The sequence below is a fragment of the Pseudonocardia sp. ICBG601 genome, from assembly GCF_020496245.1.
The window spans coordinates 1,748,505-1,803,877 of sequence record NZ_JAHLJA010000148.1 but is presented as its reverse complement, the minus strand read 5'-3'; the positions used below and the strand labels follow the sequence as shown (position 1 = coordinate 1,803,877).

The window sequence follows — 55,373 nt, the reverse complement described above, 5'->3', positions numbered from 1 at the left end:
GACGAGCTCGGGGTGGCGCTGGGCCAGCGCCATCGCCGTCATCCCGCCCATCGAGTGCCCGGCGATCACCAGCGGCCCGGTCGGGGCGAGCCGGGTGATCACCTCGGCCATGTCGTCGGCGAGGACCTCGAGGGTCTTCAGCTCGTCGGGGGTGTCGTCGGAGCGGCCGTGCGCGCGGTGGTCGTAGCGGATCACCCGCGGCGCGGGGCCGCCGCCGGGCGCGCCGACGGCGAGGGCGTCGGCGACCGGGGCCCAGCAGCGCTCGTCGAGGGTCCAGCCGTGCGCCAGCAGCACCGTGACCGGCGCCGACTCCGGGCCCGAGACCCGGGCGAACAGGCCGGTCCCGTCGCGGGTGACGATCCGTGTGCTCATCGCGGGGTGCCTCCTCAGATCAGGTGGGCGCGCTTCCACAGGGTCTCCGTCGGGCCGCCGACGATCCCCTGCTCGCGCAGGAACGGCACGAGCTTGCGCGAGGACCAGCGCAGCATCTCGTGGTGGTGCGGGTTGGCCAGCGCCGCCTTCCGCCCGACCGCCGGGGCGATCCCGACGCTGCGGTAGACCTCGGGGTGGATGAGGTTGCGGGCGACGACGAACGCGATCCGCGCGGTGAGGTAGCGGGCCCAGGCGCGCTCGGCGCGGTTGGTCCTCGGCATGATCCGCTGCAGCTCCTCCCGGGCGTAGCGGACGTGCCGCGCCTCCTCGGTGACGTGGATCTTGTTGATCATGCGGGACAGCGGCTGGACGCGCTCGTCGCGCATGCCCTCGCGCTGGAGCTGGTCGAGGATCTCCTCGACGAAGAGGGTGCCGGCGAACATCGCCGGGCCGGTGCCGATGGTCTTCATCAGCCGGCCCTGCTCGTGGGTGAGCCGGCGCGGGGCGTAGTCCGGCACGCCGTAGCGCTCGGTGGCCTTGGCGAACATCATCGAGTGCCGGCACTCGTCGGCGATCTCGACCAGCGCGTACTGGATGTGCGCGCGACGCGGGTCGCGGTCGTAGGCGTAGCGCAGCAGCATCTGCATGAGGATCATCTCGAACCACAGCCCGATCCGGGCGACGCTGCAGAACTCGTGCACCGACAGCGTGATCCGCTGCTCCTCGGTGAGGCCGTCCCACAGCGGCGTGCCGTAGAGCGACACGCGCTCGGGGACGATGCCGTACCTGCCCTCGACCAGCGGGGCGTCCCAGTCGATGTCGATCGACGGGTCGTAGGAGGTCGTGACCGAGCTCTTGAGCAGCCGTCGGGCGGTGTCCTCGCGGTCGGCGAGATTGGTCTTGCTGCCGGTGCGGGCGGGAGCGCTCATCGGTCGCGCCTTCCTGCTGGGAGGGTCCTGTGGTGGCGGGTTCCACACCCGGAACCCTTGCTGTTACCGCCGGTAACGGTTACCACTGGTAACGTGCCCCAGGACACGAGGGATGTCAAGCCGGACGCGCGCAGCCGCCGACGGGAGGAACGGCGGACCGAGATGGTCTCCGCCGCCGTCGAGGCGATCCGCGAGCACGGTCCGGGGGTCTCGGTCGCCCAGATCGCGGCCGCGGCCGGCATCACCAAGCCGGTGCTCTACCGGCACTTCGCCGACCGCGCCGACCTGCAGCGGGCCGTCAGCGAGCACGCCGCGGACATGCTGCTGCAGCGGATCTACCCGGTGCTGGCGATCGAGGCCGAGCCGATCGAGCACGTCGCCGCCGTCATCGACGCCTACCTCGGGATGATCGAGGACGAGCCCCAGCTGTACCGGTTCGTCGTCGCGAACCCGGCCGAGCCGGTGCCGGGCGCGGAGATCGCCCAGGACGTCCGCGGCCAGATCGGCGCCCTGCTCACCACCCTGTTCGGGGAGCGGCTGCGCGCCGAGGGCCGCGACTCCGGCGGCGCCGAGGCGTGGGCGCACGGGATCATCGGGATGGTCCAGACCGCGGGCGAGTGGTGGCTGGAACGCCGGACGATGAGCCGCGACGCGCTCACCAACTACCTGTCCGCGCTGATCTGGGGCGGGATCGCCGGCGTCGCCGGGATCGACTCCCCCACCGCGAACGCCGACATCCTGCGGCTGGTCCCCGAGCCGCAGGTGCCCGACGCCTCCGGGGGCGACCGGTGAGCGGCGACCACGATCACGATCACGACGAGGGCTACCGCGGCCCCGCCACCCTGGTGCTCGACGGGGAGACCGTCGACGTCGAGGTGCTGCTCGACGCCCGGCACGAGCCCTTCGACGGCAGGCTGCACTGGTCCGGCCGGGTCGCCGCACACCCCCGGCTCACCGCGCTGCTCGGCAGCCGCGGCGGCACCGCCGAGGTCCGGACGCCCGGGCACGCGGCCGTCGGCACGCTGTCCGAGCCGGACGTGTGGGACCGGTTCCGGATCACCGGCACCGGCAGGCCGCCGTTCGCGCTGGACGGGCCGCCCCCGCCGGAGACCGACTGACCCGCGCCCACCGGCCCCGGACACGCGTCGGGCCCGGTCCCGCGGACGGGTACCGGGCCCGGACGACTCCGTGTGCGCTCAGCCGCTGAGGCCGAACCCGACCCGGCGCTCCTCGGACGGGCCGATCTCCACGTAGGAGATGCGCGCGACCGGGACGACGTAGCGACGGCCCTCGTCGTCGGTGAGGTCCAGCAGCCCGTCGTCGGACTTCATCGCCCCGCTCACGAGCTGGGCCACCTCGTCCGGCGTGCGGTCGCTGGACACCACGAGCTCCCGCGGGGTCTCCGCGATGCCGATCTTGACCTTCACCGGTGGTCCTCCCGATCCGTCACTTCTGATCACCTTGCCCGCGCCAGGCTAGTCCAGATCGGGCCGGAGCATCGGCGAGCCGGGAGCGGACCGCCGGGCCGGGGCTCAGGAGAGTCCGAGCCTGCCCATCCGGCGGCCGTGCGCGGTCTGCACCGTCCGGATGAGCCCGGCCACGCCGCCCTTCTCCCCCGAGCCGAGCACGATGAACTCGGCCAGCTCGTCGCGCTCGGCGACGACCCGCTGGGCGTGGGTGACGGCCTCGCCGAGCAGCCGCCTGCCCCACAGGGCCAGCCGGTCGCGCTGCGCCGGGTTGGCGGCGCAGGCGGCCCGCACCTCGCGCTCGGCGAAGGCGGAGTGCCCGGTGTCGGCGAGCACCCGCTGCACCAGGTCGCCGGTGCCGGGGTCCACCCAGCCCGCGACCTCGCGGTAGAAGTCGGCGCCGAGACCGTCGCCGAGGTAGGCCTTGACCAGCGACTCCAGCCAGCTCCGCGGGGCGGTCGAGGCGTGGTAGCTGTCGATCAGCGCGACGAACGGCGCCATCGCGTCGGCGACGGCGATCCCGCTGCGGCCCAGGTGGTCCTCGATGAGGCGGAAGTGGCCGATCTCGGCGGCCGCCATCGTCGACAGCTGCGCGCGGCCGGCCAGCGTCGGCGCGGCCCGGGCGTCCTCGGCGAGCCGGTCGAACGCCGACAGCTCGCCGTAGGCCAGCACGCCGAGCAGCTCCACGGTCGCGGCCGTCGGCGCGTCGCCTCCAGTGGTCATGGACGCCACCCTAACCGGGCCGTACCGGCCGGCCGGGCGGCCCGCGACGGCCGTCGCGACCACGGCGCGAGGCAACTCACCCCACCCGGCGACGGCCGCGCCGTCGTGTTCGCGCGCCGCGGCGGGTACCATGCGGGCAGCGCGTCACCGGATTTCGGGCTCATGGAACTCCATGCGGACGCGCCCACCGCGCGGGGACCGGGTAACGGGACGAGCGGCCGACACGGCCGAGCACGTCTCACCGGGACCCGCACCCGAACTGGTGCGCGCAGCGCCTCGGCGGCTCTCCCGCCCGGACCGTCCCCGACGGCCCGGGGCCGGTCGACGAGCCACGCCACGGCTCCTGTGCGCGGAGAGAGGCGATCACACTGTCCCGAGTCGACAGCACCGACACCCCCGAGGCCGACCCGGGCTTCCTGCCCACCGGCATCACCCCCAGCGAGACCCCGCTCGGCGTGACCAACCCCGGCGGCGAGAAGCTCCCCCCGACCTTCGCCGAGCTCGGCGTCCGGCCCGAGATCGTCTCCGCGCTCGCGGAGAACGACATCGTGCGCACGTTCGCGATCCAGGAGCTCACCCTCCCGCTGGCGCTCGCCGGCGAGGACGTCATCGGTCAGGCCCGCACCGGCACCGGCAAGACGCTGGGCTTCGGCGTCCCGCTGCTGCAGCGGATCACCCCGCCCGGTGAGCGTGCCGCGGCCACCGCCGAGGGCGAGGCCGCCGACCGCACCAAGGACGTCCCGCAGGCGCTCGTCGTCGTCCCGACCCGCGAGCTGTGCGTGCAGGTCGCCCGGGACATCGCCGCCGCGGGCAAGAACCTGGGCGTGCGCGTCGTCGCCATCTACGGCGGCCGCGCCTACGAGCCGCAGCTGGAGGCCCTGCGCAAGGGCGTCGACGTCATCGTCGGCACCCCGGGCCGGCTGCTCGACCTCGCCGAGCAGCGCCACCTGGTCCTCGGCCGGGTCAAGGCGCTCGTCCTCGACGAGGCCGACGAGATGCTGGACCTGGGCTTCCTGCCCGACGTCGAGCGGATCCTGCGCATGCTCCCCGAGGAGCGGCACACGATGCTGTTCTCGGCGACCATGCCGGGCCCGATCGTGCAGCTGTCCCGGGCGTTCCTGACCCGCCCGACGCACATCCGCGCGGAGGAGGCCGACCAGGGCTCCATCCACGAGCGGACCAAGCAGCTCGTCTACCGCGCGCACGCGATGGACAAGGTCGAGCTGGTCACCCGGGCCCTGCAGGCCAAGGACCGCGGCCTGACGATGATCTTCACCCGGACCAAGCGGACCGCCCAGCGGGTCGCCGACGACCTCGCCGAGCGCGGCTTCGCCGCCGCCGCGGTGCACGGTGACCTCGGCCAGGGCGCCCGTGAGCAGGCGCTGCGCGCGTTCCGCGCGGAGAAGGTCGACGTGCTGGTCGCGACCGACGTCGCGGCCCGCGGCATCGACGTCACCGGCGTCACGCACGTCATCAACTACCAGTGCCCCGAGGACGCGAAGACCTACGTGCACCGGATCGGCCGCACCGGCCGCGCCGGGCGCGAGGGCGTCGCGGTCACGCTGGTGGACTGGGACGAGACCCCGCGCTGGAAGATGATCTCCGACGACCTGTCGCTGGGCATCGACGAGCCGGTCGAGACCTACTCGACCTCGGACCACCTGTTCACCGACCTCGACATCCCGACGACGGCGTCCGGGCGGCTCCCGCTGTCCGCGCGCACCCGCGCCGGGCTCGACGCCGAGTACATCGACTCCGAGGGCGACCACCAGGGCGCCCGCAAGCCGCGCGGCAGCCGTCGTGACGGCGCCGGGCGCGACGGCGGCGGCCGCGAGGGCAGCCGCGACGGCGACGGCGACGAGGGCGGTCGCCGCCCGCGGCGCAACCGCTCCCGTTCCCGGACCCGCGGCGGGGTCGCGGTCGAGGCGGGCGCCTCGGCCCCCGCCGAGGGCGCCGCCGAGGGTGCCGCCTCCGCGGGCTCCGCCGAGGGCGCCCCGCAGAACGGGCCGGAGGCCGGCGCGTCGGCCGAGGGCGGGGCGGCCAAGCCGCGCCGCCGTCGTCGCCGCGGCGGGTCGCGGCGCGGACCCGGCGGCGGCGAGTCCTCCGACGGGGCCGACGCGGCCGCCAGCTGACACCACGCGTGCTGCGCGGCCGACCCCTGCGGGACCGGCTCCCGCTCCCGGGCGTCCCCGCCGAACGACGACACCGCGGCGACCGACTGGTCGCCGCGGTGCTCGTGCTGCTGGTGGCCGGGGTCGCGGTGCTCTACGCCGTGCAGAGCCCGGCCGCGAACACCGAGTCGGTGACGGCCGTGACCGCGCCCACCCCGCCGCCGCCGGTCGGCCCGGTCCCGGACGGGTTCACCGAGCTGTGGCGGGCGGCCAGCCCGGACACGCCGGTGCCGCTGGCGGTCGGGGACGGCGTCGTCGTCGCCGAGGGGTCGCGGGTCTCCGGGCACGACGCCCGCACGGGCGCCGAGCGCTGGAGCTACGAGCGTGACCTGCCGCTGTGCACCACCGGGTTCGCCGACGGCCGCGTGCTCGCGCTCTACCGCAACGACGAGTACTGCTCCGAGCTGTCCACGCTCCAGCCCGACTCCGGGGCCCGTGGACCGGCCCGGACCCTCGACGCCCGGCCCGGCACCCGGCTGATCGGCCAGGACCCGGTGCTCGCGACCGGCCAGGACTACGTCGAGACCTTCCGCTCCGACCTGGTCCGCACCGCCGAGTACGGCACGGTGCGCGCACTGGAGGAGCCCGGCTCGCAGCCGCGGTCGGGGTGCACGTTCCGCTCCTTCGCCGCCGCCGAGGACCGCGCCGCGATCCTGGAGCGCTGCCCCGGTGAGCCGTCCGAGCGGCTGACGGTGCTGCGCCCCAGCGGGACCGAGGGTGACCGGCCCGCGTTCGACTCGTCGTCGGTCACCGGGACCGACGGCGCCCAGGTGGTCGCCGCGTCGTCCGAGCGCGTCGCCGTCCTGCTCCCGGGTGCACCCCGCCTGGCCCTCTACGACCGGTCCGGGCGCAGCATCGGCGAGTTCCCGGTCGACGCGGGCGCGACGGTCGCCGCCCCCGCCGACGGTGTCGCCCGCACCACCGCCGACGACCAGCGCCGCTACTGGTGGACCGGCGGCGCGACCGTCGCCCTGGACACCCGCAGCCTCCAGCCGCGCTGGAGCCTGCCCGGCACGCTCGGCCCCGGGACCCGCTACGGCGACCGGCTGCTCGTGCCCGTCCCCGGCGGGATCGCCGACGTCGACCCGGCCACCGGCGTCGTCGCCCGGACCCTGCCGGTGGACCGCGGCCCGGTCACCGCGCCGGTCCTGCTCGCCGCCCAGGGCGCCCTGCTGGTCGAGCTGCGCGGCGACGAGCTCGTCGTGCTGGGGCCCACCGGCTGAGCCGCACCATTGCCATAGTGTCTTCGACACTAGTATCGTCGACACCATGACGCAGCGGTCCGGCCTGGCCCTCGCCGTGCTGTCCCTGCTCACCGAGGAGCCCATGCACCCCTACCGGGTGCAGCAGCTCGTCCGCGAGCGCGGCAAGGACGACGTGGTCAACGTCGGGCAGCGGTCACAGCTCTACAAGACGATCGACCGTCTCGCGCGCGACGGCCTGATCGTCGAGCACACCACCGAGCGGGAGACCGCCCGCCCGGAACGCACCCTGTACGCGGTCACCGACGCGGGCCGCGAGACCGCCGAGGAGTGGACCCGGGAGATGCTGGCCGTGCCGCGGCCGGAGTTCCCCGAGTTCGTCGTCGGCCTCGCGCACCTGCCCCAGCTCACCCCGGCCGACGCCGCCGCGGCCGTGGAGATCCGCCTCGGCACCCTGCGACGACGGCTGGCCGGCGCCCGGGCGAGCCACGACGCGGTCGCGGGCCTGCTGCCGTGGGTCGTGCTCGTCGAGCTCGGGTACACCATCGCGATGCTGGAGGCCGAGACCTCCTGGGTCGCCGCGCTCGTCGACGACGTCCGCTCCGGCCGCCTCACCTGGAACCGCGAGGAGCTGCTGCGCCTGGCCGCCGCGCGCAGCGGCACCGCACCGCCCGACCGCCCCTGACCGGGCGCCGGGCGCGTCCCGGCCGCACCGCACGCACGGCCGTCGCGTCCGCGACCGGCCGCGATCCGCCCTGCTCCGACACGGAGGTCCACCATGTCCGTCCGAGTGATCGTCGCCGGTGCCGGTACCGGCGGCCTGTGCCTGGCCCAGCGACTGCACCGGGCCGGGGCGCAGGTCGTCGTCCTGGAACGCGACACCGACCCGCGGCCGGCCGGGCTGCGCGGCTACCGGGTCGGGATCTCCCCCGACGGCTCCCGGGCCCTGCGGGCCTGCCTGCCCGCGGAGCTGTACACGGTGTTCGAGGCGACCACGGCCGCGTCGTACGACCGGCTGCTGATGTGCACCGAGCAGTACCGCGAGCTGCTGTCGCTGCCGTTCGCCGAGATGCCCGGCGGCGGGGCCGAGGAGTTCAACGTCAGCCGCACCACGCTGCGCCGGGTGCTGCTGACCGGCATCGGGGACACGGTGCGCTGGGGCAGCCCGTACGTCGACCACGAGGTGCGCGACGACGGCACCGTCCTCGTCCGCACCGGGGACGGGGACACGGTCACCGGCGACCTGCTCGTGGGCGCCGACGGCGCGCACTCCCGGGTCCGCGCACGGTTCCTGCCCGGTGCGGGCCACACCTCCACCGGGCTCGTCGCGATCGGCGGCCGCGCCCCGCTCGACGCCGCCACGACCGCGCTGCTGCCCGGCGCCGACGGCATGGCCCTGGTGTTCGGCCGCACCGGGACGATGGGGATCACCCACGTCATGCGGATGCCCTGGGACGCCGACCGCGTCCCGCGCCCCGGGACCGACCCGGCCCGCGCCGCGGCGCTGCGCGGCTGGCCCGGGCTGGCCGGGGACCCGACGGACGACTTCGTCTCGTGGGGCGTCACCGTCTCGCACACCGTGCTGCCGGGCGGGCGGGCGGTGTCCGCGGACGGCTCCGCTCTGCTCACCCTGGCGCAGCAGGTCACCGCGGACTGGGACCCGCGCTGGCGCGCGCTGCTCGACCGGTCGGACCCGGCGTCGGCGTTGTGGATCGACATCCGCACCTCCGACCCGCTGCCGCACTGGGAGCCCGGCCCGGTCACGCTGCTCGGCGACGCCGCGCACACCATGACCCCCGGCCGCGGCGCCGGCGCCAACACCGCCCTGCGCGATGCCCGTGAGCTGGGCGAACGCCTGGTCCGGGTGCACGACGGCGGCCTCGACCTGCGCACCGCCGTCGGCGGCTACGAGGCGGAGATGCGCCGCTACTCGGCCGTCGCGGTGCGCGAGTCGCTGCAGCAGATGCACGACGACTCCGACCGCGGCCCGGTCGCGCGGGCGCTGGGGACCGCCGCGCAGCGGACCGGGCTGCGCCTGGTGAACCGGGTCCCCGCGCTGCGCCGGCGGCTGGCCCGCGGCATGCAGCGCGTCAGGGACTCCGAGCGCGCCTGAGCGGCTACAGGAACCAGCCGAACCCGAGCACCAACGACGCCGTCACGACCACCCCGAGCGCGGCGAGCAGCCCGGTGCGGTCCCGCCGCCGGTCCGCGACGACCTGGCCGACGACGGCGACGACCGCCGCCCCGACGTGCGCGACGATCGCGCCGGAGCCGGGCCCGGGGACCCCGCTGTTCCCGGCCACCCACTCCACGACGACCAGCCCGAGCGCGAGCACGACCAGCCCGCCGGCGAGCACCCCGGCCAGGCCGCGCAGCAGCCGGGCCCCGGCGCCGTCGACGTCGGGTCCGGGGGTGCGGCGCCGGGCCCGCCGCTCGCCCTCCTCGGCGCGGCGGCGGTCGGCCCGCCGGCCGGGCGCGCGGGCGGCGGGGTGCTCGTCGGCGCGCGGCGGCTCGCCCGCGCCGGAGGACATCCCGCGGCGCGACCCGGCGTCGCCGCGGCGCGGTGCGCGGCGGGACTCGGGCAGGACCTCGGTGGGCCGCGGACCCGCCGGGGGCCCGACGCCGCCGCGGCGCCCGGGCGGGCCGGACGGCGGGACCGGCGGGCGGGGGCCGTAGCCGTCGGGGCCGGGGTGCGGGCGTCCGTGCGACGGCCCGGCGCGGTACGGGGCGGGCGCGCCCGGCGGGCGGGGCGGGAGCGGGGGGCGGCCGCGGGGCGGCGGGCCGGGGAACTGCGGGTCGGCGGTCACGGGGCGAGCAGGTCCCACGGTCGCGGCTCCGGGACGGCGGCGCGGCCCGGAGCGCAGTTCCGGCGGACCGCGCAGGTCCCGCAGTGCGCACCGGTGCGGGCCGGGAAGAGCGTGTCGGCGTCGCCGCCGTCGGCCAGCGCGGTCGTCGCCCCGGCGGCGGCGTCGGCGGACTCCGCGGCCGCGGCGACGTGCCGGTCGAGGGAGGCCTGGTCGTGGGTGTGCGCGGCGACGGTCCCGGTCGGCACGTGGTGCAGCTCGACCGTGCGGCAGGGGCGGCGGAACACCGATGCGGTGGCGACGGCGTAGAGCGCGAGCTGCCGGGAGTCCGCGGCGTCGGCCGCGGTCGGCACCCGGCGCCCGGTCTTGAAGTCGACGACGACGGCCTCGCCGTCGCGCGCGTCGATCCGGTCGACCCGGCCCTCGACCAGCAGCGGCCCGGCGGGGGCCCGCACCCACCGTTCGACGGCGAGCGGCTCGTCCCGCCCGGCCGGGCCGTCGACGGCGGCGGCCAGCCAGTCCCGGGCGCGCTCGCGGTACCGGGCGGCCTGGGCGTCGTCGGCGAACCCCTCGCCGGTCCAGTGCCGGTCCACCAGGGACGCGGCCTGCTCCGGGGTGCGCCGCTCGGCGGGCAGGGCCGCCAGCGACCGCAGCGCTAGGTGCACCACCGCTCCGAGCGTGGTGTGGGCGAACCCGCCGCCCCGCGGCGGGGCCGGCCGGTCGACGTGCAGCATCCGGTAGCGGCGCGGGCAGGCGTCCCAGGTGTCGAGCCGGGCCGGGGTGACCCGGTGCAGCGCGGTCGCACCGAAGCCGGGGTCGAGCAGGTCCAGGCCGAGCTGACCGTCCGGGGTCCCGGTGGCGGGAGCGGTGGTCCGGGCCATGGGCGCCACGGTACTCCCGGACGGTCACCGACCGTCGATCACTCCCGGCGACGCACCGTCACGCGGTGCCGCCGGATCCGCCGTGCAGCACGGGGACGCCGGTGGCCCGTTCGGTCAGTGCCGCGTAGACCTCCGGGTCGGTCGTCTCCTCGGCGAGCGGGGTCGTCTTGTTCGTGCCGTGGTAGTCGCTGGAGCCGGTCGCGAGCAGGCCGTGCTCGGCGGTGATCCCGCGCAGCAGCTCGCGGTCGGCCGGGGCGTGGTTCGGGTGGTCGACCTCGATCCCGCCCAGCCCCCAGCCGACGAGGTCCACGAGCACCGACGGCTCCACGACCACACCGCGCCTGCGGGCCAGCGGGTGCGCGAACACCGCGACCCCGCCCGCCGCGACGATCATCTCGACGGCCGTCTCGACCCGGGTGTCGGCCCGCGGCACGTAGTAGGGGCTGTCGTTGTGCAGCAACTCGGCGAAGGCCTCGTCGACCGACCCGACGACGCCGGCCGCGACGAGCGCGCGGGCCAGGTGCGGCCGGCCCGCGCTGCCGCCCTCGGGCAGGTGCGCGAACACGGTGTCGACGTCGACCGGGTACCCGTCGGCGGCCATCCGCCCGATCATCGTCTCCAGCCGCTGCACGCGCTCGGACCGGAGCCGCTCCTGCTCCGCGACGATCGCGGCGTGCTCCGGGTCGAACAGGTAGCCGAGCAGGTGCACCGAGCAGCGCGGCTCGCCCGTGCGGCCGGTCGGGCTCAGGCAGGAGAACTCCGCGCCGCGCACCAGCGCGAGACCGGCCGGCAGCGCGGCCCCCGCCTCGGCCCACCCGGCGGTGGTGTCGTGGTCGGTGATCGCGACGACGTCGAGCCCCGCGGCCCCGGCCGCCCGGACCAGCCCGGCCGGGGAGTCGGTGCCGTCGGACGCGGTGGAGTGGGCGTGCAGGTCGATGACGGACACGCGCCCGACCCTAGCCCCGCGCACCGCCGACGCACCCCGGACGGGGCGTCTACTCCCCCGTCGGGCGGGACGACCCGGTCCAGTCGGCCAGCGCGGTCCGGACGTGCGCGACCGCCTGCTCCGACGACATCGGGGGCACCCCGCGCAGCCGTTGCAGGGCCAGCCCGTCGACCAGCGCGACGAGCCGGGCCGCGGTGCCGTCGGGGTCCGCGCAGCGCAGCGAGCCGTCGGCGACCCCGGCGAGGACCAGGTCCCGCAGGACGGTGTGCCAGCCGGTGTAGCGCTCGTGCTGGGACCGTTCGTCGTCCCACACGCCGTCCTGCCAGCACTCGAACCACAGCCGCCAGTGCGGCCGGGTCTCCTCGTCGAGCGAGGCGGCGAGCAGCAGGTCCAGGCCGTCGCGCGGGGCCAGCGCCGCGGCCCGCTCCCGCAGCGGGTCGTAGTAGGCGGCGAGCTGCACGGTGAGGGACTCGGCGAGGATCTCCCGGACCCCGGAGAAGTGGTAGGTCAGCGTCCCGACCGACACCCCGGCCGCGGCGGCGATGTCCCGGATGCCGGTGCCGCGCACGCCGCGTTCGGCGACCAGGGCCGGGACCGCCTCGAGCACCATCGCGCGCCGGACCTCGGTGGGCTGGCGGCGCCGCGCGGGCCGGGCGCTCATGCGCCCCGCCGCGGGATGGTGCGGTGCCAGCGTCGCTCGGCGACGACCTCGTCGCCGTGCCGGGCGACCAGCGAGCTGTCGGCGACGAAGTCGGTGGCGGTCGCGGTGAGCACCGAGCGGGTCTCGACGTCGGTCCGCCAGTCGCCGCGGCCGATCGCGATCGTCCAGGCCGACTCGGCGCGTGCCGAGAGCGGGTCGCCGTCGGTGATCCGGTAGGTCTCGCGGGTGTCCTCGGCGTAGGACAGGCCGTCGGGGAAGGTGCGCGAGCCGCCGTAGCGGGGGTCGACGCGCAGCTCCCAGGTGCCGGTACCGACGTCGTGGAGGACCTCGCGTTCGGGACGGTCCGGCGGCGGGGTGGTCGTCACCGGCAGTGGCGGCGCCTGCTCGGGCGGGCCGAACGTCGTCGCCGGGAGGTCGGTGCCGGTGTTCAGCGGCAGGGTCAGCGAGCTCCGGCCGGGTACGACCGTCAGGCGTACCGGCTCGGGGTGCGGCCACACCCACGGCCAGTACGTCTGCGAGACCGCGACCCGCAGCCGCCCGCCGGCGGGGACGGCCGAGCCGGTCGCCATCAGCGGCACCTCGACCGTCTCGGGGACGCCCGGGGTCCACGGCACGGTGCGGTCGCGGCCGTGGCGGCGGGTCAGGTTCAGCACGCCCCGGGTGACCAGTGTGGACGCGCCGTCGTCGTCCACGGTGCACAGCCGGACGACGACGGCGGCCGCGGGCCGGTCGGCGTCCAGGTGCAGCCGCACCACCGGCCTGCCGAGGATCTCGACGCGCTCGGGCAGCGGGCCGAGGTCGAAGCAGACCGAGCGGCCGTCCTCGGCGCGCTGGTCGGGCGGCAGGTCGGTGGGGTTGCCGAAGGGGAAGTAGCGCCCGGCGTCGATCCCGGTGTGGTCCGGCGCGGCGACGACGACCGGCTCGCTCCCGCTGCCCAGCACCATCTCACGGACGGTCTCCCCGACGGCCGGGGCGCCGACCCACCGCCCGGGGCGCTCGGGGTAGGTGGTGGCGGGCCGGACCGGTTCCTGGATCCACGCCCGCAGCGGCGGGTCGTCCTCGACGCCGGTGGGCTCGTCCTTGAGCCAGCGGTCCCACCAGCGCAGCGTCTCCTGCAGGAACCCGATCGCGGGGCCGGGCGGCAGCTCGATGTCGGGGTAGCGGTGCGCCCACGGGCCGACGATCCCGCGCACCGGTGCGTCCAGTGTGGACAGCAGGCGGAGCACGGTGTCGCGGTACGGGTCGTTCCATCCGCCGACGGCGAGCACCGCGGCCCGGATCGCCGAGGGGTCCTCGCAGACCGAGCCGTGCCGCCAGTAGTCGTCGCGCTCGGGGTGGGCCAGCCAGTGGTGCAGGAACGGTTCGGCCGCCTCCAGGCGCTCGCGCCACATCGGCAGCCACCGCTCCCCGACGACGGCCGGGTCCGGCGGCCGGGCGGTGAACGCCAGCATCGTGCCCGACCAGCCCGCCATGTCGATGCCGAGCACGGCGCCGCCGGTGTAGTGAACGTCGTTGTCGTAGCGGTCGTCGGTGGAGCAGACGGTGACGACCGCCTGGAGCGCGTCGGGGGCGAGCGCGGCGACCTGCAGGGCGTTGAACCCGCCCCAGGAGATCCCGAACATCCCGACCCGGCCGGTGCACCAGGGCTGTGCGGCCAGCCACTCCACGACGTCGACGCCGTCGGCCAGCTCGGCCGGGGTGTACTCGTCGAGCAGCAGCCCCTCGGAGTCGCCGGTGCCCCGGACGTCGACGCGCACCGAGGCGTAGCCGTGCCCGGCGTACCAGGGGTGGCGGGCGGCGTCGCGGGGCGCGGTCCAGTCGTCCTTGCGGTAGGGCAGGTACTCCAGCAGGGCGGGCACCGGGTCGTCGAGGGCGTCGACCGGGAGCTGGATGCGGGCGTGCAGCCGGGTGCCGTCGCGGGTGGGGATCCAGGCGTCGACGGTCTCGGTGCGGCGCGGGAACGCGTCGCGGTACCTCATGGTGCGGGGGTCTCCTCAGGACTGCCGAGATCGGTGTAGCGGGCGGCGGTGAGCAGCTCGCGGGTGTAGGGGTGCTGCGGGTCGGCGAAGACCTCGGCGGTCGGCCCGTGCTCGACGACCCGGCCGTGCCTCAGCACCAGCACCCGGTCGGCGAGGCCGCGCACCACGGCGAGGTCGTGGCTGATCAGCAGCACGGCGAGGTCGCGCTCGCGGCGCAGGTCGTCGAGCAGCGCCAGCACCGAGGCCTGCACCGACACGTCGAGCGCGGTGGTCACCTCGTCCGCGACGACGACGGCCGGGTCCCCGGCCAGCGCGCGGGCGATCCCCACCCGCTGGCGCTGCCCGCCCGAGAGCTGCGCCGGGAGCCGCCCGGCGAACGACGCGTCGAGCCGCACGTCGGCGACCAGCTCGGCGACCCGGCGGGCGACGCCCGCGCGCCCGGTCGCCGTGCCGAACAGCCGGACCGGCCGGGCCAGTGACGAGCCGACGGTGCGGCGCGGGTTCAGCGCGGTGTCGGCGCTCTGGAAGGCCATCTGCAGGGCCCGGCGGACCTCGACCGGCCGCCGTCCGGCGGGGCGGGACAGGTCGCCGGCCGGGGCGCCGTCCGGGGTGCACAGCCGCAGCGTCCCGCCGGCCGGGGTGACGAGGCCGGCCAGCGCCCGGGCCAGGGTGGACTTGCCGCTGCCCGACTCCCCGACGATCGCCAGGACCTCGCCGCGGCGCACGGTGAACGACACGTCCTCCACGGCGACGGTGCCGCCGTAGGTGATCCGGGCGCCGTCGACCTGCACCGCGACCGGGCGGTCGCCCGCCGGCGCGCCGGCGGCCCGGTCGCGGACGGTGCGGGTGCCGTCCTCGCCGACCTCGGCGAGCCCGGTGTCGGTCAGCCGCGGCACCGAGGCGAGCAGCCGACGGGTGTAGGCGGTGCGCGGGTCGGCGAACAGCTCCGGCGCCGGGCGCTGCTCGACGGGCTCGCCGTCGCGCAGGACCAGCACCTCGTCGGCCATCCGCCGCACGACGCCGAGGTCGTGGCTGACCAGCACGCTCGCCAGCCCGTCGGCCTCGGCGAGCTCGGCCAGCAGCCGCAGCACCTCCTCCTGGGTGAGCACGTCGAGCCCGGTGGTCGGCTCGTCGAGCACGAGCAGGTCCGGCCGGGCCGCGACGGCCATGGCGATCGAGACCCGCTGCTGCTGCCCGCCGGAGAGCTGGTGCGGGTACCGCGGCGCCAGGGCGGGGTCGAGCCGGACGCGGTCGAGCAGCTCCGCGACCCGGGTGTCCCGGTCGCCGGTCCCCTCGGGCAGCGCCTCGGCGAGCTGGGCGCCGATCCGCATCGACGGCGTCAGCACCGCCCCGGAGTTCTGCGCGACCATCGCGACGGTCCCGCGGCGCAGCGCGCGCACCCGTCGCGGGCCGGCGGCGAACACGTCCTCGCCGTGCAGCGCGACGGTGCCCGCGGTGATCCGCGACCCGCGGCGCAGGTGGCCGAGCAGCGCCGCGGCGACGGTGGACTTGCCGCTCCCGGACTCCCCGACCAGGCCGAGGGTGCACCCCGGCTCGACGGCGAAGGACACCCCGCGCACGACGGGCACATCGGCCCGGCCCGCCCGGTAGGCGATCCCGAGACCGGAGACCCGGGCGACCGGGGCGCTCACCGGCGGGCCCCCGCGGTCATCCGGTCGACGCCCCACCGGTTCGCCAGCCCGTCCGCGGCCAGGTTCAGCCCGATGACCAGCGTGGCCAGCGCGAGGATCGGGGCGAGCACGCTCCACGGCACGACGGTGACGGCGGTGCGGTTCTCGGCGACCATGAGCCCCCAGTCCGGCGTCGGGGGCGCGGCCCCGAACCCGAGGAACGACAGCGAGCTGATCAGCAGCACCACCCAGGACGCGCGCAGCGCGAACTCCACCGCGACGACCCCGACGACGTTCGGCAGGACCTCGCGGACCAGCACCGACCCGGTGCGCTCGCCGCGCATCCGGGCCGCGGCGACGAAGTCGAGCCGGACCACCGACATCGCGGCGGCGCGCACGACGCGGACCACCGCCGGGGCGTAGGTGACGGTCACCGCGAGCACGACGACCGCCGGGCCGGCGCCGAGGACGGACACGACCACGAGCAGCGCCAGCACCGGCGGGACCGCCAGCACCGCGTCCAGGACGCGCATGACGGCGTCGTCGAGCCAGCCGCCGCGCAGGGCGACCAGGCAGCCGAGCAGGGTCCCCAGCCCGACCGCGGCGACGGTGGCGGCGACTGACACGGCGAGCGCGTACCGGCCGCCGTACAGGACCCGGGCCAGCACGTCGCGGCCGTAGGCGTCGGTGCCCGCCCAGTGCGCCCAGGACGGATCCTGCAGCGCCGCCGCCGGGTCGCTGACGACCGGCGAGTACGGCGACAGCAGCGGCGCGGCCAGGGCGAGCACCAGGTGCAGCCCGACCAGCGCGACCCCGACGAGCAGCGGCGCCCGGCTCACCGGGTGCTCCGCAGCCGCGGGTCCAGCGCCATCGCCGCGAGGTCGGCGGCCAGGTTGACCACGACGTAGACGACCGCGCCGAGCACGGCGACCGCCTGCAGGGTCGGGACGTCGCGGTTCTGCACCGCGCGCAGCATCAGCGTCCCGACGCCCGGGTAGTTGAACACCGCCTCGACCACGACGGCTCCTCCGATCAGCCAGGCCAGGTTCACCGCGATGACGTTGAGCGTCGGCAGCAGCGCCGAGGGCAGGACGTGGGCGAGGACGATCCGGCCGCGCGGCACGCCCTTGAGCCTCGCGGTCGTGACGAACTCCGAGCCCATCGTGTCGATCACCCCGGCCCGGGCCATCCGCACGATGTAGGCGGCCATGACCGTGGTGAGCGCGATCGCGGGCAGCCAGATCGCCCCGGCCAGGTCGGCGACGGGTGCGGTCGGCCCGTCCAGCACGACGGCGGGCGCGAGCGGGACCGTGATCGCGAGCAGCAGCACCAGCACGGTCGCGACGACGAACTCCGGCACGCTCATCCCGACCAGGCAGATCGTGGAGATCACCAGGTCCGGCGCGCGGTCGCGGTACAGCCCCGCGAAGACGCCGAGCGCCACCGCGAGCGGGATCCCGACGAGCACCGCGGGCCCGGCGACGAGCAGGGTGTTGCGCAGGTGCACGGCCAGGTCGGCCGTGACCGGGTCCCCGCTGACCAGCGACGTCCCGAGGTCACCGGTGAGCGCGGCGCCCAGCCAGCCGAGGTAGCGCTCCCAGGCGGGCCGGTCGAGGCCGAGCTGCTCGCGCAGCGCCGCGACCGCGTCGGGCGTCGCGTCGCGGCCGAGCAGCTGGGTGGCGAGGTCCCCCGGCAGGGCCTGGAGCGCGACGAAGACCAGCACCGAGGCCAGCAGCAGGGTCAGCACCGAGACGCCGAGCCGCCGCAGCACGTAGGCGGTCATGCGAACCCCAGCCCGCGGTAGTCGAACTCGAACCCGTGCTCGCGGTAGCCGCGGACGTCGCGGGACATGCCGACCAGGCGGTCGGCGAACATCGGGGTGAGCGCGGAGCCGTGGGTGGCGACGTAGCGCTGGGCGTCCTGGTAGAGCGTGCGACGGCGGGCGGCGTCGGTCTCGGCCCGGGCGGCGTCGAGCATCGCGTCGAACCGGGGGTCGGCCCAGGCGGACTCGTTGTACGACGACCCGGACCGGAAGATCTGGTTGAGCAGCTGGTCGATCGGGCGGCCGGTGAACCAGTACGACACGCACAGCGGGCGGGTCATCCACACCTGGGTGTAGTAGGAGTCGGCCGGGGCGGTGACCAGCCGGGCGCGGATCCCGGCGTCGGCGAGGGAGTCGGCGAAGGCGACCGCGACCGGGGTGAACAGCGGGTCGTAGGCCGAGGTGTAGACGTCGAGCTCCAGTCCCTCGGCACCGGCGCGGCGCAGCAGCGACCGGGCCCGGTCGGGGTCGCGCGGGCGCAGCGTCGAGACCCAGTCCCGCTGTTCGGGCGGGACCGGGTTGTCCCCGCCGACGACGCCGGCGTCCCGCGCCGCCGTGTCCAGCACCGCCTGCGGGTCGTAGGCCAGCCGGACGGCGTCGCGGATCGCGGGGTCGGTGAACGGCGCGGCCGTCGCGAGCATCGGGACCGTGTACCACTGGGCGTTGCGCGAGCGCGCCACCGTGGTGCGCGGTGAGGACGCCACCACCCGGGCGGTGGCGGTGTCGAGGTTGGTCTGCATGAGCAGGTGCACCTGCCCGGCCAGCAGCGCGTTGGTGCGGGCCTGGGCGTCGGCGACGGAGGCGAACGCGATCTCGTCGAGGTGCGGGCGGCCCGCCCAGTGCTCCTCGTGGGCGGTGACGCTGCCGCGCCCGGCCGGGGTGAACCCGCCGAGCACGAACGGGCCGGTGCCGACCCCGATCTCCCCCGACGCCGGCAGCACCCCGCACTGGTAGCCCGACAGCAGCGACGGGAGCTCGGCCGCGGGCTTCGCCAGCGCGACCTGCAGCGTGTACCGGTCCGGGGCCGACAGCCCGGCCGGCTCCAGCAGCCCGGCGAACACCCCGGCCATCGGCGACGACGTCGCCGGGTCCAGGATCCGCCGCAGCGTGTGGACGGCGTCGGCGGCGGTGAGCTCGCGCCCGTGGTGGAAGGTGACGCCGCGGCGCAGCCGGAACCGCCAGGTGCGCGCGTCCGGGGTCGACTCCCAGGACTCGGCGAGCCCCGGGACGGCGGCTCCGGTGTCGTCGAGCACGACGAGCCGGTCGTAGAGCGCGCCGAGGTACTCGTAGGCCGACAGCGAGCTCGCGGGGTCCAGTGTCTCGGCCCCGGACGCGGGCGGCCGGGCGATGACCATCCGCCCGCCGCGACGGGCCGGTCCGGCCGGTCCCGCCTCCGGGATCGCCGTCGTCGCGGGGGCGCCGCCGCAGCCGGTGAGCCCCGCGGCACCGAGCCCGGCCAGTCCCAGCCCGGCCAGTCCGCCGCGCAGGGCGGCCCGGCGGGTCAGTGTCACCGGCACGCGCCCACCCCTTCTCGTTCACTAAACGATTGATTCGTTCCGTGAACGATAAGGCGCTGCCGGCGTACGTCAAGTGCCCCGGGCCCGCGACCGCACCCCGGACGCCGGGCGCGCACACGACGACGCGGGGCCGCGCACGGTGCGCGGCCCCGCGTCGGGACGGCCGTTCCGGGGCGCCGGTGCGGCGCTCCCGGGGGAGGTGGCGGCGGGTCAGCGCCGCCAGCGCGGTTTGGCGAGCATGCCGGTCGCGCGGGTCTTGCCCTTCTCCCCGAAGACCAGCTCGGAGAGCGCCTCGTAGATCTCCTCGGGGCGCGGCATGTAGTCGATGCGGTTCAGCGCCTGGATCTGGCCCGCGGACTCGACGACCATCGTCCCGTAGCCGAGCATGCGCCCGGACAGCGAACGCTGGAACGTCAGGTCGGTGACCTTGCCCAGGGGCATCATGCCGACGTTGTGCACGATGATCCCCTGGGCGATCATCACCCGCTTGTCGGTGATCACGATCCGCTCGATCCACCACAGGATCGACAGCGCCGTGTAGCGCAGGACCGCGACGACGACCAGGTAGAACGCCAGGTTGTCGATCACGACGTCCAGCACCGGGTCGATCCCGGGCCGGTCGAGCAGCTGCTCGACACCGATCACCACGATGATGAACAGCGCCGTCTGCCAGATGTGCTTGACCATCACCGCCCAGTGCTGGCGCACACGGATGACGCGCCGCTCCGTGGGGAGCAGATACTCGTCGATCTCCCGGGGCGCGAGCACGGGCTCAGATCAGGTTGGTGACGAAGGTCGAGACGGACTGCGCCGCGTCGTAGAGGATGTTGCCCACGTTCGAGACCGAACCGGCTGCACCATTGGGATTGGTGATCACCAGGAAGATCCCCAGCGCCACCGCTACCAGGATCAGGATCTTCTTCACGTTCCCTGCCCACCCGTTTCTCGGTGTGTCGGACACACAGACATGTCATTGGTACCGGAGGGCCGACTGGCCCCGGTACCGGCACCCGAGCAGCGTACCGTCGTTCCGGATGACCGACAGTAGCCGACACGTCGCCTGCGTGGGTGGAATCGTGTTCGACCCGGACGGACGATTGCTGCTCGTCCGCAGGGCGAACGAGCCTGGTCGGGGGCTCTGGTCGGTCCCCGGCGGCCGGGTCGAGGCGGGCGAGAGCGAGCACGAGGCCGTGGTCCGCGAGCTCGCCGAGGAGACCGGTCTGACGGTCGTCCCCGGGCGCCTGGCCGGGGTCGTCCTCCGCGGCCCGTACCGGATCGCCGACTACGTCTGCACCCTCGCGACCGGCGACGGCACCCCGCGGGCCGGCGACGACGCCACCGACGCCCGGTTCGTCGACCGTGCGGACTACGCGGCGCTGGCCGTCGTCGAGGGCCTCACCGAGACCCTCGACGGCTGGGACTGCCTGCCCCGGACCTGACCGCCACGGCGGGTGCCCGTCCGGCCCCGCGGTATGCGTGTGGGTGACACACGACGGCCCCCGCTCCGGGACGGAGTCGGGGGCCGGTGTCGGCGTGGTGTGCCGCTGGTCAGACCTGCGGCGTGGGGCGGCCGGGCTGCTCCCCGCCGCGGCTGTCGCCGTAGGACCGCTTGGGCACCATGACCTTGCGGCGGAAGGTGCACACGACGGTGCCGTCCTGCTTGTAGCCGATCGTCTCGACGTAGACGACGCCGCGGTCGTCCTTCGACTTCGACTCGGTCTTGTCGAGGACCGTCGTCTCGCCGTAGATCGTGTCGCCGTGAAAGGTCGGCTTCGTGTGCTTGAGTGACTCGACCTCGAGGTTGGCGATCGCCTTGCCGGAGACGTCGGCGACGGACATCCCCAGCAGCAGCGAGTAGATGTAGTTGCCGACCACGACGTTCTTGCCGAAGTCGGTCGTCTCCTCCGCGTAGTGCGCATCCATGTGCAGCGGGTGGTGGTTCATGGTGAGGAGGCAGAACAGGTGGTCGTCGTACTCGGTGACCGTCTTGCCGGGCCAGTGCTTGTAGACGGCACCGACCTCGAACTCCTCGTAGTAGCGCCCGAACTGCACCGTTCACGCTCCCATCACGCTGTCGATTCGTTGCGGGAGTAATCTATCCGGTGGCCCGCGCGAGGAAGGGCGGTCCGGCTCACACGTGCGCGGTCGGGGATGTCACATCACAGTGACGCCCGCCGGCGCACGGACGAGACACAGGACGTCCGCCGAACAGCAGGGAGGTGAGTGCGGTGTCCGAGCCACAGACACCGGCGAGCAGTAGGTGCCGCCTCCCGCTGCACACGGCCCCGGAGCACGTCACGGGCTGATCCCGGCGGGAGGCGAGTTCCGGCCCGGCGGCCGCCCTGCGCGGTCGCACCGTTCCCCGGTGCCGCTCGCCCCCGAGCCGCACCGGCACGCCCGGAGGTGGTCCTCGTGATGCCCTCGCTCTCCCAGCTCCGCCCCACCATCCGCCCGTCCCGCCGCGCCGAGCGCGCCGCGGCGCGGGTCGCCGCGAGCCCGCCCGTCCGGCTGCGTGTCCCGCTGTCCGCCTACGTCGTCGACTGCGCCGTCTACGTCGACGGCCACCGGCTCCCCGGCCGCTGGACCCACGACGAGGCGATCGCCGAGGTCCGCGAGCGCGGTGAGGGCTTCGTCTGGATCGGGCTGCACGAGCCGGACGAGGAGCAGATCTCCGGCGTCGCCGAGACCTACGGGCTGCACGAGCTCGCCGTCGAGGACGCGGTGCACGCGCACAACCGCCCCAAGCTCGAGCGCTACGACGACACGCTGTTCATGGTGCTCAAGACCGTCCGCTACGTCGGGCACGCCGACCCGACGACGTCGAACGAGATCGTCGAGACCGGTGAGGTCATGGCCTTCCTCGGGCGCAATTTCGTCGTGACCGTCCGGCACGGCCGCCACACCGGCCTGCGGGAGGTCCGGCGACGGCTCGAGGACGACCCGGAGCAGCTGTCCCTCGGCCCGGCCGCGGTGCTGCACGCGATCGCCGACCACGTCGTCGACTCCTACATCGAGGTCTGCGGGCAGATCGAGGACGACATCGACGCCGTCGAGGCCGAGGTGTTCTCGCCGCGCTCGACGATGAACCCCGAGCAGATCTACGTCATGAAGCGCGAGATCCTCGACCTGCGCCGTGCGGTGATGCCGCTGGTCGGACCGATGCGCAAGCTCGCCGAGGGCTACAGCGCGCTGGTCCCGCACGACGTGCGGTCGTACTTCCGCGACGTCGACGACCACCTCGGTGGCGTCGCCGAGCAGGTGGCCGGCTTCAACGAGCTGCTGACCACCCTGGTCGACGCGGTCCTCGCGAAGATCAGCATGCGGCAGAACAACGACATGCGGAAGATCACCGCCTACGCGGGCCTGATCTCGGTGCCGACGATGATCGCCGGCGTCTACGGCATGAACTTCGACTCGATGCCCGAGCTGCACTGGGACTTCGGCTACCCGATGGTCCTGATCGTCATCGCGACGCTGTGCGGGCTGCTGTACCGCAACTTCCGCCGCAACGGCTGGCTGTAGGCCCGGGACGCCCGCCGGTCGGACCCGACGGGTGCCCGTCGACGGGGTCGGTCCCGCCGGTCAGACCCGGCGGGTGCCCGTCGGCGGGGTCGGCGGCTCGTCGTCGTCCCCGGCGGGCGGGGGCGCGTCCCCGGGTCGCGGCCGCGGAGGGCCGGGGCGCCGGAGCCCGACCGGGCGACGCGGGCGGGGGCCGGGTGTGGGGCGCCGGGGGCCCGTGGCGCCGGGTCCGGCGGGTCCGGGCTCGGCAGCGTCGGGGTCGGGTCCGGCTGCGCCGGGGTCGGATTCGGCTGCGCCGGGGTCGGATTCGGCTGCGCCGGGGTCGGATTCGGCTGCGCCGGGGTCGGATTCGGCTGCGCCGGGGTCGGAGGGGTCGGGACGGGAGCCCGGCAGCCCGTACCGCAGCGCCCGGGCGACGGCGTGCCCGCGCGGTCGGGTGTCCGGGTCGTCCTCCTCGGCGGGGGCGGGGTCGTCCGCCGCACCGGACGGTTCCGGGTCCGCGGCGACGTCGGCGTCGCCCTCCCCCACCTCGACCCCGTCGCCCTCGAGCACCTGCTCCGGGAGCATCTCGGCGTAGCCGGGGTCCTCGGGGCCGCCCTCGTCGACGGGCTCGGTCGTGTCCTCGGGAGCCGGGGCGGGCTCGTCCCGGAGGGGCCGCCACCCCGCGGCGGCGATGGCCGAGCGGCGGGCGCGGCGTTCCTGGCGCTCCCCCACCACGTCGGGCTCGTCGGGGCGCCGTCCCAGGAACGTGTGCACGAGGTGCTGCTGGACCCCGCCGACGGTCTGGACGCGGACGTCGTCGAACCCGGCCCGTTCCATCCGGTGCACCATCTGCTCGGGCCCACCGGCCGTCGCGATCCGCCTGGCCCGGTAGCGGGCGAGGTCCGCGGCCCCCCAGCGCAGCGAGGCCATCGGGAGCACCCAGGTCCAGTTCGCCGTCGTCCAGCGCATCCGGCTCCGGCCGCCGACGGCGTAGTCGTGCACCGCCAGCGGGGCGCCGGGCGCGAGCAGGCTCAGCAGCCGGCGCAGGCCGTGCTCGGCGTCGGGCAGGTTGGACACCAGGAAGGACGCGAGGATCCCGTCGAACGGGCCCTCGATGCCGGCCTCGGCGAGGGTCTCCAGCCGGGAGTGCACGAACGTCACCCGGGGCGACCAGTTCTTCTTCCGGGCGACGGCGAGCATCTCCGCGGACGCGTCGACCGCGACCACCTCGGCACCCCCGACGCTGGTCAGCAGCGCCTCGGTGGACACCCCGGTCCCACAGCCGGCGTCGAGCAGACGCAGACCGTGGCCGTCGCCCAGGCCCATCCGCGACGCCGACACCCGCAGGTGGGTGCGGTAGCCCGGCAGGGTCGCGACGAAGGCGTCGAAGCCCGCGGCACCCCGCCCGTAGGCACGGTGCACCGTGGCCGGGCGGATCTGGTCGCTCTCCTGCCACGCCTCGCCGCTCACGGGGCCTGATCCTGCCCGCAGCGGCCCGTGTCCGGAACCCGACGCGCCCTCCCCGGTGGGGTGTGACACCCACCCGGGAGGGCGCGCTGGGCCGAACGGGAGCCCCGGCCACCCGTGCGGCGCAGCGGGTCCGGCCGGAGGCGGGGTGCCGCCTCAGCAGCAGCGGCCCTGCGGGTTGCTCTCCTGGTACGCGGTGCGGGCCCGCCAGTACTCCCGCTCGGTCATCGGCGGGTGGTCGTGCCCGCTGCGACGGTGGTGGTCGAGGTAGCGGTCGTACAGGTCCGCCCCGATCACCCCGCGCCACCAGCCGTGCAGCGCCCGCAGCCGGGCCAGCGTCGTGGCCGCCACGGTCGGTGCCGCCACGGTCAGTGCCCCGACCGGGCCGGGGTGCCGACCGTCTCGGTCCACTGCTTCTCCAGCTCCTTCTCCGCCGGGGTCGCGACCAGGCCGGCCGGGGCGTAGAGCCGCGAGGGCACCGGCTCCTCCTCGTTGTCCGGGCGGCCGCCCATCGAGATCGACCTCCAGGCGGCCAGGACCGCGGCGACGATCACGACGATCGCGAGCGTCACGAACAGGATCGACAGCGTGCCCTGGACGAAGGTGTTGCGGACGACGGCCGCCATCGCCTGCGGGGTGCCCGCGGTGCCGAAGCTCGTCTCCCCGGACGCGATGGCCTCCCGGAAGGCGAAGTGCTGCGCCCAGTACCCGATCTTCGGGTTCGAGGAGAAGATCTTGTACATCGACGCCGTGACCGTCACGACGGCGGCGAACGCCAGCGGCACGACGATGATCCACAGGTAGCGCACGTGCCCGCGCCGGGCCGCGATCGCCAGGCAGACCGCGAGCGCGATCGCCGCCAGCAGCTGGTTCGCGATGCCGAACAGCGGGAAGAGCGTGTTGATCCCGCCCAGCGGGTCGGTCACGCCCATCAGCAGGATCGCGCCCCAGGCACCGACCATCAGCCCGGTGCAGATCCAGGCGGCCGGCCGCCACGAGGTGTCCTTGAACTTCGGGGCGACGGTGCCGATCGCGTCCTGCAGCATGAAGCGCGCCACCCGGGTGCCGGCGTCGACGGCGGTGAGGATGAACAGCGCCTCGAACATGATCGCGAAGTGGTACCAGAAGCTCATCATCCCGGGCCCGCCGATGAACTGCTGCATGATGTTCGCCAGGCCGACCGCCAGCGTCGGCGCACCCCCGGTGCGGGAGACGATCGACTCCTCGCCGACCAGCGCCGCGGTCGTCGCGAGCTGGTCGGGGGTGACGTTGACGTTCATCAGGCCGAGCGAGTTCACGAATGCGGCCGCGCCCTCGACGGTGCCCTCGGTCAGCGACGCGGGGACGTTCATCGCGAAGTAGAGCCCGCGGTCGATCGACAGCGCCGCGACCAGCGCCATGATCGCCACGAAGGACTCCATGAGCATGCCGCCGTAGCCGATGAAGCGGGTCTGGCGCTCCTTCTCGACCAGCTTGGGCGTGGTGCCCGAGGAGATCAGGGCGTGGAAGCCGGACAGCGCGCCGCAGGCGATCGTCACGAACAGGAACGGGAACAGCGACCCGGCGACGACGGGGCCGTCGTCCCGGCCGGCGAACTCGCTGAACGCGGGCGCCGCGAGCTCGGGGCGGACGACGATGATCGCCACCGCGAGCAGCACGATCGTGCCGATCTTCATGAACGTCGACAGGTAGTCGCGCGGGGCGAGCAGCAGCCAGACCGGGAGCACTGCGGCCACGAAGCCGTAGACGATCACGCCCCAGGCGATGGTGGTCCGGTCCAGGGTGAACAGCGCCTGGCCCCAGCCGGTCTCGGAGACCCAGCCGCCGGCGACGATCGCGCCGATCAGCAGCACGAAGCCGATCCAGGAGACCTCGGAGACCTTCCCGGGCCGCAGGTACCGCAGGTAGACGCCCATGAACAGGGCGATCGGGATGGTCAGCGCCACCGAGAAGACGCCCCACGGGCTCTCCCCGAGCGCGTTCACCACGACCAGCGTGAGCACCGCGATCAGGATGATCATGATGGCGAGGGTCGCGATGATCGCCGCGATCCCGCCGACCCGGCCGAGCTCCTCGCGGGCCATCTGGCCCAGCGAGCGGCCGCCGCGGCGCATCGAGAAGAACAGCACCAGGTAGTCCTGGACCGCGCCGGCGACGATGACGCCGACAATGATCCAGATCGTGCCGGGCAGGTACCCCATCTGCGCGGCCAGGACCGGTCCGACCAGCGGACCGGCACCGGCGATCGCGGCGAAGTGGTGGCCGTAGAGGACCCGCCGGTCGGTCGGCAGGAAGTCCTGGCCGTTCTCCTTGTACTCGGCCGGGGTGGCGCGCCGGTCGTCCGGGCGCAGCAGCTTGTTCTCGATGTAGCGGGAGTAGAGCCGGTACGCGATCGCGTAGGTGCTCACCGCGGCGAACACGAACCAGATCGCGTTGACCGTCTCCCCGCGCACCAGCGCGAGCATCACCCACGCCAGACCGCCCAGCAGGGCGATGCCCGCCCACACCGCGATCTTCAACGGTGTCCACGTCCGCTGTTCGGCGAGGAGCACCTCCTCGTCCACCGCCGCCGGCGGGAGCTCACGCTCCGCCGGTCCGCCCGACACCTGTGTCATCGCGCCCCTCCGATATGTCCGACGCGCGAACTATAGGAGGCGGTGTGCCGTGTGGGAACAGATGTCCGCTTGCCGACGCACGACGGCCGCCGCCACCCGGTCGGGTGACGACGGCCGCGGGGTCGTGCGGGCGGGCAGGGAGCCGGTCAGAAGCCCCCGCCGGGGCCGCCCATCGCCAGCTTGGCCAGCATCTCGCGGGCCCGCTCGGCGTTGCGCGGCTCGCACAGGACGTCGTAGCGGCCCGCCACCATCTGGCTGGCGGACTGGAAGTCCCGGCGACCCTTGCTCGCGCTGTAGCTGACCGCGGCGAAGGCCATGAAGAACACCGCGCCGGACACCAGGCCGACGACGATGGGCAGGAAGTTGCCGTCCGGGGAGAACACGAACAGCAGGACACCGACGAACAGACCCAGCCAGGCGCCCTGCGCCGCGCCGGAGGCGAGCACCCGGCCCCAGGTCAGGCGGGCGATGACCCGCTCGACGAGCATCAGGTCGACGCCGACGATCGTCACGTCGGCGACCGGGAAGTCGGAGTCGGCGAGGTGGTCGACGGCCCGCTGCGCCTCCTCGTAGGTGGCGTAGGAGCCCACCGGCCACCCGGTCGGCGGAGTGGGCAGCTGCGGCAGGCCCGGAGCCGGACGAGTCTGGCCGCCGAAGGGGTTGGTCATGGCGTGCTCCTCGTAGAAGATGTCCTGTCTCGTCGTCGGTGCAACGTTCGACCGGACCGCGACGTGCCCCGAACACTAGTCGCGGAGCCGCAGGTCACACCCCACCGACCGGACGACACGGCCCCGCACCCCGGGACGGGGTACGGGGCCGTGGTCGCGGGTGCGGTCAGCGCAGCTTGTAGTCGCGCAGCAGACCCCGGGAGATGATCGTCTTCTGGATCTCCGAGGTGCCCTCGCCGATGAGCAGGAACGGCGCCTCGCGCATGAGGCGCTCGATCTCGTACTCCTTGGAGTAGCCGTAGCCGCCGTGGATGCGGAACGCCTCCTCGGTGACCTCCTTGCAGTACTCCGAGGCGAGCATCTTGGCCATGCCGGCCTCGACGTCGTTGCGCTCGCCGCGGTCCTTCAGCCGTGCGGCGTTGACCATCATCAGGTGCGCGGCCTCGACCTTGGTCGCCATCTCGGCGATCTTGAACGCGATCGCCTGGTGCTGGACGATCGGCTTGCCGAAGGTCGAGCGCTGCTGGGCGTACTCGACGCCGAGCTCGAAGGCCCGGATCGCGATGCCGCAGGCGCGGGCGGCGACGTTCACGCGGCCGACCTCGACGCCGTCCATCATGTGCGCGAAGCCCTTGCCGCGCTCCCCGCCGAGGATCTGCTCACCGGAGATCCGGTGGCCCTTGAACACCAGCTCGGTGGTGTCGACCCCCTTGTAACCCATCTTGTCGATCTTGCCCGGGACGACGAGGCCGGGAGCGACCTCGCCGTAGCCGGTGGGCTTCTCGACGAGGAAGGTCGTCAGGTTCTGGTGCGGGCGCTCGGCGCCCTCGTCGGTCTTCACCAGCACCGCGGTCAGGTTCGACGTGCCACCGTTGGTCAGCCACATCTTGGCGCCGTCGATGACGTAGTCGTCGCCGTCCTGCTTCGCGCGGGTCTTGATCGCCGCCACGTCGGAGCCGAGGTCCGGCTCGGACATCGAGAACGAGCCGCGGGTCTCGCCCGTGGCCATCCGCGGCAGGTACTTCTCCTTCTGTGCCTGCGTGCCGTGCTGGCGGAGCATGTACGCCACGATGAAGTGGGTGTTGATCACGCCGGAGACGCTCATCCAGCCGCGGGCGATCTCCTCCACGACCAGGGCGTAGGTGAGCAGCGACTCGCCGAGGCCGCCGTACTCCTCCGGGATCATGAGGCCGAACAGCCCCATCTCCTTCATCCCGTCGACGATGTCCTGCGGGTAGGTGTCCGCGTGCTCCAGGGCCGTCGCGTGCGGGATGATCTCCTTGTCCACGAAGCTGCGGACGGTGGACAGGATCTCGGTCTGGATGTCGGTCAGACCGGCGGTCTGGGCGAGCCGGGCCATGCTGGTTACTCCTCGGTGAGCGTCGTCGGTGGCGGGCGGTCGGGGCTCAGGCCTCCGGCGGGGTCCACTTGTCGGTGCGGGTCATGCCCGCGGCCCGGCCCTTGCCCGAGATCACCAGCGCCATCTTGCGGCTGGCCTCGTCGATCATCTCGTCGCCGATCATCGCCGCGCCGCGCTTCCCGCCGGCCTCGGAGGTGAAGTACTCGTAGGCGTCGAGGATGTTCTCGGCGTGGTCGTAGTCGCTCTGCGCCGGGGAGAAGGTCTCGTTGGCGGCGTCGATCTGGCCGGGGTGCAGGACCCACTTGCCGTCGAAGCCCAGGGCCGCGGAGCGGCCGGCGACCCGGCGGAACCCGTCGACGTCCTTGATCTGCAGGTACGGCCCGTCGATGGCCTGCTTGTCGTGCGCGCGGGCCGCCATCAGGATCGACATGAGGATGTGGTGGTAGGCGTCGCCCACGTCGTAGCCGGGGGGCTGCTCGCCGACGACCAGGGACTTCATGTTGATCGAGGCCATGAAGTCGGCCGGGCCGAAGATGATCGTCTCGACCCGCGGCGACGCGGTGGCGATGGCGTTGACGTTGGTCAGGCCCAGCGCGTTCTCGATCTGCGCCTCGATGCCGATCTTCCCGACCTCGAGACCGTTGGTCTTCTCGATCTGGGTCAGCAGCAGGTCCAGCGCGACGACCTGCTCGGGGGTCTGCACCTTCGGCAGCATGATCGCGTCGAGGTTGGCGCCGGCGCCCTCGACGACCTCGACGACGTCGCGGTAGGTCCACTCGGTGGTCCAGTCGTTCACCCGGACGACGCGGATCTTCTCGCCCCAGCCGCCCTCGTTCAGCGCCTCGACGATGGTCGTCCGGGCGCCCGGCTTGGCCAGCGGGGCGCAGGCGTCCTCCAGGTCCAGGAAGACCTGGTCGGAGTTCAGCGTGCGAGCCTTGTCGATGAACTTCTGGCTCGATCCGGGCACGGCCAGGCAGGACCGGCGGGCGCGGAGGGTGGTGCTCACAGGCGGGCTCCTCGTCGAGATCGTCCTCGCCCGCGTCGCGGCGACGACGTCGTCACGACACGGGCGCTCGGGCTGGGGACTGATGCTGGCACGACGACGGCCGCGGCGCCCCGTCCAGGTGATTGGTTTCTCACCCGCCGGTGGTCAGGTGGGGTTACCCGTCGGTCACCCCTGTTCGGGAGGTGGGGTCAGGGAGCCCCTGGCCACCGCGACGACGGTCCCGCCGACCCAGCTCCCGACGGCCCGGCCGCCCTCGGTGCGCACGCCGGCGTAGAGCGTGGACGGACGACCCATCTCCACCCCCTGGGTCACGACGAAGGAGTGCTCGCCGTCGTCGGTGACCAGACCGCGGTCGGCGAGGAAGATCCCGAGCGCGACGGCGGCCGAGCCCGTCGCCGGGTCCTCGGGCACCCCGATCCCGATGCCGAACATGCGGGCGTGGACCCGCTCGGCGGTGGCGTCGACGGTGGCGACGAGCAGCCCGGTCGCGCCGCTGTCGGCGACCGCGGCGGCCAGTGCCGCGGGGTCGGGCACCGCGCGGGCGACCGCGCCGGCGACGACGAGCAGGATCGCGAAGTCGGTCCCGGCACCGGCCACACCCGGCACGGCGGCGCCGTCGACGTCGTCGGGGCCGAGGCCGAGCGCGGCGGCGAGGCGGACGGCGTTCAGCTCGGCGCCGACCGACGGCGTGCCGCCCCACACCCGGGCGCCGGTGTCGTCGACCCGCACGGGCAGCAGCCCGGCGCCGCACTCCTGCACGCGGTCGCCCTCGCCGATGACGCCGTCGCGGGCCAGCACCCAGGCCGTGCCGACACTGGGGTGCCCGGCGAAGGCGAGCTCGGAGAGCGGGGTGAAGATCCGCACCCGGTAGTCCGCACCGCCCTCGCCGTCGCCGGTCGGGGCCAGCGGGAAGGTCGTCTCCGACAGGTTGAACTCCCGCGCGATCGCCTGCATCCGGGCCGTGGACAGCGCCTCGGCGCCGTGCACGACGGCCAGCGGGTTACCGGCGTAGGGACGGTCGGTGAACACGTCGACGATGTCGTAGCGGAGGGGTTCGGGGTCCTGGCCGGGATCGTGCTGCGGCTCGTTCACGGCGGGCGAGCCTAGTCACACGGCCGGGGCGGCCGCGGTACCGCCGGGGGTTCTAGTCTCGGCGCCATGGCCTCGGTACGGGTGTTCGTCGCGCGGATGGCCGGCCTGGCCGTCTACGGCCCGGACGGCGAGCGGATCGGCAAGGTCCGCGACGTCGTGGTGTCGCTGCGCGTGGACAGTCATCCACCGCGGGTGCTGGGCCTGGTCGTGGACCTGTCCGCACGCCGCAGCATCTTCGTGCCGATGCTGCGGGTCGCCGACATCGCGCCGACCGCGGTGACGCTGGCCAGCGGCTCGGTGAACCTGCGCTCGTTCGACCAGCGTCCCAACGAGACCCTCGTGCTCGGGCAGCTGCTGAACTCCCCCGCGACGGTGCGCGAGGGCGGGACCGAGGGCTCGGTCGTCGACGTCGCGGTCGAGCCGAGCCGGACCCGGGACTGGGTGATCACCAAGGTGGCGCTGCGGTTTCGGCGGACCCGGCTGGCGCGCAGGCCGCGGGTCGAGGTGTACGGCTGGGAGGCCGTGTCCGGGCTCGACGTCGCCGCCGCGCAGGGCGCGGACCGGCTGCTCGCGGTGTTCGACTCGATGCGCCCGGCCGACGTCGCCGCGGCGCTGTCGCGGCTGCCCGACGACCGGCAGCGCCACGTCGTCGACGCCCTGGACGACGAGCGGCTCGCCGACGTGTTCGAGGAGCTGTCCGAGTCCGACCAGCGCGAGCTGCTCGGCTACCTCGACGACGACCGTGCCGCCGACGTCCTGGAGGCGATGAGCCCGGACGACGCGGCGGACCTGCTCGGCGAGCTCGACGACGACGAGGCCGGCCGGCTGCTGGAGCTCATGGAGCCCGACGAGTCCGAGCCCGTGCGCCGCCTGCTGCGCTACGAGTGGGACACCGCGGGCGGCCTGATGACCCCGGAGCCGATCACGCTGGGGCCGGACGTGACCGTCGCCGAGGCGCTCGCCCGGGTGCGCAACCCGGAGGTGCCCCCGGCGCTGGCGTCGATGGTGTTCGTCGTCCGCCCGCCGACCGCGACCCCGACCGGGCGCTACCTGGGCTGCGTGCACGCCCAGCAGCTGCTGCGGGCGGCGCCGTTCGAGCTGGTCGCGGGCATGGTCGACGCCGACCTGCCGCAGCTGGGGCCCGAGGCGGGGCTCGGCGAGGTGACCCGCTACTTCGCCAGCTACAACCTGGTGGCGGGCCCGGTCGTCGACGCCGAGGACCACCTGCTGGGCGCGGTCACCGTCGACGACGTGCTGGACCACCTGCTGCCGCAGGGCTGGCGCGACCGCGACCTCGCCCCGGGCGAGGTGCACGGCGGCGCGGTGCGGGCCGCGAACGGCGCCGGCGACCGTACGCACGACGGGGAGGTGCACGGTGCCTGAGCCCGGGATCGGACGGCGGCTGGACCAGCCGCGCGTCGGGCGTCGGCGGTTCGAGGTGGACCCGGACGGCTTCGCCCGCTTCTCCGAGCGGATCGCCCGGTTCCTCGGGACGGGCCGCTTCCTCGCGATCCAGACGGTGATCGTCGTCGTGTGGATCGCGCTGAACCTGGTCGCCTGGTCGATCCAGTGGGACCCGTACCCGTTCATCCTGCTCAACCTGGCGTTCTCCACCCAGGCCGCGTACGCCGCACCGCTGATCCTGCTGGCCCAGAACCGGCAGGACGACCGGGACCGGATCGCGCTGGACGAGGACCGGCGCCGCGCCGAGCGGACGAAGGCCGACACCGAGTTCCTCGCCCGGGAGCTGGCGGCGCTGCGCCTGGCCGTCGGGGAGACCGCGAGCCGGGACTACCTGCGCGGCGAGCTGGAGAAGCTGGGTGACCGGCTCGACGACGCGGTGGCCCGCAGCCGCGGCGAGGAGGTCCCGGTCGAGCCGGGTGCCCGGAAGAAGATGCGCAAGAAGGAGCGCTGAGCGCTCGGGAGCGCTCAGGGGACCAGGCGGCCCATGATGCGCTCGAGCGCGGCGAGGTCGTCGGCGTCGAGCCGCTCGACGAAGTGCGCGCGGACCCCGCGCAGGTGGGTGACCGCGGCGGTGCGCAGGCGGTCGTAACCGGTGTCGGTGAGCCGGGCGGTGACCCCGCGGCCGTCGTCGGCGACCTTGGCCCGGGCGACGAGCCCGACCCTTTCCAGCCGGTCGACGAGCCGGGTGACCCCGGAGCGGGAGAGCAGCACGGCGTCGGCCAGCTCGGTCATCCGCAGCCGGTGGTCGGGCGCCTCGGACAGCTGGACCAGCACGTCGTAGGCGGCCAGGGACAGCTGCTGCTCCCCCTCCAGCTCGGTCTCGAGCTGTTTGGTGATGCCCGCGTGCGCGCGCAGGAAGCTGCGCCACGACGCGAGCTCGGCCGGGGTCGGGACCACGCGGCGGCGCGCCGGGTGCTCGCGCGTCGGGGTGCCGCTCGTGTCGTCCATCGCAGGGATGCTAGAGACACCCGCACCACCTCGTCAGCGCGGACGTGCCGGGTGACACCGCCGGTGACCCGGAGACCCCGGAACCACCCACGTAGCATGGGGTGACGCGAGAGGAAAGAGGTCGTAGGAGCCCATGTCCGTCACCGGCAGCAGCACCAGCACCGTCGTCGAGGCCGTGCGCGCAGCCCTCGGCACCGTCGAGGACCCGGAGATCCACAAGCCGATCACCGAGCTGGGGATGGTCAAGAGCGTCGACGTCTCCGCCGACGGCCTCGCCCACGTCGGGGTCTACCTGACCGTCGCGGGCTGCCCGATGCGCGAGACGATCACCTCCCGCGTCACCGAGGCGGTCTCGAAGGTCCCCGGCGTCGAGCGGGTCGAGGTCGAGCTCGACGTGATGAGCGACGAGCAGCGCACCGAGCTGCGCCGTTCGCTGCGCGGCGACGCCGACGAGCCCGTCATCCCCTTCGCCCAGCCCGGCTCGCTGACCCGCGTGTTCTGCGTGGCGTCCGGCAAGGGCGGCGTCGGCAAGTCCTCGGTCACCGTCAACCTGGCCGCGGCCATGGCCCGGCGCGGGATGAAGGTCGGCGTGGTCGACGCCGACATCTACGGCCACTCGGTCCCGCGCATGATCGGTGCCGCGGACCGGCCCACCAAGATCGAGAACATGATCATGCCGCCGCAGTCGCACGGCGTGAAGGTCATCTCGATCGGCATGTTCACCGACGGCAACACCCCGGTCGTCTGGCGTGGCCCGATGCTGCACCGCGCGCTGCAGCAGTTCCTCGCCGACGTGTTCTGGGGCGACCTGGACGTGCTGCTGCTCGACCTGCCCCCGGGCACCGGCGACGTGGCCATCTCCACCGCCCAGCTCGTGCCGAACGCCGAGCTGCTGGTCGTCACCACCCCGCAGCAGGCCGCCGCCGAGGTCGCCGAGCGGGCCGGGTCGATCTCCACCCAGACCCGCCAGCGCCTGGCCGGGGTCGTGGAGAACATGTCCTGGATGGAGATGCCCGACGGCTCGCGCAACGAGATCTTCGGCTCCGGCGGCGGGCAGATCGTCGCGGACTCGCTGAGCCGCACGGTCGGCACCACGGTGCCGCTGCTGGGCCAGATCCCGCTCGACGTCGCGCTGCGCGAGGGCGGCGACGCCGGCACCCCGATCGTGCTCGGCAAGCCCGAGTCGGCCGCGGCGCAGGCCCTCGACGCCATCGCGGAGAAGCTGACCGTGAAGGCCCGCGGTCTGGCCGGGATGAGCCTGAACATCTCCCCCGTCGGGCGCTGACCCGCACCTCCGACGACGAGGCCCCGCACACCGGCCGGTGTGCGGGGCCTCGTCCGTTCCCCCGGGGCGGATCTCAGGACAGCGCGTCGTTCAGCGCCTTGGTCCAGAGCGCCAGGCCCTCGTCGACCTGCTCGGCGGTCACGACGAGCGCCGGGATCATCCGGACGACGTTGCCGTACACGCCGCAGGTCAGCAGGAGCAGGCCCTGCGCGGCGGCCGCGGCGTGCACCTTCGCGGCGGTGGCGCCGTCGGGCTTGCCGTCGGCGTCGACGAACTCGATGCCGACCATCAGGCCCCGGCCGCGGACGTCGCCGATGGCGGCGATGCCCTGCGCGGCGTCCCGGACGCCGGCGAGGAGCTTCTCGCCCTGCACGCGGGCGTTCTCGACCAGGCCCTCGCCCTGCACGACCTCGAGCGTGGCGAGCGCGGCGGCGCAGGCGACGGCGTTGCCGCCGTAGGTGCCGCCCTGCGAGCCGGGCCACGCCTTCTCCATGAGGGCCTTCGGCGCGGCGATGGCCGAGAGCGGGAACCCGGACGCGAGCCCCTTGGCGGTGACGATGATGTCCGGGGTGAGGCCCTCGGCGTGCTGGTGGCCCCAGAACTTCCCGGTACGGCCGTAGCCGGTCTGGACCTCGTCGGCGATCAGCAGGATGCCGTGCCGGTCGGCGCGCTCGCGCAGCCCGTGCAGGAACGCGGGCGGGGTCGGGACGTAGCCGCCCTCGCCGAGCACCGGCTCGACGATGAACGCGGCGACGTCGGACGCCGGCGCGGTGCTCGCCAGCTGCCGGTCGAGCTCGGACAGGGCGAACGCGACGGCCTGCTCCTCGGACCAGCCGTAGCGGTAGGCGTAGGGGAAGGGCGCGAACGCGACCCCGCCCATCATCGGGGCGATCCCGGCCCGGATCTTCGCCCCGGAGGTGGTGAGCGCCGCGGCACCCATGGTGCGGCCGTGGAAGCCGCCGTCGAACGCGACGATCAGCTGCCGACCGGTGGCCTGGCGGGCCAGCCGCACCGACGCCTCGACGGCCTCGGAGCCGGAGTTGGTGAAGAACACCGAGTCGATGCCCTCGGGCAGCACGTCGCCCATCCGCTCGACCAGCGTCAGCAGCGGCTGGTGCATGACGGTCGTGTACTGGCCGTGGATCAGCGTGGCCACCTGCTCCTGCGCCGCCGCGACGACCGTCGGGTGGCAGTGCCCGGTGGAGGTGACGCCGATGCCGGCGGTGAAGTCGAGGTGGCGGCGCCCGTCGGTGTCGTACAGGTAGACGCCCTCACCGCGGGCGGCCTGGACCGGGGTGGCCTGCTTGAGCAGCGGGGACAGCTGTGCCATGGGTTCGCAGCTCCTGATGCGTCGAGGGTGGTGCGTCTCGGGTTGTCGAGTTGTCGACAATCCTAGGGAAACACGGGCGGGTGGGTCCGGGCAAGGGTCGGTCGGGCCCGCCTTTGCTCTGCTCACCGATACGCAGCACGCGCCCGGACCGCCCCGGCGCCGAGGCCCCGGACGGGCCCGCGCGGCCGGCCGGACAGCCGTCGGCGGCGTCGAGATGCAGCTCAGCGGGAGTTGTCGATCTCCACCGCCCGGTGGGCTGCATCTCGGCGCAGGCGCGACGCGGGTGGCCGGCGCGCCGTGGAGCCTCCCGGCGCCGGCGCGGGGCCGGTGTGGGGCCGGCGCTGCGTATCGGTGAGCAGAGCAAAGGGACGAGCGAAGGACCCCCTCGTGCCGGACGTCGCGACGAGGAAGGCGCTGGTCAGGTCAGCAGGGCGGCGATCACCAGCAGCACCGGGACGGCGACGACGGTCGAGGCCAGCGCCACGTCGCGGGCCAGCGGGACGGCGCGGTCGTAGCGCACGGCGTAGCCGAACACGTTCTGCGCGGTGGGCAGGGCGGCCAGCACCACCGCGGCGAGCAGCGCCGGGCCGGTCAGGCCGAGCACCCCCGCGGCGAAGGCCCAGGCGATCAGCGGGTGCAGCACGTTCTTGATCAGCACGGCGGTCCACACCGAGCCCGCGGTCTCCCCCGTCCCGGGGCGGCGGGCGCCGTGCAGGGAGATGCCGAACGCGAGCAGCATGGCGGGCACCGCGAGGTCGGCGAGCAGCTCGACCGGGGCGGTCACCGGCTGCGGCAGCACGACGCCCGTCGCGGAGACGGTCAGCCCGGCGGCGGTGGCGATCGCGATCGGGTTGCGCAGCGGGGCGAGTGCGACCCGGACCCACCCGGGGCGCTCGCCGCGGCCGTCGCCGGGGAGGACGTCCATCAGGGTCGTGAACAGCGGGGTCAGGATCGCGAGCTGGAACAGCAGCACCGGGGCGACGGCGGCGGAGTCGCCGAGCACGTAGGCCGCGATCGGGATGCCGAGGTTGCCCGCGTTGACGTAGCCGGACGCCATCGACCCGACGACGACCTCGCCGGCCGGGCGGCGGCGCAGCAGCGCGACCGGCACGAACAGCAGGCAGGCCAGGGTGCTGGTGAGCGCGGTGACGACCAGCCCCGAGGACAGGACGGCGCCGACGTCCGAACGGCTGAGCGTCGTGAACAGCAGCGCGGGCGTCGCGACGAAGAAGGCGGTGCGTGCGAGGACCTTCGAGCCCTGGTCACCGAGCAGGCCTCCGCGGCCGAGGACGTACCCGACGACCACGACGACGCCGATGACCAGGAAACCTTCGAGGACGCCCACCACGTGCCGTCATGTTACGTATGCGAACTAGTCCCCGGGGTGTCCGGCGGTGCGGTTCACAGGCGCTCAGGCCGCCCCGGGCATCGCGGCGAGGATGCGGGTGACGGCGTCGTCCATGTGGGCGGCCAGCCGGTCGAGCAGCAGCTCGGTGCGGCCGTCGCGCAGGGCGTCGCGCAGCCGTTCGTGCTCGGCGAGCAGCGCCCGGGCGGGCGGGGCGGTCTGCTGGAACGCGGCGAGACACATCCGGGTCTCGACGAGCAGACCCTCGGTCATCCGGCGCAGCCGTGGGCTCCCCGACGCGGCGACGAGCGCGGCGTGGAAGTCGTGGTCGGCGTCGGCGAGGGCCACGGCGTCGCCCGCATCGGCCGCGGCGGCCATCACCCCGAGCGGGATCTCCAGCGCGACGACGGCGGCCGCCCGGTCACCCTCCAGCACCTTGAGCGCCGCGGCCCGCTCGACGGCGGTGCGGGCCAGGTAGACGTCACGGACGTCGTCGGGCCCGAGCTCGCGCACGAACAGGCCGCGGTGGCGTTCGCTGCGCAGCAGCCCCTCGGCGACGAGGCGCTGCATCGCCTCGCGCAGCGGGCCGCGGCTCACCCCCAGCCGGTTCGCGAGGTCCACCTCGCCGAGCTGGGTGCCCGGCGCGAACGTGCCTCGCATGATCGCCGCACGGATCCGGTCGGCGACGATCTCCGCGGTGGAGCGCCGGCTCACCGGCTCGAGCTCCGAGACGTCCAGGCCCACGACTCACCCTCTCCGGAACAGTGTCCCCAGGCCGGGACGGTCGACGTCGGCCCCGGCCAGACGCAGGCCCTGCCAGATGCTCACCTGGTTCGCGGTCAGCACCGGCCTGCCCACGCGTGCGTCCAGCGCGTCGAGCACGTCCACGGTGTGCAGCGCGGTGTCGGGCAGCAGCACCGCGTCGGCGCCAGGGGCGTCCGAGGCCACCGCGGCGGCGAACTCCAGCACGGTCTCCGGCGGCAACGTCCCGACCTCGGCGGCGGTGATGATGTCGCGGGCGGACAGCGCGTGCACGGAGATGTCGTGGTGGGTCAGGAAGTGCACGAAGGCGCCGGCGACGTCCGGCGGGTAGGTCGCCCCGACCGCCACCGAGCGGATCCCGAGCCGCCGGCAGGCGTCGACGAAGGCGAACGACGTGCTCGACGTCGGCACCCCCGACACCCTTTCCAGCGCCGCGACCTGCCGGGCGGCGCCCTCGGGGCCGAAGATGAACGACCCCGAGGTGCAGGCCCAGACGACCGCGTCCAGCGGGCCCGCCTCCGCGGCGACCCGGCGCGCGCCGTCGGCGAGGACCTCGTCGCCGCCGATGGCGAGCAGCGCGTCCTCGCGGTGGGCGTCCTCGGGCATCTCGGTGTGGACGAGGGCGAGCCGGCTGCCGTCGGTCAGCAGCTTCTCGGCGCGCGGGTAGTCGTCCTCGGCGGAGAAGCCCGGGTAGAGGAATCCGACCGTGCTCATGTTGTCGACAATCCTACAGAGGCCGGGGTCACCGCAAGGGTCACGACGCCCGCGAGTAGACGAGCCGCTCCCCCACGCTGCCCGCGCGCCACACGTCGTGACAGGCGGTCGCCATCGCGTCGAGCCCGTCGACGATGGTGGCGAACACGTTGCCCGGCACCCAGCCGACGTCGCCGTTGAGCAGCAGGTTGTTGCGCCCGTAGAAGATCGCGAGGTCGATCCCGCCCTCGGCGGCGTCGATGCCCTGGTCGTCCTTGAACGCGCTGTCGAGCATCCCGCCGTGGAAGTCGAAGTAGCAGACGTCGCCCGGGATGGGCGTGACCGTCGGGTTCTCCTGCCCGATCCGCGGGCCGAACCGCGGGACGATCGTGTAGACCTCGTTGCGGGCGTACTTGGCGTGCTGCGCGTCGCCACCCTGCGGGCCGCCGGCCAGCGCCTCCCAGACCGCCGCGGCGGTGCGCGGCGCCTCGGCCTCCAGCAGCCTCGCGGTGCACGCGACACCACGCTTCGCGAGCTCGATCCTGATCAGCTTCGTCATCCGATCCCCCTGTCCGATACGCGGATTGTTGACAATCGTAGGTGCGCTTCCTAGCGTGTCAACGCCGCCCGACCTCCCTACCGACAGGATCTCCCGTTGCCGGTTTCCGCTGGTCAGGACCCCATCACCGTCGCCGTGCTGCACGGCGGGGAGACCCCGCCCGGCCTCGAGCGGCACGCCGGTGACGCACGTCTCCGCTTCGCCGCCGACGCCGGCGAGCTCGCCGCCGTACTGCCCGGCAGCGACGTGCTGCTCACCTGGGACTTCACCTCCGACGCCGTCAAGGACGTCTGGGACGCCACCGACACCTCCGCGCTGCGCTGGGTGCACACCGCCAGCGCCGGCGTCGACCGGGTCGCCTTCCCCGCCCTGCTCGCCTCGGGTGCGACGCTGACGAACTCGCGCGGGGTGTTCGACCGCCCGATCGCCGAGTTCGTGCTCGGCGCGGTGATCGCGTTCGCCAAGGACACCGCCCGCTCGCTCGCGTTGCAGCGGGAGCGGACCTGGCGCCACCGCGAGACCGAGACCGTCGCCGGGAAGGTCGCGACGGTCGTCGGGAGCGGGCCGATCGGGCGCGCCGTCGCCGACCTGCTGGGCGCGGTCGGGATGCGAGTGCGGCTGGTCGGCCGACGCGCCGCCGACGGCGTGCACGCCTTCGACGAGCTGCCCGGCCTGCTGCCCGACACCGACCACCTGGTGCTCGCCGCCCCGCTGACCGACGCGACCCGCGGGATGCTGCACGCCGGGACGATCGCCCTGCTGCCCGAGCGGGCGCGGGTCGTCAACGTCGGCCGGGGTGCGCTCGTCGTGCAGGACGACCTGACCGACGCGCTCGCGACCGGGCGGCTCGCCGGCGCCGCGCTGGACGTGTTCGAGGTCGAGCCGCTGCCCGCGACCTCGCCGCTGTGGGCGATGGAGCACGTGCTCCTCTCCCCGCACATGTCCGGTGACGTCGTCGGCTGGAAGGACATGCTCGTCGAGCTGTTCGCCGACAACCTCGCGCGCTTCCGGGACGGCCGGGAGCTGCGCAACGTGGTGGACCCCGAACGCGGGTACGTGAGCTCATCCGCAGGAAAGGTGTGACTGCTGTGACGACTGCAGACCTCAGCGCGACCGAGCTGCTGGCGGGCTACCGCAGCGGCGAGATCTCGCCGGTGCAGGCCACCCGGGACGCGCTGGACCGGATCGAAGCCCACGACGGCGCGGTGAACGCGTTCTGCCTGGTCGACGCCGACTCGGCGCTGTCGCAGGCGAAGGACTCCGAGGCGCGCTGGCAGGCCGGGGAGCCGGTCGGGCCGCTCGACGGCGTCCCCACCTCCATCAAGGACATGCTCCTGACGATCGGGTGGCCCACTCGCCGCGGCTCGACGACGACCTCACCGGACGGGCCGTTCGAGGTCGACGGCCCGCCGGTGGCCAGGGTCCGCGCCGCGGGTGCGGTGCTGATCGGGAAGAACACCACGCCCGAGCTGGCGTGGAAGGGCGTGACCGACTCGCCGCTGACCGGCGTCACCACCAACCCGTGGGACCCGACGAGGACGGCCGGCGGCTCGTCCGGTGGCTCGGCGTCGGCGGTCGGGCTGGGGATGGGCCCGCTGTCGCTGGGCACCGACGCGGGCGGATCGGTCCGCATCCCGGCCGCGTTCACGGGCACCGTCGCGCACAAGCCCACCTACGGCCGCATCGCGCACTACCCGGGCTCGGCGTTCGGGACGCTGGCCCACGTCGGCCCGATGACCCGCACCGTCGACGACGCCGCGCTGCTCCACGACGTCGTCGCCCAGCCCGACACCCGCGACCCGTGGGTGTTCGACGTGCCCCGCGAGTCCGCCGTCGAGCGGCTCGCCGCGGGCGCGCAGGGCCTGCGGGTCGCGTTCTCCCCCACCCTCGGGTTCGTCGACGTCGACCCGGAGGTGGCGGCGCTGGTCGCCGAGGCGGTCGCGGTGTTCGCCCGCGAGCTCGGCGCGACCGTCGAGAACGCCGACCCCGGTTTCGCCGATCCGATCGAGCCGTTCCACACGCTCTGGTTCGCCGCGGCCGCGAAGTCCCTGGAGCCGATCGGCGCCGAGGCCCGGAAGGCCATGGACCCGGCACTGGTGGAGATCGCCGAGCAGGGCGCCGGGGTCTCGGCGCTGGACTACCTGGGCGCGATGGCCGTGCGCAACGAGCTGGGGACGCTGATGGGCGCCTTCCACTCCGAGTACGACCTGCTGCTCACCCCGACGCTGCCGATCACCGCGTTCGAGGGCGGCCGGGAGGTGCCCGAGGGCTGGCACGACCCGCGCTGGACGTCGTGGACGCCGTTCACCTACCCGTTCAACATGACCCAGCAGCCCGCGACCTCGGTGCCGTGCGGCTTCACCTCCGCCGGGCTGCCGGTGGGGCTGCAGGTCGTCGGGCCGCGGCACGCCGACGCCACGGTGCTGGCCGCCGCGCACGCCTACCAGCGCGCGACCACGCACCACCTGCGCCGCCCGCCGCTGCTGGGCTGACCCTCCTCCGCGTACGACGACGGCGCCGCACCCGGCTCGGGTGCGGCGCCGTCGTCGTACGGAGGAGGGGCCGGGTCAGGTCGCGTCGGGGTCCACCGGGGGACGCTCGTCCGCGGCCAGCGGCGGCTGCGGCGCACGGACCGGGGGCGGGGTGCTCGCCGCGGCCCCGCCCAGCGCGGCGGCGCCGGCCGCGGCCGCGCTGCCGGCCGGGCCCGGGGCGAACCCGTTGGGCTTGACCGGCGGGGTGGAGAAGTCGTCGGAGAACAGGCTCCGGGTGATCGCGGTCCGCGGGTTGAGCGAGCGCAGGCTGCGCAGGTCGTTGAGCGGCTGCTGGATCTGGTCGAACTCCGGGCCCAGCTCCTTCTTCAGGTGGTTCTGGGCGCCGCTCGCGAACTCCTTGACCTGGCGGACCGCGCGACCGACCCAGGCCGCGGCCTCGGGCAGCCGTTCCGGGCCCAGGATGAAGAGCCCCGCCACGACCAGGACGAGGATCTCCGGCATGCCGATGTTCTCGAACACAGCGCCAGCGTACGGGTCTCAGCGCTGCCCGAGTGTGACGGTCACGGTGAGCGGTCGTCCCTGACGGACGAGACCGACCGGGACCTGCTCGCCGGGGGCGTGTTCGCGGACGGCGACGACGAGCTCGTCGGCACTGGCGATGGGGCGCCCGGCGACGTCGACGACGACGTCGCCGTCGGCGATCCCGGCCGCGGCCGCCGGTCCCCCGGCGACGACGTTCTGCACCTGGGCGCCGTCGGTGGCGCCGTCGGTGACCGAGCGGGCGTTGACACCGAGGTCGGCGTGCGCCACGCGGCCGGTGCGGATGAGCTCCTCGGCGATGGCGCGGGCGTCGTCGATCGGGATGGCGAAGCCCAGGCCGATCGAGCCGCCCTGCGCCCCGGACTCGGCGCTGCCCGCGCTGCGGATCGCGGTGTTGATGCCGACGACGGCGCCGGTCGCGTCCACCAGCGGGCCGCCGGAGTTGCCGGGGTTGATCGCGGCGTCGGTCTGCACGGCGTCGATCACCGCGTCGCCCGCGCTGCCCTCGGGGTCGAGCCGCACCGGGCGGTCGACGGCCGACACGATCCCCGTCGTCACCGTGCCCGCCAGGCCGAACGGCGACCCGATCGCGATCACCGCGTCGCCGACGGCGAGCTCGCCGGAGCGGCCGATCGCGGCGACCGTCGGGTTCGCGACGGGCACCTTGACCACCGCGAGGTCGGTCATCGGGTCCGCGCCGACCACGGTGGCCGGGACGCGGGAGCCGTCGGAGAACAGGGCCTCGATGGTGCCCTGGCCGGGTCCGGTCGCCGGCGCGACGACGTGGTCGTTGGTGAGCACGTAGCCCGCGGCGTCGATCACGACGCCGGAGCCGTTGCCCGCCTGGTTGCCGACGGTCACCTCCAGTGAGACGACCGCGGGCAGCACCCGCGAGGCGACCTCCGACACCGAGCCGGGCGGCCGTTCCCGGGCGGGCTCGGTCGCGCTCAGCACCGCTCCGGGGCTGGTCAGGGCGCCCGCCGCGGCGGCGGTCCAGTGCCCGACCAGGCCGCCCGCCGCACCGACGACGAGGGCGAGCACACCGAGCAGCGCCAACGCGCGCGGCTGCACCCGCTTGCCGAACAGGACCTCGCGGACGCTGAGCCGGGGGCCGTCGGGCCGGGGCCCCTCACCGGGGTCGTCGCCGTCGCCGGGGGGTGGGGCGGCGACGACCGGCGTGCCCGGGTCGCGCCACGGGTCGCCGGTCGAGCCGCCGGGCCAGAACGGGTCCTGCTCGGCGCTCTGCTCACCCCCGCGCAGCGCGTCGCCCGAGGCACCGGGCGGACGCTGCAGACCACCGGCGGGGTCGCCGTCCGGGGCACGGTCCGGGCGGCCGAATGCGCGGGCGACCGCGGCGGTCGGCGGGGGCACCGTCGGCAGCGACCCGTTCGACCCGAGGTGCGACGACGGCGGCGCGAACGAGCTGCCGACGCCGTCCGGGCGGCCGAACGCGGCCTGTTCGCCGGGGTCGGTCGCGGGGCGGTCCAGCGGGCGGGGGCGCAGCCGCGGCGGGGCGGAGCCGGGGGCCTCCGGGTCGGCCGCGCCGTCCGGGCGGGCGCCGCGGTCATCGCTCACCGGGTCACCCCGGAGCCCGGGGAGACTGCTCCCGACGATCGATCAGCCGGCACGGCGTCCACCCAGTACACCCGCACAGCCTGCCCGGCGGGCGGTGAAGTCGGTGTATCGGTGACGCGTCAGGGCGTCGGGGAGATGTCGGCGTCACCGGTCGGCGTGGCCGAGGTCGTCGGCGACAGCGGCGCCCCGGTCGAGCCCACCGTGGTGGCGGCCGGGAGGGCCGTCCGCCGCGACGAGGCGGGCACCGGGGTGGCCGCGAACCGGGCGACGGCCGCGGCACCCGGGCCGGGCACGGTCGGCCCGGTCGGGGTGCCGGTCGTGGCGGCGGGCAGACCGAACGCGAGCGCGCCGAGCGCCAGCCCGGACACGGCGGCGCCGGTGCCCAGACGCACCCGTCGCGACCGGCTGGCGCGACGGCCGTGGTCGCCCTCGACCGGCGCCGGGCGCAGCACCGACACGAGCTGGCCGTCCGGGGTGAGCGACAGGCCCGCCGGCGGCGGGGGCAGCTCGGTGTCCTGCGGGATCGCGCGCAGCGTCGACATCAGCGACGGCGGCAGCGTGGGGGCGTCGGCACCGCGCAGTGCGGTGCGGGCCCGCCGCTGCTCGGCGACCTCCACCGCGCAGTCGGGGCAACGCTCGAGGTGGCGGGTGGCGCGGTCGTGCGGACCGGCGGCCAGCTCGTCGTCCACAAAGGCGACGACCGCCTCGAGCGTCAGGTGGGTCGTCCCCCAGTCCGGGGGGACGACCTGGAAACGCCGTCGCTCGGTCACGGAACCAACTCTGCCACCGGACCGCGGTCGGATGCCACCGCCTGCTCCTCCGCCGCGGCCGCCCGGTGCCGCTCCAGCGACGCCCGCAGCGCGGTCCGGCCCCGGTGGATGCGGCTGCGGACGGTGCCGAGCTTCACCCCGAGGGTGGCGCCGATCTCCTCGTAGGACAGGCCCTCGACGTCGCACAGGACGACGGCGACCCGGAAGTCCGGGGGCAGCTCGTCCAGCGCGGCCTGCAGGTGCGGGTCGAGGTGGTTGATTGCGAACACGGTCTCGGGCTCGGGACCACCGCCCGGGAGACGGTCGGTGTCCTCGGGCAGGCCCTCCATCCGCAGCCGGGCGCGGCGGCGGACCATGTCGAGGAACAGGTTCGTGGTGATGCGGTGCAGCCAGCCCTCGAAGGTGCCCGGCTTGTAGGACGCCAGGGACCGGAACACCCGGATGAAGGTCTCCTGGGTGAGGTCCTCGGCGTCGTGCTGGTTGCCGGACAGGCGGTAGGCGAGGCGGTAGACGCGGTCGGCGTGCTCCCGGACGACCTCGTCCCAGGTGGGCGGCGTCCAGTCGGCACCCTCACCGGGGCGGGTACCGGCGGCGGCGTCCCGGAACGGGGCGTCGTCGGTTGCGCGAGGGGCGGACATCGGGGCGGGCACCTCCGTGGGTCGCGACCGTGTCGTGGTGTCGATCGGCCGCGAGACTTCGTTCGTTGCAGCACAGACTGCCCGCCACCCATGAGGAGGATGTGAAACCCGTCTGAGAGAAGTCTGTGAAATCGTCCCGCGGGGCTCCGGCGATAATCTTGTTCCATGAGCACACCCGCGGGGGCGGCCGCGTACGCCGAGGGCTACCTCGCCGAGGACGACGCGTGCGGCGAGGCCCGCGCACTGGGCACGGCGGCGGGCGCGCACCCCATCTCCGCGGCGGGCGGGGCGGCGCTGTCGGTGCTGGCCGCGACGATCTCCGCGCGGGCCGTCGTCGAGATCGGGACCGGGGCCGGGGTGAGCGGGCTTTACCTGCTGCGCGGCATGGCCGGCGACGGGACGCTGACCACCATCGACGTCGACCCGGAGCTGCAGCGCTCGGCCCGGCGCACCTTCCTCGCCGCCGGGTACGGGCCCGGGCGCGCGCGGCTGATCAACGGGATGGCGCTGGAGGTGCTGCCGCGGCTGACCGACGGCGGCTACGACCTCGTCGTCGCCGACGCCGTCCCCGCCGAGTACCCCGGCTACCTGGCCGAGGCGATCCGGCTGCTGCGCCCCGGCGGGGTGCTGGTGCTGGAGGGTGTGCTCGACGGCGGCCGGGTCGCCGAGCCCGGTGCCGCGCACGGCCCGGGCACGGCCGCGCTGCGCGAGACCGCCGCCCTGGTCCGCGACGACGAGCGCCTGCTGTCGGCGCTGCTGCCGGTCGCGGACGGGATGCTCTGCGCCGTCCGCAGGTGACCTCGGCACCCCGGGTGAGCGCTACTGCGCGGTGACGCCCTTGCCCAGGACGACGACGCCGCCGTTGGAGACGGTGTAGCGGCTGCGGTCCAGGTTCAGGTCGACGCCGATCAGTGCGCCGTCGGGGACGACGACGTTCTTGTCGAGGATCGCCCGCCGCACCACCGCGCCCCGGCCGATCCGGGCACCCGGCAGCACGACCGAGTCCGAAACCTCCGCGCCGCCCGACACCGACACGTTCGGGCTGATCACCGACCGGCGCACGATCGCCCCGGAGATGATCGTGCCCGCGCCGACGATCGAGTCCTGCGCGATGCCGCCCTCGACGAACTTCGCCGGCGGCAGCGCGGGCACCGCGGTGCGGATCGGCCAGCGCTGGTTGTAGAGGTTGAAGATCGGGTGCACCGAGACGAGGTCGGTGTGCGCGTCGTAGTAGGCGTCGATGGTCCCGACGTCGCGCCAGTAGCCGGCGTCGCGCTCGGTGGCGCCGGGGACGACGTTGTCGGCGAAGTCGTAGACGTGCGCGTCACCCTTGGCGACCAGCGCCGGGATGATGTCCCCGCCCATGTCGTGGTCGGAGTCGGCGTTCGCCGCGTCGGCCTTCAGCGCGTCGAGCAGGGCCTCGGTGGTGAACACGTAGTTGCCCATCGAGGCGAAGGTCACCTCGGGGTCGTCCGGCACGTGCGGCGGGTCGGACGGCTTCTCGAGGAACTCGGTGATGCGGCCGGTCTCGTCGGAGGCGATGCAGCCGAACGCCTTCGCCTCGGCCCGCGGCACCCGGATCCCCGCGACGGTGACGCCCGCGCCGGACTCGGCGTGCTGGGCGATCATCTGCGCCGGGTCCATCCGGTAGACGTGGTCGGCGCCGAACACGGCGATGTACTCGGGCTGGTCGTCGTAGACCAGGTTGAGGCTCTGGAAGATCGCGTCCGCCGAGCCGGTGTACCAGCGCCTGCCGAGCCGCTGCTGGGCCGGGACGGTGGTGATGTACTGGTCGAGCACCGACGACAGCCGCCACGTCGTCGAGATGTGCCGGTCCAGCGAGTGCGACTTGTACTGGGTCAGCACGCACAGCCGGTCCATCCCGCAGTTCACGAGGTTGGACAGCACGAAGTCGATGAGCCGGTAGTTGCCACCGAACGGGACGGCGGGCTTGGCACGGTCCGCGGTGAGCGGCCAGAGCCGCTTCCCCTCGCCACCGGCCAGCACGATGCCGAGAACCCTTCCGGGAAGACGTCCGGACGCGGTCGGTCGCATGGCGTGAACACTAGTGGGCGCCCGGTGGCGGGGCCATACGTCCGGCCCCGCCGGGCAGGGTCGGACCGGATCGGACGCAGCGACCGCCCGGCGGACTCCTCGCGCCGCGTCCGCCCGCCCCGGTAGCGTCCCGGCCCGTGCGCGTCGGCCTTCTCACCCGTGAATACCCGCCCGCCGTCTACGGCGGCGCCGGAGTCCACGTGGGACATCTCGTCCCCGCCCTACGGGAGCTCGTCGACGTCGACGTGCACTGCTTCGCCGAACCGGGCAGCGACACACCGGCCGACGCCCGCGCGCACTCCGCGCCGCCGCTGCCGGACGGGGCGAACGCCGCGCTGACCACGCTCGGGGTGGACCTGTCGATGGCCGCCGAGCTGGAGCGCTGTGACGTGCTGCACTCCCACACCTGGTACGCCAACATGGCGGGCCACATCGGCGGCCTGCTGCACGGACGCCCGCACGTGGTGACCGCGCACTCGCTGGAGCCGCTGCGGCCGTGGAAGGCCGAGCAGCTCGGCGGCGGGTACCGGCTGTCGTCGTGGGTGGAGCGGACCGCCTACGAGGCGGCGGACGCCGTCATCGCGGTCTCCCACGGCATGCGCCGCGACGTGCTGAACGCCTACCCGGCGATCGACCCGGACCTGGTGCACGTGGTGCACAACGGCATCGACACGCAGTTCTACGCGCCCGACCCGGCGCGCGACGCGCTGCTCGCCCACGGCGTCGACCCGGACCGGCCGCTCGTGGTGTTCGTCGGCCGGATCACCCGGCAGAAGGGCCTCGGGCACCTGGTCGCGGCGGCGCACCGGTTCGACCCGTCGGCGCAGGTCGTGCTGTGTGCGGGCGCCCCGGACACGAAGGAGATCGCGGCCGAGACCGAGCGGGCGGTGGCGGAGCTGTCCGCCTCGCGCGACGGCGTCGTGTGGATCCAGCGGATGCTCGCCACCGCCGAGGTCCGCCAGCTGCTGTCGGCGGCGACGGTGTTCGTGTGCCCGTCGGTCTACGAGCCGCTGGGCATCGTGAACCTGGAGGCGATGGCCTGCGGCACGGCCGTGGTCGCCTCCGACGTCGGCGGGATCCCGGAGGTCGTCGACGACGGCGTGACCGGCCTGCTCGCGCACTACGACCCGGCCGACACCGCCGCGTTCGAGGCGGCGCTGGCGGAGGGGGTCAACGCACTGGTCGCGGACCCGCGGCGGGCCGCGACGATGGGCGAGCGGGGCCGGGAGCGCGCGGTCGCCGAGTTCGCCTGGGCCGAGATGGCCCGGCGGACGCTGGAGATCTACGAGTCGGTGACCTGAGGCCCGTCGCCGGGCCCCCCGGGTACGACGACGGCGGGACCGGTCCCCCGGCCCCGCCGTGTCGTGTCCGTTCGGTCGGCCGTCAGCCGACGGTCGACTTCAGCGCCTCACTGAGGTCGGTGGCCTCGTCCGGGGTCATCTCGACGACGAGACGCCCGCCACCCTCGAGCGGGACGCGCATCACGATGCCCCGGCCCTCCTTGGTGACTTCCATGGGCCCGTCGCCGGTGCGGGGCTTCATCGCGGCCATTCGTCCGTCCTCCGTCAACATCCACAACTGTCGTTCCCCGGTGCGCGCTCGGGGCACGCGCCGACCGTGGGACCACATTGTCCCCCATCACCGGCGTCGAGGTGCAACCGAGGCGATCACGGCTCGGCAGCGATACCCGCGGCGTTCACGCAGCGCAACGGCCCGGCGACGCTACGGCGACCCCGGTCCGGTCCCCCGCGGGTCCTCCGGGGCGGCCCCGGCACGCCAGCAGTACGCGACGTGGTCGTCGACCAGACCGGTCGCCTGCATGAGCGCATAGCAGGTGGTGGGACCGACGAACCGGAAGCCGCGCTTCTTGAGCGCCATGGACAGCGCCGTCGACGCGGGCGTGGAGCCGGGGACGTCGGACAGCCGTGCCGGGCGCGGGTGGTCGGCCGGGTCGGGCGCGTAGGAGGCGAGGAACGCACCGAGGTCGTCACCGGCGTCGAGGAGGTCGAGCACGGCGCGGGCGTTGGAGATCGTGGCCTCGATCTTCATCCGGTTGCGCACGATCCGGGCGTCGCCGAGGAGGCGGGTCACGTCGTCGTCGCCGAAGCGGGCGACCGTGTCCGGGTCGAAGCCGGCGAAGACCTCGCGGAACGCCGGACGCTTGCGCAGCACGACGATCCAGGACAGGCCGGACTGGAACCCCTCCAGGCTCATGCGCTCGAACCAGGCCGCGGTGCCGTGGACGGGGCGGCCCCACTCGTCGTCGTGGTAGGCGACGTAGTCCGGTGCCGAGAGCGCCCAGTCGCAGCGGGGGCGGTCGTCGTGGGCCGCGGGGGCGGGCGATGTCACCGGCCGGCCCGGTAGCGGTCCTCGGTCCGCTCCGCCATCCCGCGCAGCGAGTGCGCGACCCCGGCCCGGAACGCGGGGCGCACCAGCGGCCAGCCGAACCGACCGAGCGCACCGAGCGGCAGGTCGAGCAGCTCGGTCCACAGGAACCGCGACCGCGCCGGGCCCAGCCCGACGACGGCGAACACGCCGTCGCCGCGGATCACGGTGCCGGTGTGGGTGACGACGATCCGCCGCTCCCCCGTCGCACCGGCTGGCGGTTCGGTCCACTCGGTGACCCGCATCGTGTCCGCGACGCCGAGCGGCCCGACCCCGGTGACCGCGCGCAGCTCGGTGCCGACCGAGCGGCCGTCGCCCGCGGTGATCTCGACGGTCGTGCCGAGCATCCAGTCCGACTGGCCCTCGAGGTCGGAGACGACCTCCCACAGGACGTCGGCGGGCACGTTGACGTCGACCGGGACCGTCAGCTCCACCCGGCCGCCACCGACCGGCCGCACGCCCGGGGTGCGGTCGCCGACCCCGCCGTCGCGGCCGTCGCCGCTCCTGCCTGCGGTACCGCCGTCACCACTGCAGTCGTTGCTCGTCACCCGGGTCCTCCTCGGCGCGCATCCGCGCGATCGTCGCCTCCAACCGGGCCACCCGGTCGGCCAGCTCGTGCCGGTCGGTCCGGACCCGGTCCAGCTCGCCGGCCAGCCGGTCGAGTGCCCAGTCCACCTCAGCCATCCGGTATCCGCGCAGCACCTGCTGGAAACGCAGGTCACGGACGTCGGTTCCGGAGACATCGCGGGCGGGCAGCCGGGTGGGTGTCGCGTCCGGGGCGAGCGGGGCGAGTTCCTCCCCGCGGCCGAAGACCGCGGCCGCCAACACGAAGACCAGCGCGGCGACGCCGGCCAGGACGAGCACGTACGCGAGGGCGGTCCCCATGCCGCCATCTCATCACGCCGGTCCGACGGCGGGTCTCACCCCACGCGGGCGGCGGGTGCGACCACCGGCTCGGCGGACCCTCCGTCGCGCACCCGGCCTGGTGGGGGCCGGTCCACCTGGCGCAGCGGACGGGTCTCGGTGCGCCATCCCGTCTCCGCGCCGTTGCCGGTGCGGACGTGGCCGGGGAGGACGTCGTCGGGGAGGAACGCGGTGAGCCCGGCGCCGGAGTCCTCGACCCCGCAGCGGGCCAGGGCCGTGGCGAGGACCTCGCGGGAGGTGCGGCCGAGCTCGTGCAGCGGGCGGTTGCGGTGCCGGCGCACACCGAGGTCGGCCTGCGCGATGGCCGCGGTCCCGCCGACGACGGTGTCGGCGTCGGTGTCGAGCAGCAGGCCGATGTCGACGCCGTAGCCGGTCGCGAACGGGAGCCGGTCGAGCAGCTCGCGGGTGGCGGCGTACTCGCCCCCGATGGGCTGGCGGACGTGCCGCAGCCCGGGGCGGAGCGCGGCGAGCAGGGGGCGGGCGAGCAGCTCGGTGACGCGGCCGCCCTCGTGCCCGCTCGCGTCGTCGGGACCGCCGGCACCACCGGGGCCGGTGAGCGGGCGCCGGTGGTAGCCCTTGACCAGCGCGGTCCCGGGCCGGGTGAGCAGCGGCGCGAGGAGCCGTTCGACGAGCTCGGGGTGCGGGTCGACGAGGTCGGCGTCGACGAAGCAGACCAGGTCGGCCGGGCGCGGCCCGTTCCCCAGGGCGACGACGGCGCGCCACATCGCCTCGCCCTTGCCCGGCAGCACCGGGACACCGGGCACCGCCCGCTCGCGGCCGAGCACCCGTGCCCCGGCCGCGGCGGCGTACTCCGCGGTGCGGTCGGTGCTCCCGGAGTCGAGGACGACGAGGTCGTCGACCAGCGGGGACGGGCCCTCGCACAGCCGGGTCAGCCCCGCGACGAGCGGACCGACCGTCGCCTCCTCGTCCAGGGCGGGCAGGACGACGGCGATGCGACGGCCGTCCTTGCGGGCGGCGAGCCGGGCGGAGAGGGTCACGGGCTCAGGTGAGCGGACGGGCGCACTCGTCGAGCGCCGCGCCGGCCAGCCCGGCGGGGTCGGCCGGAGCGGAGTCGTCGCCGCGGACCTGGCGCAGCCGCTCGATCGGGGCCCGCGAGGCGAACCCGCGGTCGGCGAGGCCGGCGACCCAGTCGACGAGGCCGTCCCAGTGGCCGTCGGGGTCGAGCAGCACGACCGGCTTGCCGTGCAGGCCGAGCGACCCGGCCGTCCAGACCTCGAACAGCTCCTCGCAGGTCCCGATGCCGCCGGGCAGCGCGAGGAACGCGTCGGCGCGGTCCTCCATCTGCTGCTTGCGCTCGCGCATGCTCTCGACGACGAGCAGCTCGTCGCTGTCGTGGTCGGCCCACTCGCGCTCGACCATGGACCGCGGGATGACCCCGACGGTGCGGCCGCCGGCGTCCCGGGCGCCGGCCGCGACCGCACCCATCATCGACTTGCGGCCCCCGCCGGACACCAGCGTCCAGCCGCGGGCGGCGACCGCACGGCCGACCTCCCGGGCGAGGTCGAGGTAGTGCGGGGCGACGCCGTCGGAGCTGGCGCAGTAGACGCAGACGGCGAACCCGGGCTCCGGACCGGCCATCAGTGCGTCTCCTCCCAGGCGTGGTAGGCCTCGTTGACCACGTCGACGGCGTCGTCGATGTCGTCGGTGACGTGCAGCAGGTCGAGGTCCTTCTCGCCGATCTTGCCGTCGGCGAGGACGGTCTTGGCGATCCAGTCGTAGAGGCCGCCCCAGTAGTCGCTGCCGAGCAGGACGACCGGGAACTTGGTGACCTTCTTGGTCTGCACCAGGACGAGCGCCTCGAACAGCTCGTCGAGCGTGCCGAACCCGCCGGGCAGGCAGACGAACGCCTGCGAGTACTTCACGAACATCGTCTTGCGGGCGAAGAAGTAGCGGAAGTTGATCCCGAGGTCGACCCACGGGTTCAGGCCCTGCTCGAACGGCAGCTCGATGCCGAGCCCGACCGAGAGCCCGCCCGCCTCGGAGGCACCGCGGTTCGCGGCCTCCATCGCGCCCGGGCCGCCCCCGGTGATCACGGCGAACCCGGCTCCGGCGAGCCGCGCCCCGAGCTCGCGGCCCAGCTCGTACTCCGGGGAGCCGCCCTGCGTGCGGGCCGAGCCGAACACGGTCGCCGCGCGCGGGAGCTCGGCGAGCATCCCGAACCCCTCGACGAACTCGGCCTGGATCCGCAGCACCCGCCACGGGTCGGTGTGCACCCAGTCGGCCGGGCCACGCGAGTCGAGCAGCCGCTGGTCGGTGGTGGTCGGCTCGATGCTGCGTTCGCCGCGCAGCACCACCGGGCCACGCTGCTTCTCGGGCTGCTTCTCGTGCAGCGTCCGGGGATCGGCGTTCTCGTCGGCCATGGCGATCACGGTATTCGGGCGGCGACGACCCGGCCCCGCCGGTGGGGTCGTCGCCGCTGTCGTCGGCGCTGTCGTCGGCGCGGGCCCGGCCGGCCGGCTCCGGTCAGGCGGGGTGGCCCGCGAGGTAGCGGCGCAGCACCGCGGTGCAGGCGGTGATCGCGTCCTCGGCGACGTGCTCCTCGCGGGTGTGGGCGAGGTTCGGGTCGCCGGGCCCGTAGTTGACCGCCGGGATACCCAGCGCGGCGAAGCGGGAGACGTCGGTCCAGCCGTACTTCGCCCGCGGCACGGCCCCGGTCGCGGCGACGAACTCCGCGGCCGCCGGCGCGGACAGGCCCGGCAGCGCACCCGGCGAGAGGTCGGTGACGACGAGCGGGAACCCGTCGAACACCTCCCGGACGTGCTCGACGGCCTGCTCGGCGGACCGGTCCGGGGCGAACCGGAAGTTCACGGTGACGACGCACTCGTCGGGGACGACGTTGCCCGCGACCCCGCCGCCGATCCGCACGGCCTGCAGACCCTCGCGGTACTCGCAGCCGTCGATGTCCACCCACCGCGGCCGGTACGCCGCCAGCCGCGACAGGATCTCCCCGGCCCGGTGGATCGCGTTGTCCCCCAGCCACGACCGCGCCGAGTGCGAGCGTCGTCCCGAGGTCCGCAGCTCGACGCGGAGGGTGCCCTGGCAGCCGGCCTCGAGGGTGCCGTCGGTGGGCTCGCCGAGGATCGCGAGGTCGGCGTCGAGCCAATCCCGGTGCTCGCGCTCGATGCGGCCGAGCCCGTTGCGCTCCGCCTCGATCTCCTCGCAGTCGTAGAAGACCAGGGTGAGGTCGTGGCGCGGCTCGGCCAGCGTGGCCGCGAGGTGCGCGAAGACGGCGTCGCCGGACTTCATGTCCGAGGTGCCGCAGCCGTGCACGATCCCGTCGGCGCGGCGCGACGGCACGTTGTCCGCGATCGGCACGGTGTCGATGTGCCCGGCCAGCAGCACGCGGTGCGGACGCCCCAGATCGGTGCGCGCGAGCACCGCGTCACCGGACCGCAGCACCTCCAGGTGCGGTGCCTGGGTCCGCAGCGCGGCCTCGAGCGCGTCGGCGAGGCGCCGCTCGTCCCCGGACACACTGGCGATGTCGACCATCGCGGCGGTCAGGGTCACCGGGTCGGACGTGAGGTCCAGCGCGGGCAGCGTCATCGTCACCGGCCCGACGCTACCGACCCGCCCGGGCGCTCCTCCCCCGCGACCCGGCCGTTCCCGGGCACCCCGGACCGCCCCCGTGGCGCCGGATCGACGTCCCGGCCCGGTGCCGCGGCGCCGGGGGTGGCTCCTTGGTCGTCGCTTTGCTCTGCTCACCGATACGCAGCACGGGCCCACAGGCACTTCTCACGCCCCTCCCGTCGGCCCCGGAACCGGGCAGGGTCGGGGCCTGAACGGGCTCCGTTCGCCTCCTGGGGGCGTCCCCGGGCCTCCCCGCTGCGTATCGGTGAGCAGAGCAAAGCGACGCACGGACGGCCACCTCCCGGACGGCCGCTCGGGCCGCGGGCCCGCCGTCTCGATCATCACCGGCACCGGCGACGGCCCGGGTGTCCACAAGTGTGCGAGTTGTCCACAGGTTCGCAGGTCACCGGTGCATTCCGGGCTCGCGGACGCAGGGTCGGTGCATGGACATCATCGAGGGCGACCGGTTGCCCGCGGAGCCGCCGCCGGCGCCTGTCGACGTCGTCGTCCCGGATCTGTCCGGCCTGGTCCGGCGGGTGCGGCGCAGCGCGGACCTGTCGCAGCGGGAGCTCGCGGAACGGACGGGGCTGGCGCCCTCGACGATCGCCCGGATCGAGAGCCGGTCGCTCGCGCCGGCGCTGGACACGCTGGCCGCGATCCTGTCGGTCGCGGGGCTGCGGCTGGTCGTCGTCGACGCGGAGAACCGGCGGGTGCCGCCGATGGAGGACCCGCCGGGTGACCTGCGGGACGGGGCGGGGCGCAGGTTCCCGTCGCATCTGGACGTGATCCTCGACCCGCTGCCCGGCGAGTGGTGGGGCGACCGGTACGGCTGCGCCCGACCGCCGGAGACGTTCCACCGGGATCGGCCGCTGCGCGACGCGATGCGTCGGCGCAGCGTGTGGGAGGTGCGGGTCGCGCAGTTCCGCACCGTGCCGCCACCGCCGACCATCGAGCACTGGATGGTGATGCAGGCCCGGTGCCGGGCGTGCGGGCGGCTGCCCGACCCACTACCGCCGCCGTTCGCGCCGACCGCGGTGCTCCGCTATCTGCAGGCCGCGGCCCTGCTGCTCTCGGTACGGGCAGCCGATCATGAGGACGTGTCCCGGCGCACCCACCGCGGCGCGCCGTGGGCGACGGCGGGACGGTAGGTTCGGGGCCCGTGAGCACCGAGTACCGCCGCGAAGGCGCTTCCGGAACCGGCCTGGCC

59 protein-coding genes (2 of these 59 cut by a window edge) are annotated in these 55,373 nt (G+C 74.6%); 17 read left to right on the top strand and 42 right to left on the bottom strand.

Annotation, left to right across the window (positions count from 1 at the left end; all coding sequences use genetic code 11):
- On the bottom strand, positions 1 to 372 hold the beginning of the coding sequence (locus KPL57_RS38025) for an alpha/beta fold hydrolase (protein ID WP_226355344.1). Its footprint begins 540 nt before the window's first position; only the first 372 of its 912 coding nucleotides appear in the window; its start codon is at positions 370 to 372; its stop codon lies off the left edge, out of view.
- Between the two features lie 14 nt (positions 373 to 386).
- A complete protein-coding gene (locus KPL57_RS38020) occupies positions 387 to 1,301 on the bottom strand; it encodes a diiron oxygenase (protein ID WP_226355343.1) in 915 nt (304 codons plus the stop codon).
- 93 nt (positions 1,302 to 1,394) lie between these two features.
- On the opposite strand from KPL57_RS38020, the gene KPL57_RS38015 reads away from it, so the two are divergent.
- A complete protein-coding gene (locus tag KPL57_RS38015; protein WP_226355342.1) occupies positions 1,395 to 2,093 on the top strand; it encodes a TetR family transcriptional regulator in 699 nt (232 codons plus the stop codon).
- The gene (locus tag KPL57_RS38010) at positions 2,090 to 2,419 is read left to right on the top strand and encodes a DUF4873 domain-containing protein (protein WP_208819248.1); all 330 of its coding nucleotides are present in this window, start codon (positions 2,090 to 2,092) and stop codon (positions 2,417 to 2,419) included. Before KPL57_RS38015 ends, KPL57_RS38010 begins: the two co-directional genes overlap by 4 nt.
- Before the next feature lie 78 nt (positions 2,420 to 2,497).
- Here the strand turns inward: KPL57_RS38010 and KPL57_RS38005 are convergent, their stop codons facing one another.
- Positions 2,498 to 2,728, bottom strand: a complete 231-nt coding sequence (locus KPL57_RS38005) for a DUF3107 domain-containing protein (RefSeq protein WP_020625913.1) — start codon at positions 2,726 to 2,728, stop codon at positions 2,498 to 2,500.
- A gap of 105 nt (positions 2,729 to 2,833) precedes the next feature.
- Positions 2,834 to 3,490 carry a ferritin-like fold-containing protein gene (locus KPL57_RS38000; RefSeq protein ID WP_226355341.1) on the bottom strand — a complete coding sequence of 219 codons (657 nt, stop codon included), beginning with the start codon at positions 3,488 to 3,490 and terminating at the stop codon, positions 2,834 to 2,836.
- 455 nt (positions 3,491 to 3,945) lie between these two features.
- Here KPL57_RS38000 and KPL57_RS37995 point away from each other — a divergent pair, with 455 nt between their 5' ends.
- The 4 genes from KPL57_RS37995 to KPL57_RS37980 all read left to right on the top strand — a co-directional run bounded on the left by KPL57_RS37995 (position 3,946) and on the right by KPL57_RS37980 (position 8,976).
- The gene (locus KPL57_RS37995) at positions 3,946 to 5,622 is read left to right on the top strand and encodes a DEAD/DEAH box helicase (RefSeq protein WP_374203833.1); all 1,677 of its coding nucleotides are present in this window, start codon (positions 3,946 to 3,948) and stop codon (positions 5,620 to 5,622) included.
- A gap of 8 nt (positions 5,623 to 5,630) precedes the next feature.
- A complete protein-coding gene (locus KPL57_RS37990) occupies positions 5,631 to 6,884 on the top strand; it encodes a hypothetical protein (RefSeq protein ID WP_226355340.1) in 1,254 nt (417 codons plus the stop codon).
- A gap of 46 nt (positions 6,885 to 6,930) precedes the next feature.
- The gene (locus tag KPL57_RS37985) at positions 6,931 to 7,548 is read left to right on the top strand and encodes a PadR family transcriptional regulator (RefSeq protein WP_178374324.1); all 618 of its coding nucleotides are present in this window, start codon (positions 6,931 to 6,933) and stop codon (positions 7,546 to 7,548) included.
- A 93-nt stretch (positions 7,549 to 7,641) separates the two neighbouring features.
- Positions 7,642 to 8,976, top strand: a complete 1,335-nt coding sequence (locus KPL57_RS37980; protein WP_226355339.1) for an NAD(P)/FAD-dependent oxidoreductase — start codon at positions 7,642 to 7,644, stop codon at positions 8,974 to 8,976.
- A 4-nt stretch (positions 8,977 to 8,980) separates the two neighbouring features.
- Here the strand turns inward: KPL57_RS37980 and KPL57_RS37975 are convergent, their stop codons facing one another.
- The 11 genes from KPL57_RS37975 to KPL57_RS37925 form a co-directional block, all read right to left on the bottom strand.
- Positions 8,981 to 9,670, bottom strand: coding sequence for a hypothetical protein (locus KPL57_RS37975; protein WP_226355338.1), 690 nt, complete (start codon positions 9,668 to 9,670; stop codon positions 8,981 to 8,983).
- On the bottom strand, positions 9,667 to 10,548 hold the full coding sequence (locus KPL57_RS37970) for a PD-(D/E)XK nuclease family protein (RefSeq protein ID WP_178374327.1): 882 nt from the start codon (positions 10,546 to 10,548) through the stop codon (positions 9,667 to 9,669). Before KPL57_RS37970 ends, KPL57_RS37975 begins: the two co-directional genes overlap by 4 nt.
- Positions 10,549 to 10,606: 58 nt before the next feature.
- Entirely contained in the window at positions 10,607 to 11,494 is an 888-nt protein-coding gene (locus tag KPL57_RS37965; RefSeq protein ID WP_226355337.1) for a PHP domain-containing protein, read from the bottom strand.
- A gap of 49 nt (positions 11,495 to 11,543) precedes the next feature.
- Complete coding sequence (locus KPL57_RS37960) at positions 11,544 to 12,155, bottom strand: TetR/AcrR family transcriptional regulator (protein WP_226355336.1); 612 nt, start codon at positions 12,153 to 12,155, stop codon at positions 11,544 to 11,546.
- Positions 12,152 to 14,134 carry a CocE/NonD family hydrolase gene (locus tag KPL57_RS37955; RefSeq protein WP_226355335.1) on the bottom strand — a complete coding sequence of 661 codons (1,983 nt, stop codon included), beginning with the start codon at positions 14,132 to 14,134 and terminating at the stop codon, positions 12,152 to 12,154. Before KPL57_RS37955 ends, KPL57_RS37960 begins: the two co-directional genes overlap by 4 nt.
- Positions 14,131 to 15,786: an ABC transporter ATP-binding protein gene (locus tag KPL57_RS70630; RefSeq protein ID WP_226355334.1), complete on the bottom strand. Its 1,656-nt coding sequence runs from the start codon at positions 15,784 to 15,786 to the stop codon at positions 14,131 to 14,133. The genes KPL57_RS37955 and KPL57_RS70630 overlap by 4 nt, the downstream gene beginning before the upstream one ends.
- A complete protein-coding gene (locus tag KPL57_RS37945) occupies positions 15,783 to 16,604 on the bottom strand; it encodes an ABC transporter permease (RefSeq protein ID WP_226355333.1) in 822 nt (273 codons plus the stop codon). Before KPL57_RS37945 ends, KPL57_RS70630 begins: the two co-directional genes overlap by 4 nt.
- Positions 16,601 to 17,548 carry an ABC transporter permease gene (locus tag KPL57_RS37940; RefSeq protein WP_226355332.1) on the bottom strand — a complete coding sequence of 316 codons (948 nt, stop codon included), beginning with the start codon at positions 17,546 to 17,548 and terminating at the stop codon, positions 16,601 to 16,603. Before KPL57_RS37940 ends, KPL57_RS37945 begins: the two co-directional genes overlap by 4 nt.
- The gene (locus tag KPL57_RS37935; RefSeq protein ID WP_226355331.1) at positions 17,545 to 19,104 is read right to left on the bottom strand and encodes an ABC transporter substrate-binding protein; all 1,560 of its coding nucleotides are present in this window, start codon (positions 19,102 to 19,104) and stop codon (positions 17,545 to 17,547) included. The genes KPL57_RS37940 and KPL57_RS37935 overlap by 4 nt, the downstream gene beginning before the upstream one ends.
- Before the next feature lie 210 nt (positions 19,105 to 19,314).
- Positions 19,315 to 19,872, bottom strand: a complete 558-nt coding sequence (locus KPL57_RS37930; RefSeq protein ID WP_226355330.1) for a PH domain-containing protein — start codon at positions 19,870 to 19,872, stop codon at positions 19,315 to 19,317.
- Between the two features lie 4 nt (positions 19,873 to 19,876).
- On the bottom strand, positions 19,877 to 20,029 hold the full coding sequence (locus tag KPL57_RS37925; RefSeq protein WP_167379107.1) for a hypothetical protein: 153 nt from the start codon (positions 20,027 to 20,029) through the stop codon (positions 19,877 to 19,879).
- A 109-nt stretch (positions 20,030 to 20,138) separates the two neighbouring features.
- On the opposite strand from KPL57_RS37925, the gene KPL57_RS37920 reads away from it, so the two are divergent.
- On the top strand, positions 20,139 to 20,543 hold the full coding sequence (locus KPL57_RS37920) for an NUDIX hydrolase (protein WP_226355329.1): 405 nt from the start codon (positions 20,139 to 20,141) through the stop codon (positions 20,541 to 20,543).
- A 109-nt stretch (positions 20,544 to 20,652) separates the two neighbouring features.
- Here the strand turns inward: KPL57_RS37920 and KPL57_RS37915 are convergent, their stop codons facing one another.
- The gene (locus KPL57_RS37915; protein WP_226355328.1) at positions 20,653 to 21,156 is read right to left on the bottom strand and encodes a MaoC family dehydratase; all 504 of its coding nucleotides are present in this window, start codon (positions 21,154 to 21,156) and stop codon (positions 20,653 to 20,655) included.
- Between the two features lie 363 nt (positions 21,157 to 21,519).
- Between KPL57_RS37915 and corA the strand changes: the two genes are divergently transcribed.
- Positions 21,520 to 22,626, top strand: coding sequence for a magnesium/cobalt transporter CorA (gene corA / locus KPL57_RS37910; RefSeq protein WP_226355327.1), 1,107 nt, complete (start codon positions 21,520 to 21,522; stop codon positions 22,624 to 22,626).
- Between the two features lie 60 nt (positions 22,627 to 22,686).
- Here corA and KPL57_RS37905 read toward each other — a convergent pair whose 3' ends face one another.
- From KPL57_RS37905 to KPL57_RS37875, 7 genes are all read right to left on the bottom strand, one after another.
- Positions 22,687 to 24,075 (bottom strand): methyltransferase domain-containing protein, encoded by a 1,389-nt coding sequence (locus KPL57_RS37905; protein WP_226355326.1) that lies wholly within the window; start codon positions 24,073 to 24,075, stop codon positions 22,687 to 22,689.
- Positions 24,076 to 24,228: 153 nt separating this feature from the next.
- A complete protein-coding gene (locus KPL57_RS37900; protein ID WP_208623044.1) occupies positions 24,229 to 24,438 on the bottom strand; it encodes a YbdD/YjiX family protein in 210 nt (69 codons plus the stop codon).
- Positions 24,439 to 24,440: 2 nt separating this feature from the next.
- Positions 24,441 to 26,687 carry a carbon starvation CstA family protein gene (locus KPL57_RS37895; RefSeq protein ID WP_226355325.1) on the bottom strand — a complete coding sequence of 749 codons (2,247 nt, stop codon included), beginning with the start codon at positions 26,685 to 26,687 and terminating at the stop codon, positions 24,441 to 24,443.
- Between the two features lie 146 nt (positions 26,688 to 26,833).
- Positions 26,834 to 27,355, bottom strand: a complete 522-nt coding sequence (locus KPL57_RS37890) for a general stress protein (protein WP_062400497.1) — start codon at positions 27,353 to 27,355, stop codon at positions 26,834 to 26,836.
- Positions 27,356 to 27,521: 166 nt separating this feature from the next.
- Complete coding sequence (locus KPL57_RS37885) at positions 27,522 to 28,715, bottom strand: acyl-CoA dehydrogenase family protein (protein WP_226355324.1); 1,194 nt, start codon at positions 28,713 to 28,715, stop codon at positions 27,522 to 27,524.
- Positions 28,716 to 28,761: 46 nt separating this feature from the next.
- Positions 28,762 to 29,721, bottom strand: a complete 960-nt coding sequence (locus tag KPL57_RS37880; RefSeq protein WP_226355323.1) for a CoA ester lyase — start codon at positions 29,719 to 29,721, stop codon at positions 28,762 to 28,764.
- A gap of 165 nt (positions 29,722 to 29,886) precedes the next feature.
- Positions 29,887 to 30,813 carry a PhzF family phenazine biosynthesis protein gene (locus KPL57_RS37875; RefSeq protein WP_226355322.1) on the bottom strand — a complete coding sequence of 309 codons (927 nt, stop codon included), beginning with the start codon at positions 30,811 to 30,813 and terminating at the stop codon, positions 29,887 to 29,889.
- Positions 30,814 to 30,879: 66 nt separating this feature from the next.
- Between KPL57_RS37875 and KPL57_RS37870 the strand changes: the two genes are divergently transcribed.
- Positions 30,880 to 32,196: a magnesium transporter MgtE N-terminal domain-containing protein gene (locus KPL57_RS37870; RefSeq protein WP_226355321.1), complete on the top strand. Its 1,317-nt coding sequence runs from the start codon at positions 30,880 to 30,882 to the stop codon at positions 32,194 to 32,196.
- Positions 32,189 to 32,728: a DUF1003 domain-containing protein gene (locus tag KPL57_RS37865; RefSeq protein ID WP_226355320.1), complete on the top strand. Its 540-nt coding sequence runs from the start codon at positions 32,189 to 32,191 to the stop codon at positions 32,726 to 32,728. The genes KPL57_RS37870 and KPL57_RS37865 overlap by 8 nt, the downstream gene beginning before the upstream one ends.
- A 14-nt stretch (positions 32,729 to 32,742) precedes the next feature.
- Here KPL57_RS37865 and KPL57_RS37860 read toward each other — a convergent pair whose 3' ends face one another.
- Positions 32,743 to 33,225: a MarR family winged helix-turn-helix transcriptional regulator gene (locus KPL57_RS37860; protein WP_226355319.1), complete on the bottom strand. Its 483-nt coding sequence runs from the start codon at positions 33,223 to 33,225 to the stop codon at positions 32,743 to 32,745.
- A gap of 133 nt (positions 33,226 to 33,358) precedes the next feature.
- On the opposite strand from KPL57_RS37860, the gene KPL57_RS37855 reads away from it, so the two are divergent.
- On the top strand, positions 33,359 to 34,510 hold the full coding sequence (locus KPL57_RS37855; protein ID WP_226355318.1) for an Mrp/NBP35 family ATP-binding protein: 1,152 nt from the start codon (positions 33,359 to 33,361) through the stop codon (positions 34,508 to 34,510).
- A gap of 73 nt (positions 34,511 to 34,583) precedes the next feature.
- Here KPL57_RS37855 and KPL57_RS37850 read toward each other — a convergent pair whose 3' ends face one another.
- The 5 genes from KPL57_RS37850 to KPL57_RS37830 form a co-directional block, all read right to left on the bottom strand.
- Positions 34,584 to 35,840, bottom strand: coding sequence for an aspartate aminotransferase family protein (locus KPL57_RS37850; RefSeq protein WP_208819275.1), 1,257 nt, complete (start codon positions 35,838 to 35,840; stop codon positions 34,584 to 34,586).
- 418 nt (positions 35,841 to 36,258) lie between these two features.
- Positions 36,259 to 37,188 carry an AEC family transporter gene (locus KPL57_RS37845; protein WP_226355317.1) on the bottom strand — a complete coding sequence of 310 codons (930 nt, stop codon included), beginning with the start codon at positions 37,186 to 37,188 and terminating at the stop codon, positions 36,259 to 36,261.
- A 63-nt stretch (positions 37,189 to 37,251) separates the two neighbouring features.
- Positions 37,252 to 37,923 carry a GntR family transcriptional regulator gene (locus tag KPL57_RS37840; RefSeq protein WP_255656450.1) on the bottom strand — a complete coding sequence of 224 codons (672 nt, stop codon included), beginning with the start codon at positions 37,921 to 37,923 and terminating at the stop codon, positions 37,252 to 37,254.
- 9 nt (positions 37,924 to 37,932) lie between these two features.
- Positions 37,933 to 38,661, bottom strand: a complete 729-nt coding sequence (locus KPL57_RS37835; RefSeq protein ID WP_226355315.1) for a maleate cis-trans isomerase — start codon at positions 38,659 to 38,661, stop codon at positions 37,933 to 37,935.
- A gap of 40 nt (positions 38,662 to 38,701) precedes the next feature.
- Positions 38,702 to 39,199, bottom strand: a complete 498-nt coding sequence (locus KPL57_RS37830) for a DUF3830 family protein (protein WP_226355314.1) — start codon at positions 39,197 to 39,199, stop codon at positions 38,702 to 38,704.
- Positions 39,200 to 39,295: 96 nt separating this feature from the next.
- Here KPL57_RS37830 and KPL57_RS37825 point away from each other — a divergent pair, with 96 nt between their 5' ends.
- Together KPL57_RS37825 and KPL57_RS37820 are read left to right on the top strand one after the other, a co-directional pair.
- On the top strand, positions 39,296 to 40,282 hold the full coding sequence (locus KPL57_RS37825; protein WP_226355313.1) for a D-2-hydroxyacid dehydrogenase: 987 nt from the start codon (positions 39,296 to 39,298) through the stop codon (positions 40,280 to 40,282).
- 5 nt (positions 40,283 to 40,287) lie between these two features.
- The gene (locus tag KPL57_RS37820; protein ID WP_226355312.1) at positions 40,288 to 41,691 is read left to right on the top strand and encodes an amidase; all 1,404 of its coding nucleotides are present in this window, start codon (positions 40,288 to 40,290) and stop codon (positions 41,689 to 41,691) included.
- Between the two features lie 75 nt (positions 41,692 to 41,766).
- On the opposite strand, the gene tatB is transcribed toward KPL57_RS37820, so the two are convergent.
- The 4 genes from tatB to sigE all read right to left on the bottom strand — a co-directional run bounded on the left by tatB (position 41,767) and on the right by sigE (position 45,214).
- Positions 41,767 to 42,210 carry a Sec-independent protein translocase protein TatB gene (gene tatB, locus KPL57_RS37815; RefSeq protein WP_226355311.1) on the bottom strand — a complete coding sequence of 148 codons (444 nt, stop codon included), beginning with the start codon at positions 42,208 to 42,210 and terminating at the stop codon, positions 41,767 to 41,769.
- A gap of 18 nt (positions 42,211 to 42,228) precedes the next feature.
- Positions 42,229 to 43,806 (bottom strand): S1C family serine protease, encoded by a 1,578-nt coding sequence (locus KPL57_RS37810; RefSeq protein ID WP_226355310.1) that lies wholly within the window; start codon positions 43,804 to 43,806, stop codon positions 42,229 to 42,231.
- Positions 43,807 to 43,925: 119 nt separating this feature from the next.
- Positions 43,926 to 44,576, bottom strand: coding sequence for an anti-sigma factor (locus KPL57_RS37805; protein ID WP_226355309.1), 651 nt, complete (start codon positions 44,574 to 44,576; stop codon positions 43,926 to 43,928).
- Entirely contained in the window at positions 44,573 to 45,214 is a 642-nt protein-coding gene (gene sigE, locus KPL57_RS37800) for an RNA polymerase sigma factor SigE (protein ID WP_062400471.1), read from the bottom strand. The genes KPL57_RS37805 and sigE overlap by 4 nt, the downstream gene beginning before the upstream one ends.
- A gap of 165 nt (positions 45,215 to 45,379) precedes the next feature.
- Here sigE and KPL57_RS37795 point away from each other — a divergent pair, with 165 nt between their 5' ends.
- On the top strand, positions 45,380 to 46,012 hold the full coding sequence (locus KPL57_RS37795) for an O-methyltransferase (protein ID WP_226355308.1): 633 nt from the start codon (positions 45,380 to 45,382) through the stop codon (positions 46,010 to 46,012).
- A 21-nt stretch (positions 46,013 to 46,033) separates the two neighbouring features.
- Here KPL57_RS37795 and glgC read toward each other — a convergent pair whose 3' ends face one another.
- Positions 46,034 to 47,269: a glucose-1-phosphate adenylyltransferase gene (gene glgC / locus KPL57_RS37790; protein WP_208819300.1), complete on the bottom strand. Its 1,236-nt coding sequence runs from the start codon at positions 47,267 to 47,269 to the stop codon at positions 46,034 to 46,036.
- Positions 47,270 to 47,406: 137 nt separating this feature from the next.
- Here glgC and glgA point away from each other — a divergent pair, with 137 nt between their 5' ends.
- Entirely contained in the window at positions 47,407 to 48,570 is a 1,164-nt protein-coding gene (gene glgA / locus KPL57_RS37785; RefSeq protein WP_226355307.1) for a glycogen synthase, read from the top strand.
- 82 nt (positions 48,571 to 48,652) lie between these two features.
- On the opposite strand, the gene KPL57_RS37780 is transcribed toward glgA, so the two are convergent.
- The 8 genes from KPL57_RS37780 to dapE form a co-directional block, all read right to left on the bottom strand.
- Positions 48,653 to 48,820, bottom strand: a complete 168-nt coding sequence (locus KPL57_RS37780; protein WP_010241564.1) for a DUF3117 domain-containing protein — start codon at positions 48,818 to 48,820, stop codon at positions 48,653 to 48,655.
- Between the two features lie 171 nt (positions 48,821 to 48,991).
- The gene (locus KPL57_RS37775) at positions 48,992 to 49,618 is read right to left on the bottom strand and encodes a DNA-3-methyladenine glycosylase I (RefSeq protein ID WP_226355306.1); all 627 of its coding nucleotides are present in this window, start codon (positions 49,616 to 49,618) and stop codon (positions 48,992 to 48,994) included.
- Positions 49,615 to 50,202 (bottom strand): SRPBCC family protein, encoded by a 588-nt coding sequence (locus tag KPL57_RS37770; RefSeq protein ID WP_308253076.1) that lies wholly within the window; start codon positions 50,200 to 50,202, stop codon positions 49,615 to 49,617. The genes KPL57_RS37775 and KPL57_RS37770 overlap by 4 nt, the downstream gene beginning before the upstream one ends.
- Complete coding sequence (locus KPL57_RS37765; RefSeq protein WP_226355305.1) at positions 50,177 to 50,539, bottom strand: DivIVA domain-containing protein; 363 nt, start codon at positions 50,537 to 50,539, stop codon at positions 50,177 to 50,179. The genes KPL57_RS37770 and KPL57_RS37765 overlap by 26 nt, the downstream gene beginning before the upstream one ends.
- A gap of 35 nt (positions 50,540 to 50,574) precedes the next feature.
- Positions 50,575 to 51,576 (bottom strand): glucosyl-3-phosphoglycerate synthase, encoded by a 1,002-nt coding sequence (locus tag KPL57_RS37760; RefSeq protein WP_226355304.1) that lies wholly within the window; start codon positions 51,574 to 51,576, stop codon positions 50,575 to 50,577.
- 4 nt (positions 51,577 to 51,580) lie between these two features.
- The gene (locus KPL57_RS37755) at positions 51,581 to 52,177 is read right to left on the bottom strand and encodes a TIGR00730 family Rossman fold protein (RefSeq protein WP_226355303.1); all 597 of its coding nucleotides are present in this window, start codon (positions 52,175 to 52,177) and stop codon (positions 51,581 to 51,583) included.
- Complete coding sequence (locus tag KPL57_RS37750) at positions 52,177 to 52,959, bottom strand: TIGR00730 family Rossman fold protein (RefSeq protein WP_226355302.1); 783 nt, start codon at positions 52,957 to 52,959, stop codon at positions 52,177 to 52,179. Before KPL57_RS37750 ends, KPL57_RS37755 begins: the two co-directional genes overlap by 1 nt.
- A gap of 103 nt (positions 52,960 to 53,062) precedes the next feature.
- Positions 53,063 to 54,136: a succinyl-diaminopimelate desuccinylase gene (gene dapE / locus KPL57_RS37745; RefSeq protein ID WP_226356649.1), complete on the bottom strand. Its 1,074-nt coding sequence runs from the start codon at positions 54,134 to 54,136 to the stop codon at positions 53,063 to 53,065.
- Positions 54,137 to 54,609: 473 nt separating this feature from the next.
- Here dapE and KPL57_RS37740 point away from each other — a divergent pair, with 473 nt between their 5' ends.
- Positions 54,610 to 55,314 carry a helix-turn-helix transcriptional regulator gene (locus tag KPL57_RS37740; protein ID WP_226355301.1) on the top strand — a complete coding sequence of 235 codons (705 nt, stop codon included), beginning with the start codon at positions 54,610 to 54,612 and terminating at the stop codon, positions 55,312 to 55,314.
- An 11-nt stretch (positions 55,315 to 55,325) separates the two neighbouring features.
- Positions 55,326 to 55,373, top strand: partial view of a 2,3,4,5-tetrahydropyridine-2,6-dicarboxylate N-succinyltransferase gene (gene dapD / locus KPL57_RS37735; RefSeq protein WP_226355300.1) — the start only. 888 nt of this gene lie beyond the right edge of the window; only the first 48 of its 936 coding nucleotides appear in the window; its start codon is at positions 55,326 to 55,328; its stop codon lies off the right edge, out of view.

Excerpts from the sequence above, each read along its gene's own strand:
- KPL57_RS37870 (WP_226355321.1), top strand. The coding sequence starts at position 30,880 with ATGGCCTCGGTACGGGTGTTCGTCGCGCGGATGGCCGGCCTGGCCGTC.
- KPL57_RS38020 (WP_226355343.1), bottom strand. The coding sequence starts at position 1,301 with ATGAGCGCTCCCGCCCGCACCGGCAGCAAGACCAATCTCGCCGACCGC.
- KPL57_RS38000 (WP_226355341.1), bottom strand. The coding sequence starts at position 3,490 with ATGACCACTGGAGGCGACGCGCCGACGGCCGCGACCGTGGAGCTGCTC.
- KPL57_RS37895 (WP_226355325.1), bottom strand. The coding sequence starts at position 26,687 with ATGACACAGGTGTCGGGCGGACCGGCGGAGCGTGAGCTCCCGCCGGCG.
- KPL57_RS37830 (WP_226355314.1), bottom strand. The coding sequence starts at position 39,199 with ATGACGAAGCTGATCAGGATCGAGCTCGCGAAGCGTGGTGTCGCGTGC.
- corA (WP_226355327.1), top strand. The coding sequence starts at position 21,520 with ATGCCCTCGCTCTCCCAGCTCCGCCCCACCATCCGCCCGTCCCGCCGC.
- KPL57_RS37750 (WP_226355302.1), bottom strand. The coding sequence starts at position 52,959 with ATGGCCGACGAGAACGCCGATCCCCGGACGCTGCACGAGAAGCAGCCC.
- KPL57_RS37855 (WP_226355318.1), top strand. The coding sequence starts at position 33,359 with ATGTCCGTCACCGGCAGCAGCACCAGCACCGTCGTCGAGGCCGTGCGC.
- KPL57_RS37850 (WP_208819275.1), bottom strand. The coding sequence starts at position 35,840 with ATGGCACAGCTGTCCCCGCTGCTCAAGCAGGCCACCCCGGTCCAGGCC.
- KPL57_RS37920 (WP_226355329.1), top strand. The coding sequence starts at position 20,139 with ATGACCGACAGTAGCCGACACGTCGCCTGCGTGGGTGGAATCGTGTTC.
- KPL57_RS37955 (WP_226355335.1), bottom strand. The coding sequence starts at position 14,134 with ATGAGGTACCGCGACGCGTTCCCGCGCCGCACCGAGACCGTCGACGCC.
- KPL57_RS37780 (WP_010241564.1), bottom strand. The coding sequence starts at position 48,820 with ATGGCCGCGATGAAGCCCCGCACCGGCGACGGGCCCATGGAAGTCACC.
- KPL57_RS37960 (WP_226355336.1), bottom strand. The coding sequence starts at position 12,155 with ATGAGCGCCCGGCCCGCGCGGCGCCGCCAGCCCACCGAGGTCCGGCGC.
- KPL57_RS37765 (WP_226355305.1), bottom strand. The coding sequence starts at position 50,539 with ATGGGGACCGCCCTCGCGTACGTGCTCGTCCTGGCCGGCGTCGCCGCG.
- KPL57_RS37890 (WP_062400497.1), bottom strand. The coding sequence starts at position 27,355 with ATGACCAACCCCTTCGGCGGCCAGACTCGTCCGGCTCCGGGCCTGCCG.
- KPL57_RS37795 (WP_226355308.1), top strand. The coding sequence starts at position 45,380 with ATGAGCACACCCGCGGGGGCGGCCGCGTACGCCGAGGGCTACCTCGCC.
- KPL57_RS37970 (WP_178374327.1), bottom strand. The coding sequence starts at position 10,548 with ATGGCCCGGACCACCGCTCCCGCCACCGGGACCCCGGACGGTCAGCTC.
- KPL57_RS37755 (WP_226355303.1), bottom strand. The coding sequence starts at position 52,177 with ATGGCCGGTCCGGAGCCCGGGTTCGCCGTCTGCGTCTACTGCGCCAGC.
- KPL57_RS37985 (WP_178374324.1), top strand. The coding sequence starts at position 6,931 with ATGACGCAGCGGTCCGGCCTGGCCCTCGCCGTGCTGTCCCTGCTCACC.
- KPL57_RS37740 (WP_226355301.1), top strand. The coding sequence starts at position 54,610 with ATGGACATCATCGAGGGCGACCGGTTGCCCGCGGAGCCGCCGCCGGCG.
- sigE (WP_062400471.1), bottom strand. The coding sequence starts at position 45,214 with ATGTCCGCCCCTCGCGCAACCGACGACGCCCCGTTCCGGGACGCCGCC.
- KPL57_RS37980 (WP_226355339.1), top strand. The coding sequence starts at position 7,642 with ATGTCCGTCCGAGTGATCGTCGCCGGTGCCGGTACCGGCGGCCTGTGC.
- glgC (WP_208819300.1), bottom strand. The coding sequence starts at position 47,269 with ATGCGACCGACCGCGTCCGGACGTCTTCCCGGAAGGGTTCTCGGCATC.
- KPL57_RS37835 (WP_226355315.1), bottom strand. The coding sequence starts at position 38,661 with ATGAGCACGGTCGGATTCCTCTACCCGGGCTTCTCCGCCGAGGACGAC.
- KPL57_RS37885 (WP_226355324.1), bottom strand. The coding sequence starts at position 28,715 with ATGGCCCGGCTCGCCCAGACCGCCGGTCTGACCGACATCCAGACCGAG.
- KPL57_RS37940 (WP_226355332.1), bottom strand. The coding sequence starts at position 17,548 with ATGACCGCCTACGTGCTGCGGCGGCTCGGCGTCTCGGTGCTGACCCTG.
- KPL57_RS37860 (WP_226355319.1), bottom strand. The coding sequence starts at position 33,225 with ATGGACGACACGAGCGGCACCCCGACGCGCGAGCACCCGGCGCGCCGC.